This window comes from Streptomyces sp. R302 (assembly GCF_012927245.1).
Classification (GTDB): domain Bacteria; phylum Actinomycetota; class Actinomycetes; order Streptomycetales; family Streptomycetaceae; genus Streptomyces.
In genome coordinates this window covers 169,558-227,228 of record NZ_JABBGE010000002.1, presented here as the reverse complement: position 1 = coordinate 227,228, position 57,671 = coordinate 169,558, and the positions used below count along the sequence as shown (strand labels likewise).

At 72.8% G+C, this 57,671-nt stretch carries 41 protein-coding genes and 1 pseudogene (2 of these 42 only partly in view); 23 read left to right on the top strand and 19 right to left on the bottom strand.

Annotation, left to right across the window (positions count from 1 at the left end; genetic code table 11):
• Positions 1-864, bottom strand: the 5' portion of a protein-coding gene (locus HHL19_RS06930) for a DUF5937 family protein (protein WP_169086700.1). It extends 132 nt beyond the left edge of the window; the window shows 864 of its 996 coding nt (coding positions 1-864); it begins with the start codon at positions 862-864; its stop codon lies off the left edge, out of view.
• Between the two features lie 80 nt (positions 865-944).
• Between HHL19_RS06930 and HHL19_RS06925 the strand changes: the two genes are divergently transcribed.
• From HHL19_RS06925 to HHL19_RS06910, 4 genes are all read left to right on the top strand, one after another.
• Positions 945-2,261, top strand: a complete 1,317-nt coding sequence (locus HHL19_RS06925; protein WP_169086698.1) for an MFS transporter — start codon at positions 945-947, stop codon at positions 2,259-2,261.
• 9 nt (positions 2,262-2,270) lie between these two features.
• Positions 2,271-2,780, top strand: coding sequence for a MarR family transcriptional regulator (locus HHL19_RS06920; RefSeq protein WP_169086696.1), 510 nt, complete (start codon positions 2,271-2,273; stop codon positions 2,778-2,780).
• Positions 2,781-2,913: 133 nt separating this feature from the next.
• The gene (locus tag HHL19_RS06915) at positions 2,914-3,246 is read left to right on the top strand and encodes a DUF3817 domain-containing protein (protein WP_169086694.1); all 333 of its coding nucleotides are present in this window, start codon (positions 2,914-2,916) and stop codon (positions 3,244-3,246) included.
• A 72-nt stretch (positions 3,247-3,318) separates the two neighbouring features.
• On the top strand, positions 3,319-5,019 hold the full coding sequence (locus tag HHL19_RS06910; RefSeq protein ID WP_169086692.1) for a methylmalonyl-CoA mutase family protein: 1,701 nt from the start codon (positions 3,319-3,321) through the stop codon (positions 5,017-5,019).
• A gap of 88 nt (positions 5,020-5,107) precedes the next feature.
• Here the strand turns inward: HHL19_RS06910 and HHL19_RS06905 are convergent, their stop codons facing one another.
• Both HHL19_RS06905 and HHL19_RS06900 read right to left on the bottom strand, forming a co-directional pair.
• Positions 5,108-5,518, bottom strand: a complete 411-nt coding sequence (locus tag HHL19_RS06905) for a PPOX class F420-dependent oxidoreductase (protein WP_169086690.1) — start codon at positions 5,516-5,518, stop codon at positions 5,108-5,110.
• 9 nt (positions 5,519-5,527) lie between these two features.
• Entirely contained in the window at positions 5,528-6,160 is a 633-nt protein-coding gene (locus tag HHL19_RS06900) for a TetR/AcrR family transcriptional regulator (protein ID WP_169086688.1), read from the bottom strand.
• 252 nt (positions 6,161-6,412) lie between these two features.
• Here HHL19_RS06900 and HHL19_RS06895 point away from each other — a divergent pair, with 252 nt between their 5' ends.
• The 4 genes from HHL19_RS06895 (at position 6,413) to HHL19_RS06880 (ending at position 10,698) form a co-directional block, all read left to right on the top strand.
• On the top strand, positions 6,413-7,381 hold the full coding sequence (locus tag HHL19_RS06895; protein ID WP_169086686.1) for a tetratricopeptide repeat protein: 969 nt from the start codon (positions 6,413-6,415) through the stop codon (positions 7,379-7,381).
• Between the two features lie 639 nt (positions 7,382-8,020).
• Complete coding sequence (locus tag HHL19_RS06890; protein WP_169086684.1) at positions 8,021-8,704, top strand: DUF6230 family protein; 684 nt, start codon at positions 8,021-8,023, stop codon at positions 8,702-8,704.
• 106 nt (positions 8,705-8,810) lie between these two features.
• On the top strand, positions 8,811-9,359 hold the full coding sequence (locus HHL19_RS06885; RefSeq protein WP_169086682.1) for a DUF6114 domain-containing protein: 549 nt from the start codon (positions 8,811-8,813) through the stop codon (positions 9,357-9,359).
• Positions 9,349-10,698: a hypothetical protein gene (locus HHL19_RS06880; RefSeq protein WP_169086680.1), complete on the top strand. Its 1,350-nt coding sequence runs from the start codon at positions 9,349-9,351 to the stop codon at positions 10,696-10,698. The genes HHL19_RS06885 and HHL19_RS06880 overlap by 11 nt, the downstream gene beginning before the upstream one ends.
• Before the next feature lie 82 nt (positions 10,699-10,780).
• Here the strand turns inward: HHL19_RS06880 and HHL19_RS06875 are convergent, their stop codons facing one another.
• The 4 genes from HHL19_RS06875 to pta all read right to left on the bottom strand — a co-directional run bounded on the left by HHL19_RS06875 (position 10,781) and on the right by pta (position 16,479).
• On the bottom strand, positions 10,781-11,275 hold the full coding sequence (locus HHL19_RS06875) for a hypothetical protein (RefSeq protein WP_169086678.1): 495 nt from the start codon (positions 11,273-11,275) through the stop codon (positions 10,781-10,783).
• A gap of 256 nt (positions 11,276-11,531) precedes the next feature.
• The gene (gene pyk, locus HHL19_RS06870; protein WP_169086676.1) at positions 11,532-12,962 is read right to left on the bottom strand and encodes a pyruvate kinase; all 1,431 of its coding nucleotides are present in this window, start codon (positions 12,960-12,962) and stop codon (positions 11,532-11,534) included.
• Between the two features lie 101 nt (positions 12,963-13,063).
• Complete coding sequence (locus tag HHL19_RS06865) at positions 13,064-14,335, bottom strand: acetate kinase (protein ID WP_169086674.1); 1,272 nt, start codon at positions 14,333-14,335, stop codon at positions 13,064-13,066.
• Positions 14,332-16,479: a phosphate acetyltransferase gene (pta, locus tag HHL19_RS06860; RefSeq protein WP_169086673.1), complete on the bottom strand. Its 2,148-nt coding sequence runs from the start codon at positions 16,477-16,479 to the stop codon at positions 14,332-14,334. Before pta ends, HHL19_RS06865 begins: the two co-directional genes overlap by 4 nt.
• A gap of 416 nt (positions 16,480-16,895) precedes the next feature.
• Between pta and HHL19_RS06855 the strand changes: the two genes are divergently transcribed.
• Positions 16,896-17,921: a 6-phosphofructokinase gene (locus HHL19_RS06855; RefSeq protein WP_169086671.1), complete on the top strand. Its 1,026-nt coding sequence runs from the start codon at positions 16,896-16,898 to the stop codon at positions 17,919-17,921.
• Between the two features lie 77 nt (positions 17,922-17,998).
• Here HHL19_RS06855 and HHL19_RS06850 read toward each other — a convergent pair whose 3' ends face one another.
• The 3 genes from HHL19_RS06850 to HHL19_RS06840 all read right to left on the bottom strand — a co-directional run bounded on the left by HHL19_RS06850 (position 17,999) and on the right by HHL19_RS06840 (position 21,314).
• Positions 17,999-18,607: a helix-turn-helix transcriptional regulator gene (locus HHL19_RS06850; RefSeq protein ID WP_169087555.1), complete on the bottom strand. Its 609-nt coding sequence runs from the start codon at positions 18,605-18,607 to the stop codon at positions 17,999-18,001.
• Positions 18,608-18,999: 392 nt separating this feature from the next.
• Positions 19,000-19,689 carry a response regulator gene (locus HHL19_RS06845; RefSeq protein WP_169086669.1) on the bottom strand — a complete coding sequence of 230 codons (690 nt, stop codon included), beginning with the start codon at positions 19,687-19,689 and terminating at the stop codon, positions 19,000-19,002.
• The gene (locus HHL19_RS06840; protein WP_169086667.1) at positions 19,686-21,314 is read right to left on the bottom strand and encodes an ATP-binding protein; all 1,629 of its coding nucleotides are present in this window, start codon (positions 21,312-21,314) and stop codon (positions 19,686-19,688) included. Before HHL19_RS06840 ends, HHL19_RS06845 begins: the two co-directional genes overlap by 4 nt.
• Before the next feature lie 187 nt (positions 21,315-21,501).
• On the opposite strand from HHL19_RS06840, the gene HHL19_RS06835 reads away from it, so the two are divergent.
• The 4 genes from HHL19_RS06835 (at position 21,502) to HHL19_RS06820 (ending at position 27,480) form a co-directional block, all read left to right on the top strand.
• Entirely contained in the window at positions 21,502-22,890 is a 1,389-nt protein-coding gene (locus HHL19_RS06835) for a cation:dicarboxylase symporter family transporter (RefSeq protein WP_346768475.1), read from the top strand.
• Positions 22,891-23,107: 217 nt separating this feature from the next.
• Positions 23,108-23,971: a nitroreductase/quinone reductase family protein gene (locus tag HHL19_RS06830; protein WP_169086665.1), complete on the top strand. Its 864-nt coding sequence runs from the start codon at positions 23,108-23,110 to the stop codon at positions 23,969-23,971.
• A gap of 243 nt (positions 23,972-24,214) precedes the next feature.
• Positions 24,215-25,093, top strand: coding sequence for an alpha/beta hydrolase (locus HHL19_RS06825; protein ID WP_169086663.1), 879 nt, complete (start codon positions 24,215-24,217; stop codon positions 25,091-25,093).
• Between the two features lie 143 nt (positions 25,094-25,236).
• Complete coding sequence (locus HHL19_RS06820) at positions 25,237-27,480, top strand: UvrD-helicase domain-containing protein (RefSeq protein WP_169086661.1); 2,244 nt, start codon at positions 25,237-25,239, stop codon at positions 27,478-27,480.
• Positions 27,481-27,511: 31 nt separating this feature from the next.
• Here the strand turns inward: HHL19_RS06820 and glgB are convergent, their stop codons facing one another.
• The 4 genes from glgB to HHL19_RS06800 form a co-directional block, all read right to left on the bottom strand.
• A complete protein-coding gene (glgB, locus tag HHL19_RS06815; protein ID WP_169086660.1) occupies positions 27,512-29,725 on the bottom strand; it encodes a 1,4-alpha-glucan branching enzyme in 2,214 nt (737 codons plus the stop codon).
• Between the two features lie 380 nt (positions 29,726-30,105).
• Complete coding sequence (locus tag HHL19_RS06810) at positions 30,106-31,458, bottom strand: maltokinase (protein ID WP_169086658.1); 1,353 nt, start codon at positions 31,456-31,458, stop codon at positions 30,106-30,108.
• 215 nt (positions 31,459-31,673) lie between these two features.
• Positions 31,674-33,386 (bottom strand): maltose alpha-D-glucosyltransferase, encoded by a 1,713-nt coding sequence (gene treS, locus HHL19_RS06805; protein WP_169086656.1) that lies wholly within the window; start codon positions 33,384-33,386, stop codon positions 31,674-31,676.
• A complete protein-coding gene (locus tag HHL19_RS06800; RefSeq protein WP_240981465.1) occupies positions 33,383-35,368 on the bottom strand; it encodes an alpha-1,4-glucan--maltose-1-phosphate maltosyltransferase in 1,986 nt (661 codons plus the stop codon). The genes treS and HHL19_RS06800 overlap by 4 nt, the downstream gene beginning before the upstream one ends.
• Before the next feature lie 394 nt (positions 35,369-35,762).
• On the opposite strand from HHL19_RS06800, the gene HHL19_RS38055 reads away from it, so the two are divergent.
• The 4 genes and pseudogenes from HHL19_RS38055 to HHL19_RS06780 form a co-directional block, all read left to right on the top strand.
• Positions 35,763-36,590, top strand: coding sequence for an AraC family transcriptional regulator (locus HHL19_RS38055; RefSeq protein ID WP_169086652.1), 828 nt, complete (start codon positions 35,763-35,765; stop codon positions 36,588-36,590).
• Positions 36,591-36,710: 120 nt separating this feature from the next.
• Entirely contained in the window at positions 36,711-39,749 is a 3,039-nt protein-coding gene (locus tag HHL19_RS06790) for an ABC transporter substrate-binding protein (RefSeq protein ID WP_169086650.1), read from the top strand.
• 174 nt (positions 39,750-39,923) lie between these two features.
• Entirely contained in the window at positions 39,924-42,476 is a 2,553-nt protein-coding gene (gene glgP / locus HHL19_RS06785; protein WP_169086648.1) for an alpha-glucan family phosphorylase, read from the top strand.
• A 39-nt stretch (positions 42,477-42,515) separates the two neighbouring features.
• Positions 42,516-42,678, top strand: a pseudogene (locus HHL19_RS06780) (response regulator); the annotation flags it as partial.
• Positions 42,679-43,364: 686 nt separating this feature from the next.
• Here the strand turns inward: HHL19_RS06780 and HHL19_RS06775 are convergent.
• The 4 genes from HHL19_RS06775 to glgX form a co-directional block, all read right to left on the bottom strand.
• On the bottom strand, positions 43,365-45,398 hold the full coding sequence (locus HHL19_RS06775; RefSeq protein WP_169086646.1) for a M4 family metallopeptidase: 2,034 nt from the start codon (positions 45,396-45,398) through the stop codon (positions 43,365-43,367).
• 394 nt (positions 45,399-45,792) lie between these two features.
• Positions 45,793-47,655, bottom strand: a complete 1,863-nt coding sequence (locus HHL19_RS06770) for an ABC transporter ATP-binding protein (protein ID WP_169086644.1) — start codon at positions 47,653-47,655, stop codon at positions 45,793-45,795.
• Positions 47,652-49,493: an ABC transporter ATP-binding protein gene (locus HHL19_RS06765; protein ID WP_169086642.1), complete on the bottom strand. Its 1,842-nt coding sequence runs from the start codon at positions 49,491-49,493 to the stop codon at positions 47,652-47,654. Before HHL19_RS06765 ends, HHL19_RS06770 begins: the two co-directional genes overlap by 4 nt.
• Before the next feature lie 72 nt (positions 49,494-49,565).
• Positions 49,566-51,770 carry a glycogen debranching protein GlgX gene (gene glgX, locus HHL19_RS06760; protein WP_169086640.1) on the bottom strand — a complete coding sequence of 735 codons (2,205 nt, stop codon included), beginning with the start codon at positions 51,768-51,770 and terminating at the stop codon, positions 49,566-49,568.
• 187 nt (positions 51,771-51,957) lie between these two features.
• On the opposite strand from glgX, the gene HHL19_RS06755 reads away from it, so the two are divergent.
• The 4 genes from HHL19_RS06755 (at position 51,958) to HHL19_RS06740 (ending at position 56,058) form a co-directional block, all read left to right on the top strand.
• The gene (locus HHL19_RS06755) at positions 51,958-53,175 is read left to right on the top strand and encodes an Ig-like domain-containing protein (protein WP_169086638.1); all 1,218 of its coding nucleotides are present in this window, start codon (positions 51,958-51,960) and stop codon (positions 53,173-53,175) included.
• Positions 53,176-53,348: 173 nt separating this feature from the next.
• Positions 53,349-54,593, top strand: coding sequence for an Ig-like domain-containing protein (locus tag HHL19_RS06750; protein ID WP_346768474.1), 1,245 nt, complete (start codon positions 53,349-53,351; stop codon positions 54,591-54,593).
• Positions 54,594-54,674: 81 nt separating this feature from the next.
• Positions 54,675-55,442 (top strand): enoyl-CoA hydratase-related protein, encoded by a 768-nt coding sequence (locus tag HHL19_RS06745; RefSeq protein ID WP_169086633.1) that lies wholly within the window; start codon positions 54,675-54,677, stop codon positions 55,440-55,442.
• 103 nt (positions 55,443-55,545) lie between these two features.
• Complete coding sequence (locus HHL19_RS06740; RefSeq protein ID WP_169086631.1) at positions 55,546-56,058, top strand: ATP-binding protein; 513 nt, start codon at positions 55,546-55,548, stop codon at positions 56,056-56,058.
• Between the two features lie 312 nt (positions 56,059-56,370).
• Here HHL19_RS06740 and HHL19_RS06735 read toward each other — a convergent pair whose 3' ends face one another.
• Complete coding sequence (locus tag HHL19_RS06735) at positions 56,371-57,009, bottom strand: GNAT family N-acetyltransferase (protein ID WP_169086629.1); 639 nt, start codon at positions 57,007-57,009, stop codon at positions 56,371-56,373.
• Positions 57,010-57,083: 74 nt separating this feature from the next.
• On the opposite strand from HHL19_RS06735, the gene HHL19_RS06730 reads away from it, so the two are divergent.
• Both HHL19_RS06730 and HHL19_RS38425 read left to right on the top strand, forming a co-directional pair.
• Positions 57,084-57,299 (top strand): EF-hand domain-containing protein, encoded by a 216-nt coding sequence (locus HHL19_RS06730; RefSeq protein WP_169086627.1) that lies wholly within the window; start codon positions 57,084-57,086, stop codon positions 57,297-57,299.
• Positions 57,300-57,382: 83 nt separating this feature from the next.
• Positions 57,383-57,671: the 5' end (the start) of a CopD family protein gene (locus tag HHL19_RS38425; protein ID WP_169086625.1), read on the top strand. The gene runs 638 nt beyond the window's last position; only the first 289 of its 927 coding nucleotides appear in the window; the start codon lies at positions 57,383-57,385; its stop codon lies beyond the right edge, outside the window.

Sequence of the window (57,671 nt, the reverse complement as noted above, 5' to 3'; positions counted from 1 at the left end):
CGCCCTGCCCAGCCGGTGCGCGAGCGCCGTCGTCCCGGCCGGCTCGTCCAGCGCGCACAGCACGTCCGCCCGCACCGGCCCCAGCAGCCGCGCCAGCGCCTCCGGCGTCCGCTCCCGCGACTCCGCCCACAGCCCGCCGATGCCGCGCACCGGATACACCACCGTCGGCTGCCACGGCTCGTCGAAACCGCTGATCACCTCCGGCCAGATGAACACCGACGGCATCAGCACCAGACCCTGCCCGCCCAGGGCCCGCACGTGCTCCCCGCGATAGCCGGCCACCTCCAGGACCCCCGCCTCCGCGTCCCACGAGAAGGACGGGTGCAGCTCCCCGAGCAGCCGCTCCAGACCACCCTCCGCGAGCCTCCGCGAGTGGTACGCCACATCCGCTTCGAGCAGCGCCCGCAGCCGGGGCCACTCGGGCGCGACCAGCGCCTCCCACGCGGCCGCGAGCAGATCGGCGAGCCGCGCCACGGCCGCCGCGGGATCGGCGAGCATCCGCCGCCCCTCCGCGCTCTCCGCCGCCCCCGGCGTACAGGCCAGCGCCCGCGCGAGATCCGGCCCGACCAGCGCCGGATCGATCGCCCGCACGGCGGCCAGCTCCTCCTCGAAGGACGCGGCGGGCCCCAGCGGCGGCGGATAGAGAAAGTCCGGCGAATGCCCCCGCAACGGCATGAGCAGCTGCAGCGGCGCGAGGTCCAGCTCCCGCGCCGCCCCGGCGATCCGCCGCAGCCAGGGCAGGTGGTACCCCTGCTGCCGGGGCCGCGCGAGCACCCGCACGGCCGACTGCGTCTCCCAGAGCGGCGACACGGCGAACCGGATCCGCAGCGGATCGGACTCCCCGAAGAGCAGGTGGTACGGCACGGCACCCCCTCCGGCGTACGGGACATTCGGCTACAGCCGAAAGTCTAGGCCGCTCGCCTCAGCCGACCCAGGCTGCACACATGCCCCCAACCGGCCCGCCGGCCCACCACTCCGCCCCTGACCCCACCCTCGACACCGCCCCGGCCGACCCCGCACCCACGCCCACGCCCGCCGTCCCGGGCTACGCGCCCGCGTCCGCCGCCCCCGGCTACCTCGCCGTCTTCCGGGTGCGGGAGTTCCGGTGGGTGTTCGGGGCGCATCTGCTCTCGCTGCTCGGGCTCGTCGTCAGCGAGATCGCGCTCACCGTCCTCGTCTACGACCTCACCCGGTCCCCGCTCCTCTCCTCCCTCACCTTCGCCCTCGGCTTCCTCCCCTACCTCCTCGGCGGCACCCTCCTCGCGGGGATCGCCGACCGGCATCCGCCGCGCCGGGTGCTCGTCGTCTGCGACCTGCTCTGCGCCGGGGCCGTCGCGCTCATGGTGCTGCCCGCCACCCCCGTCGCCGGGCTGCTCGTGCTGCGCTGCGCCGTCGCCGCCGTCGCGCCCGTCTTCCAGGGCACCCGCATGGCGACGCTCGCCGACATCCTGGGCGACGGCGACCTCTTCGTCCTCGGCCGCTCGCTCCTGCGGATCGTCTCCCAGTCCGCCCTCCTCGCCGGCTTCGGCGTCGGCGGCGTCCTGCTCACCGTCGTCCCCGCCCGCGCGGCCATCGCGCTCACCGCCGCGACCTTCCTCCTCTCCGCCCTGCTGCTGCGCCTCGGCACCGCCCGCCGCCCGGCCCGCGCCGCCGAGAAGCGCGAGGGGCTCGGCGCCACCTGGTCGCTGCTGCGCGACCGCCGGATCCGCCGGCTGATGCTGCTCTTCTGGGTGCCGCCGCTCTTCGTCGTCGTCCCCGAGGCGCTCGCCGCCCCCTACGCCGACGGGCTCGGCGTCTCCACCGCCGCCCTCGGCCTCCTCATGTGCGCCATGCCGGTCGGCACCATCGCCGGCGAACTCCTCGCCGGCGCCCTCCTGGGCCCCGCCACCCGCGTCCGGCTCGTCGCCCCGCTCCTCCTCGCCGGCTTCCTCCCCTTCCTCGTGTACGCGCTCCGCCCCGGCCCCGCGCTCGCCGCGCTCGCGCTCGTGGCGGCCGGTGCCGCGGGGGCGTACACCCTCGGCCTCGACGCCCGTTTCGTCGCGGCCGTCCCCGAGGAGCGGCGGGGGAGGGCGATGACCCTCATGACGGCGGGCATGATGACCGTCCAGGGCGTCGGCATGGCCGGCGCGGGCCTGGTCGCCGAGTTCGTCCCCGTCCATCTGGTGGTCGCCGGCGCGGGCCTGCTCGCCGTCGTGACCGTCGGTGTCCTGCTCGCGACCGAAGAGCGAGACGGGGCTGACCGTCATGTGACCAGTCGGTAAGGTCGATGCGTGCCGAAGCCGCTGAGTCTCCCGTTCGACCCCATCGCCCGCGCCGACGAGCTCTGGCAGAAGCGCTGGGGCCCGGTCCCCTCCATGGCCGCGATCACCTCGATCATGCGCGCCCACCAGATCCTCCTGGGCGAGGTGGACGCCGTGGTCAAGCCGTACGGGCTGACCTTCGCCCGCTACGAGGCGCTGGTGCTGCTCACCTTCTCCAAGGAGGGCGAGCTGACCATGTCGAAGATCGGCGAGCGGCTCATGGTCCACCCCACGTCCGTGACGAACACGGTGGACCGCCTGGTGAAGTCGGGCCTCGTCGCCAAGCGCCCCAACCCCAACGACGGGCGCGGCACCCTCGCCTCGATCACCGAGAAGGGCCGCGAGGTGGTCGAGGCGGCCACCCGCGACCTGATGGAGATGGAGTTCGGCCTGGGCGCGTACGACGCCGAGGAGTGCGCCGAGATCTTCGCGATGCTCCGCCCGCTGCGGGTCGCGGCGGGCGACTTCGACGAGGCCTGAACCCCGCTTCGGCGAGGTCCGGCCACCCGGTTCGGCGAGGTCCGGCCACCCGGTTCGGCGAGGTCCGGCCCTCGCTTCGACGAGCCCGACCCCCGCGAAGATCGCCCCGGAACGGGCGGTTACGCTCGACGGCATGAAATCCAGCGTGCTGACCCGCTACCGCGTCATGGCGTACGTGACCGCCGTCATGCTGCTCGTGCTGTGCACCTGCATGATCTTCAAGTACGGCTTCGACACGGGCGAGGACCTGACCTTCGCGGTCTCCCAGGCCCACGGCGTCCTCTACATCATCTACCTGGTCTTCGCCTTCGACCTGGGCTCCAAGGCCCGCTGGCCGTTCGGCAAGATCGTGTGGGTGCTGCTCTCCGGGACGATCCCCTTCGCCGCGTTCTTCGTCGAGCGCAAGGTCGTCGCCGAGGTGAAGCCGCTGGTCAGCGGCGCGCAGCCGGTTCCGGCCAAGGCCTGAGACTCACCCCCGTACAACTGTGCGGGGGTTTCTCATCGACATTTACTAGGACGTCCTAGTAAATTCGAAGGCATGGACGCTGACGCCATCGAGGAAGGCCGCCGTCGCTGGCAGGCCCGTTACGACAAGGCCCGCAAGCGCGACGCGGACTTCACCACGCTCTCCGGGGACCCGGTCGAGCCGGTCTACGGGCCCCGGCCCGGGGACACGTACGAGGGGTTCGAGCGCATCGGCTGGCCCGGCGAGTACCCCTTCACCCGGGGACTCCACCCCACCGGCTACCGGGGCCGCACCTGGACCATCCGCCAGTTCGCCGGCTTCGGCAACGCCGAGCAGACCAACGAGCGGTACAAGATGATCCTCGCCGCCGGCGGCGGCGGGCTCTCGGTCGCCTTCGACATGCCCACCCTCATGGGCCGCGACTCCGACGACCCCCGCTCGCTGGGCGAGGTCGGCCACTGCGGCGTCGCCATCGACTCCGCCGCCGACATGGAGGTCCTCTTCAAGGACATCCCGCTCGGCGACGTGACCACGTCGATGACGATCTCCGGCCCGGCCGTCCCGGTCTTCTGCATGTACCTGGTCGCCGCCGAGCGCCAGGGCGTCGACCCGGCCGTGCTCAACGGCACGCTCCAGACCGACATCTTCAAGGAGTACATCGCGCAGAAGGAGTGGCTCTTCCCGCCCGAGCCGCACCTGCGCCTCATCGGCGACCTGATGGAGCACTGCGCGCAGGGCATCCCCGCGTACAAGCCGCTCTCGGTCTCCGGTTACCACATCCGCGAGGCCGGGGCGACGGCCGCGCAGGAGCTGGCGTACACCCTCGCCGACGGCTTCGGCTACGTGGAGCTCGGCCTCTCCCGCGGCCTCGACGTCGACGTCTTCGCGCCCGGCCTCTCCTTCTTCTTCGACGCCCACCTCGACTTCTTCGAGGAGATCGCCAAGTTCCGCGCCGCCCGCCGGATCTGGGCCCGCTGGATGAAGGAGGTCTACGGCGCCAAGACCGACAAGGCGCAGTGGCTCCGCTTCCACACCCAGACCGCCGGCGTCTCCCTCACCGCGCAGCAGCCGTACAACAACGTCGTACGGACCGCGGTCGAGGCCCTCTCCGCCGTCCTCGGCGGCACCAACTCCCTCCACACCAACGCCCTCGACGAGACCCTCGCCCTCCCCAGCGAGCAGGCCGCCGAGATCGCGCTCCGCACCCAGCAGGTGCTGATGGAGGAGACCGGCGTCGCCAACGTCGCGGACCCGCTGGGCGGTTCCTGGTACGTCGAGCAGCTCACCGACCGCATCGAGGCCGACGCCGAGAAGATCTTCGACCAGATCAAGGAGCGCGGCCTGCGCGCCCATCCGGACGGGCAGCACCCGATCGGCCCGATCACCTCCGGCATCCTGCGCGGCATCGAGGACGGCTGGTTCACCGGCGAGATCGCCGAGTCCGCCTTCCGCTACCAGCAGTCCCTGGAGAAGGGCGAGAAGCGCGTCGTCGGCGTCAACGTCCACCACGGCTCGGTCACCGGCGACCTGGAGATCCTGCGCGTCAGCCACGAGGTCGAGTGGGAGCAGGTCCGGGTCCTCGGCGAGCGGAAGGGCCGGCGCGACGAGGCGAAGGTCCGCGCCTCCCTCGACGCCATGCTCGCGGCGGCCCGGGACGGCGCCAACATGATCCCGCCGATGCTCGACGCGGTCCGCGCCGAGGCCACCCTCGGCGAGATCTGCGACGTCCTCCGCGAGGAGTGGGGCGTGTACGTGGAGCCCGCCGGCTTCTGAGCCGTCACACCGACGGACAGCGCGAAGGGCCGGTACGGGGACTCCGTACCGGCCCTTCGCACTGCTTCTGTTCCGCTGCTTCCGCGCGCTACTTCGCCGCCGTGCCCAGCACCTTCGTGGGGGTGATCCGGATGACCACCCGGACCTTCTCCGGCGGCAGCTCCCGGTACTCCTGACCGGCGCCCTCGCCCTCGTACGACTCCGCCAGCGCGACCGCCAGCTCCCGGCCCGCGTCCTCGGCGACCGCGGCCGTGCCGCGTATCTCCGCGTAGAGCAGCGGGTCGCGACGGTCGTGGACGGTCAGGGAGACGCGGGCGTCCGCCCGGACGTTCTTGACCTTGCGGCGGCCGTCCTGGCTGGAGATCAGCAGGTCGTCGCCGTCCCGGCCCACCCAGACCACCGAGGTCTGCGGGGAGCCGTCGGGCTGGACGGTGGCCAGGACGGCGGGGTTCACGTCGTCGAGCAGGGCGCGGACCCGGTCCGGCAGGTGTGTCGTCATCCGGGCACGCTAACCCAGCACCGCGACCGCGCCCAGTCCGCCCATCAGCAGCGCGGAGAGGCGGGCCACCCAGGCCGGGTCGACCGGCTCGGCGCTCACCAGGGCGCGGTGCACCACGGCGCCGGCGACCACGTCGAAGACGAGGTCGTCGATGGCGTCCACGGTCACCGGGTCGGGGTCCGCGGGCAGTTCGCCGCGCTCCTGCGCCCGCCGCCGCCCGTCCAGGACCAGCCGCTTCTGGCGGTCCACGATCGAGGCGCGGATCCGCTCGCGCAGCGGGACGTCCCGGGTGGACTCGGCGACCACCGCCATCAGCGCGGTCTGGGTCTCGGGGCGTTCCAGGAGCGCCGCGAACTGGAGGACGACGTGGGCGATGTCGGCCTGGAGGGAACCCAGGTCGGGCAGTTCGAGTTCATCGAAGAGGACGGCGACGGCGTCGACGACGAGTTCGTTCTTGTTGGGCCAGCGGCGGTACAGGGTGGTCTTGGCCACCCCGGCGCGGGTGGCGACGTCGCCCATCGTGAGCTTGGACCAGCCCAGCTCCACCAGGGCCGCGCGGGTCGCCTCCAGGATGGCCACGTCGGCCTCGGTGGAGCGGGGGCGGCCGGTACGGGTGCTGCGGGGGGTGGTGCGGCTACACATGAACGACGACCATACCCGCCGGTAGGTTCGGCGCCAGAGGCCCGTGATGTGAGGCAGTTCACGGCGTACGGCTCCCCTCCGCCCAGGCCTCGGCCATTACGCTACGACCCGTAGCGAAAGGCATTGAGCGGCCTGAGCGACAACCATGCAGGACGCCGGGTGGGGACCCGGCGAGCGGAGGGCGCCCTCGGCGGAGGGCGCTGTTCAGCCACGGCTTACCGGTTCCGCGCGCGGAAGGGGGAGGATGTACTCATGCAGCCCCGAAACATGTCCATGAGCGGCGTCGTCGACCTCGCCGCGGTGAAGGCGGCCGGAGAGGCCAAGGCGAAGGCGGAGCAGGCGCGCGCCGAGGCGGCGCGCCACGGCGGACCCGCGGCGGTGCCGCCTTCCGCCCTCGTGATCGACGTCGACGAGGCGGGCTTCGAGCGCGATGTGCTCCAGCGTTCCGCCGAGGTCCCGGTCGTCCTCGACTTCTGGGCCGAGTGGTGCGAGCCCTGCAAGCAGCTGGGCCCGCTCCTGGAGCGGCTGGCCGTGGAGTATGGCGGCCGTTTCCTCCTCGCGAAGATCGACGTCGACGCCAATCAGATGCTGATGCAGCAGTTCGGCATCCAGGGAATTCCGGCCGTTTTCGCGGTCGTCGCCGGCCAGGCGCTGCCCCTCTTCCAGGGCGCGGTGCCGGAGGGCCAGATCCGCGAGACCCTCGACCAGCTGATCCAGGTCGGCGAGGAGCGGTTCGGTCTGACCGGCCTGACCGTGGACGCCGGCGCCGAGGGCGCCGAGCCCGCCGACCGGCAGCCCGCCGGCCCGTACGACGCCCTCCTGGAGGCGGCCGCGTCCGCGCTGGACGCGGGTGACCTGGCCGGCGCGGTGCAGGCGTACAAGAACGTCCTCGCCGACGACCCGGAGCACCCCGAGGCCAAGCTGGGCCTCGCCCAGGCGGAGCTGCTCGGCCGGGTGCAGGGCATGGACCCGCAGACGGTCAGGAAGAACGCGGCGGACAACCCGGCGGACGTCGCCGCGCAGATCGCCGCCGCCGATCTGGACCTGGTGGGCGGTCACGTCCAGGACGCCTTCGGGCGGCTCGTGGAGACCGTGCGCCGCACCTTCGGCGACGACCGGGACGCGGCGCGGCTGCGGCTCCTGGAACTGTTCGAGGTCATCGGCCCGGAGGACCCGCGGGTGATCGCGGGCCGCCAGGCGCTGGCGCGAGTGCTGTTCTGACGTCCGAATTCCCGTACTGCTTCCCGCCCCGCGACTAAGCGCCTGCTCAGAGCGGGAAAGGCTGCCGAATCGTCCGACGATTTGGCGACAGAGTGACAAGCAGCGGCCGCGCTTTACCAAATCTTGATAAACGCGGCCGCTGTTACTTGCAGTAAATCGAACCTGTGGTTCTGTCCGGGTTCGCCTTCCGATAAGCGGATATTCCGCACCACGCACCCCCACCCTGCGTACCCGGGTGGCGGCATCGCGCCATGGCGTGGTCACGCATCCGTTACTAGCGAGTAATGAACCCCTTGTGCGGGCGCCAGGAATGGACCACGATCGGCCACGCTCGGTCCGAACCGCACGCCCCGGCAACCGCCAGGACGCACGGCGAGGGTCCCCACCGGGCGGACCGGACGCCCCAGGCGGCCGGTCATCGGACAGGGGGGTTCCTGCTCCCACCGGGCAGGACCTGTCCACCGGGCCGTGCGCACGCGCGGCACATGGTTGTCGCTCGGGGGTGATCGCCGGTGATTCGGACGCGCGTCGCGCCTCCTGACGCTTCGGCGCTCTCCTTCCCGAGGACGTAGCTCTTCTCCCATCCCAGGCCGGGCCCCGGGCCCTCCTGGAGATGTACGTCCGAGAAGGAGGATTCTCATGAAGTCCCAGGTTCGTGGCGGGACCAGATGGAAGCGTTTCGCCGTCGTCATGGTCCCGAGCCTGGCGGCCACGGCCGCGATCGGTGTCGGCCTGGCCCAGGGCGCGCTCGCCGCGTCCTTCGCGATCTCCGGCCAGGAGTTCAAGGTCAAGACGGACCGTCTCGTCGGTACCGAGTTCGTGCAGTACGGCAGTGTCGCCTCCGGCAAGACGCTGGAGGGTGACCCGCACGCCGCCGCCGTCGCGGTCTCCGGCTTCGACACGGCCTACATCACCAACATGTGCCAGTCGGTCGTGACGCCGAAGGTTCCGTTCCTCGGCGACATCACGCTCCGCCTGACCGCGGGTGACAGCGACAAGGCCAAGAGCGGCGACAAGAGCGAGCAGGTCTACGCCAAGGACCTCTACCTCGACGTCTCCGACCTGAAGGCCGACGCCGAGTTCGAGCGGATCGACATCGGCGTCGCGGCCGGCTCGCTGCCGAAGCACAAGGATGGCCAGGGCATCCAGCCCGGCGTCGACCCGCGCACGGTCAACGAGAACGGGTTCGCCCAGCGGGCGGACGTCGCCACGCTGACCAATGTCGAGCAGAAGGCGTGGGCGACCACCGCCGCGACGTTCAAGCTCCCTGACCTGAAGCTGTCCCTGCACCGGGGCACCGACAAGGAGTGCTTCCAGGGCTGATTCAGCCCTTGGGGTGCGGGCCGTTCCGGCGGCCCGCACCCGCGCCGGGGTCCGTCCCCGGTCTCTCCACTTCTCTCAGCAATACCGCTTCCAGGGAGCTGTTTCCATGAGCGCCGAGACCCTTGCCTCCCGCGAAGTCCCCAAGAAGGAGAACCGGTTCAAGGCCTGGCGGCAGACCCGGCCCTTCTGGGCGGGACTGTTCACCATCATCGGTGGTGTGCCGATCGGCTATCTCCCCTACGGGGACATGAGGCTCGGCAACGTCACCCTCACCATGGCGACCACGGCCGGTGCGGGCGCGCTGATCATCGGCGTCCTGCTCATCACCCTCGGCCTGACGATGTGGTTCCAGCCTCTCGTCCGGGTCTTCGCGGGTGTCGCGGCGATCGTCTTGGCGCTGGTGTCCATCCCGGTGTCGAACTTCGGCGGACTGGTCGTCGGATTCCTCTTCGCCCTCATAGGCGGCGCCTTGTCGGCGTCCTGGGCGCCCGCGCCCGAGCCTGAGGAGACCGAGGACACGGCGGAGGCGGAGTACGACGGTGGGCCGGCGCACGAGGACGAGACCGAGACCGTCATGACGGCCGGCGTCCCGGACCAGCGCGAGGCGACCGAGACCAGCATCGACGCCAAGGGCGGGAGGAACAGTGCGGGGTGACGACACCCAGCCGACTGTCGCGAGGAGCGGGCCGCGCCACGCGGCCCCTCGCAAGACGCTGCTGAACAGGATCCAGGGCCCCGCGGGCAAGGCGATGGCGCTCGCCGCCATGCCGACCGCGGTGCTCATGGGCATGGGCCTCGCGCCCAGTCCCGCGCTCGCCGACGAGAAGGACGTCCCCTTCGCGCCGGGCCCCTGTGTGACCCGCTCCGACGAGCCGGTGGCGGAGGAGACGACGGCCACGCCCACGGCGAAGGCCACCGAGACCGCGAAGCCGGAACCGACCGCGACGGCCACGGCCACGGCCACCAAGCCGGCCGAACCGACCGGCGAGCCGACGGCGACCCCGTCCGCGACCGCCACGCCCACCGCGACGGCGAGCCCGTCCACCACGACGGCCGTCGAGGCTGCCCAGGGCGGCGCGCAGGCGGCAGCCGCGGAAGCGGCGCCCACCGCCACGCCCACGCCCACGAAGTCCGTCAACCCGCTCGACCCGCTGGGCGTCGGCGACGCCCTGAAGGACTTCTTCGGCGGCCTCGCCCCGCAGCAGGAGCCCACGGCGACCGCGACCCCGACGCCCACCCCGTCGGCGACGACGGCCGCCCCGCAGCAGAAGGCGACCGCGGCGGACGAGACGCAGGCCCCGGCCGCGAAGTCCGACACCACGGACACAAAGGCAGCCGACACGAAGGCCGCCGACACAAAGGCAGCCGAAACGAAGGCAGCCGAGACCAAGGCCGCCATCAAGGAGGCCGCGGAGAAGGCCGGTGTGGAGGTCCAGGAACTGCCGAAGAGCGCGCAGGGCCTGGAGGCCAAGCCGGACACGGACATACCCGACGGCGCCAAGCCCCGCTTCCCGTGCCCCGAGCGCGACGACGCGGCGCTCGCCGCCGCCGAGCTGGAGCCCGGCGTCCCGCTGCTGCCGGACGAGCCGTGGCGCCTGGAGTCCTCGCTGCTCACGCTCAGCGGCCTGAAGTACCACGGCATCGTCGAGGTGAAGACGTACGGCGGCAAGGTCAAGAAGGTCCTGAAGTTCACGGCGACCTACGTCGGGATCAAGGACCTGCACCAGATCACGGAGCACTCCGAGGGCCGTGAGGGTCACGTCCGCTCCAAGCGCGGCTCGACCTCCACGATCACCAACGGCACGGTGACGATGTACACGGAGGAGCTGAAGGGCAACCTCCTCGGCATCATCCCGATCACCTTCGGCCCCGAGTCCCCGCCGCCGGTGGACCTCCCGGCGGTCTTCTTCACCAACGTCAAGCTCAAGCAGGCCGGCCAGTTCGGCGGAACCCTCAAGGTCGAGGACCTCCGCAACACCATCGAGCCGATCTGACCCCCGTACCCCTCCGGGAGCCGCACAGAACGACGGCCTCTCCTTCCCACCCGGGAGGAGAGGCCGTCGTCATGTCATGGTGTCAGCCGAGCGCTTCGGCAGCGGTGCGCCGGATCCGCTTCGTCCGCCCGGATTCCGCCAGCGCGCGCAGCACCGCCGGGTCGGACACCTCGGCGGTGATCCGCAGCTGAAGCCAGTCGCTCCAGCCCTCCACCAGCCCGGGACCGAGCTCTGGGACGCGGGTCCCGGCCCGGAGATCCTCCAGGATCCCCAGCTCGTCCGTCCGGCGTGCGCAGAACGCCCGCACCGCGGGCGCCAGTGCGTCGACCCAGGCCCCGCGCTCGGCGCGTGGCACCCGCTCGAGCACCTCACCGACGACGGCCGACGCGAGCGCGCCGTCCGCCTCCGCAGTGACCGCCGTTAGCAGCGCCGGCCGCGCCGCGTCGGACGCCAGGGCGGCCCGGTACAGCTCCCACCGTGCGTGTCCGTCCGCCGTCCCGGACACACGCTGCCCGGTCAGCGTCTCCAGCCGCCGTACGGCGGCCCGGAGCTCGGGGGACACCTCAGCATCCGCCATTGGCCTTGAACCTTTCCATGGCGACTCGGATGTTGGACGAAATGAGATCCTCTGGGTGCCTGGTCAAGGCACTTCTCCCCCCGCCTCCCCCCCGGAGGCCGGGGCATCATCGCACCGGCACATTCGCAGACGGAAGATCTTTTTTCGGCTTCAGGACGGCCGGGTGTTCCGCATGCGGTCATCCGGAAACGGCGGTGGGCCGCACTCCGGAAAGGAGTGCGGCCCACCGGCCGTTCTGTCCGTTGGCGGGGAGGCGTCAGGCGCTCTCGCCGCCACCAAGGTGGTGGACGCGGACCATGTTGGTGGTGCCGGGGACGCCGGGCGGGGAGCCGGCGGTGATGACCATGGTGTCGCCGGCGTTGTAGCGCTGGAGCTTGAGGAGTTCGGCGTCGACGAGGTCGACCATGGCGTCGGTGTTGTCGACGAAGGGGACGAGGAAGGACTCGACGCCCCAGCTCAGGGTGAGCTGGTTGCGGGTGCCCTCGTCGGTGGTGAAGGCGAGGATCGGCTGCTGGGTGCGGTAGCGCGAGAGGCGGCGGGCGGTGTCGCCGGACTGGGTGAAGGCGATGAGGGCCTTGCCGTCGAGGAAGTCGGCGATCTCGCAGGCCGCGCGGGCGACGGAGCCGCCCTGGGTGCGGGGCTTCTTGCCGGGGACCAGGGGCTGGAGGCCCTTGGCGAGGAGCTCCTCCTCGGCCGCGGCGACGATCTTCGACATCGTCTTGACGGTCTCGATCGGGTAGGCGCCCACGCTCGACTCGGCGGAGAGCATGACCGCGTCCGCGCCGTCCAGGATCGCGTTGGCGACGTCGCTCGCCTCGGCGCGGGTCGGACGGGAGTTGGTGATCATCGACTCCATCATCTGGGTGGCGACGATGACCGGCTTGGCGTTGCGGCGGCACATCTCGACGAGGCGCTTCTGCACCATCGGGACGCGTTCGAGCGGGTACTCGACGGCGAGGTCGCCGCGGGCGACCATGACGGCGTCGAAGGCGGCGACGACCTCGGCCATGTTCTCGACGGCCTGCGGCTTCTCGACCTTGGCGATGACGGGGACCCGGCGGCCCTCCTCGTCCATCACCTTGTGGACGTCCTTGACGTCGGCGGCGTCGCGGACGAAGGAGAGGGCGACCATGTCGCAGCCCATCCGGAGGGCGAAGCGGAGGTCCTCGACGTCCTTCTCGGAGAGGGCCGGGACGTTGACCGCCGCGCCGGGCAGGTTGATGCCCTTGTGGTCGGAGATCACGCCGCCCTCGATGACGACGGTCTTGACCCGGGGGCCCTCGACCTCGACGACCCGCAGTTCGACGTTGCCGTCGTTGATGAGGACCTGGTCGCCCTTGGAGACGTCGCCCGGGAGGCCCTTGTAGGTGGTGCCGCAGATGGACTTGTCGCCGGGGACGTCCTCCGTGGTGATGGTGAACTCGTCCCCGCGGACCAGCTCGACCGGGCCCTCGGCGAAGGTCTCCAGACGGATCTTGGGGCCCTGGAGGTCGGCCAGCACACCGATGGCGCGGCCGGTGTCGGCGGCGGCCTTGCGGAGACGGTCGTACCGCTCCTGGTGCTCTGCCTGGGTTCCGTGGCTCATGTTGAAACGGGCCACGTTCATACCGGCCTCGATGAGAGCCTTCAGCTGCTCGTACGAGTCGACGGCGGGGCCCAGCGTGCAGACGATTTTGGAACGGCGCATGAGGCGGATCCTATCGGTTTGTTTCACTGCGGAATATTCCGGCTGGTGGAAAGTACAAATGGGCGGGGGCCCGCTCAGGCGTTTGCCTTTCGAGTAACTTTTCAGGCCATGTTCTCGCCCGTCTCCGAGCCCGTCTCCGAGCCCGTCTCCGGGCCCGCGTCCGAGCCCGTCAGCGCGAAGGTCTGGCGGGCGATCTCCAGCTCCTCGTCGGTGGGTACGACGGCCACCGCGACCCGGGCGTACTCGGGCGAGATGATGCGCGGTTCGCCGGACCGTACGGCGTTGAGCTCGGCGTCCACCGCGAGGCCCAGCTCCTCCAGGCCGGCGATGGCCGCCTCCCGTACGGGCGCCGCGTTCTCGCCCACGCCGGCGGTGAAGGCGACCGCGTCGACGCGCCCGAGGACCGCGTAGTACGCGCCGATGTACTTCTTCAGGCGGTGGACGTAGATGTCGAAGGCGAGCGCGGCCCGCTCGTCGCCCGCGTCGATCCGGCGCCGGATCTCGCGCATGTCGTTGTCGCCGCAGAGACCGACCAGACCGGACTTCTTGTTGAGGAGGGCGTCGATCTCGTCGGCGTCCATGCCCGCCACCCGCTTGAGGTGGAAGGTGACCGCCGGGTCGATGTCGCCGGAGCGGGTGCCCATGACCAGGCCTTCCAGCGGGGTCAGGCCCATGGAGGTGTCCACGCAGCGGCCGCCGCGGACCGCCGAGGCGGAGGCGCCGTTGCCGAGGTGGAGCACGATCACGTTCACCTCCTCGGGCTCCTTGCCGAGCAGCTTCGCCGTCGCCCGGGAGACGTACGCGTGCGAGGTGCCGTGGAAGCCGTAGCGGCGGATCCGGTACGCGTCGGCGGTCTCCACGTCGATCGCGTACCGCGCCGCCGACTCCGGCATCGTGGTGTGGAAGGCGGTGTCGAAGACGGCGACCTGCGGCAGGTCGGGGCGCATCGCCATGGCGGTGCGGATGCCGAGCAGGTTTGCCGGGTTGTGCAGCGGCGCCACCGGCACGAGCCGTTCGATCTCGGCGATCACCTCCTCGTCGATGATGGTCGGCTCGGTGAAACGCAGCCCGCCGTGCACCACCCGGTGGCCGATCGCGGCCAGTTCGGGGGAGTCCAGGCCGAGCCCGTCCGCCGCCAGCTCCTCGGCGACCGCCTTCAGCGCCGCCGCGTGGTCGGGGATCGGGCCGGTCCGCTCGCGCGGCGCGCTGCCGCCGCCCTGGAGCGGGGTGTGGGCGAGCCGGGAGGTCTCCTCGCCGATCTGCTCGACGAGCCCCTGCGCGAGCCGGCTGCCGTCGCTCATGTCGAGGAGCTGGTACTTCACCGACGAGGAGCCGGAGTTGAGGACGAGGACGCGGGTGGGGGTGCCGGTCATGCGGGGAGCTCCTGAGCCGGGGTCGGGACCTGGGACTGGATCGCGGTGATGGCGACCGTGTTGACGATGTCGCTGACGAGGGCGCCGCGCGAGAGGTCGTTGACCGGCTTGCGCAGGCCCTGGAGGACCGGTCCGACGGCGATGGCGCCGGCCGAGCGCTGGACCGCCTTGTAGGTGTTGTTGCCGGTGTTGAGGTCCGGGAAGATCAGCACGGTCGCCTGCCCCGCCACCTCCGATCCCGGCAGCTTGGTGGCGGCCACGGAGGGCTCCACGGCGGCGTCGTACTGGATCGGGCCCTCGATCCGCAGCTCCGGGTGGGCCTCGCGGACCAGCTTGGTCGCCTCGCGCACCTTGTCGACGTCGGCGCCGGAGCCGGAGGTGCCGGTGGAGTACGAGAGCATCGCGATCCGCGGCTCGACGCCGAAGCGGGCCGCGGTGGCCGCCGACTGGACGGCGATGTCCGCGAGCTGCTCCGCGTTCGGGTCCGGGTTGACCGCGCAGTCGCCGTACACGAGCACCTTGTCGGCGAGGCACATGAAGAAGACCGAGGAGACGATCGACGCCTCCGGCTTGGCCCTCCCGTCGCCCGCCACCGCCCTGCCTGACGCGCTTCGCGCGGCTGTTTCCGTCTTGATGATCTCGAAGGCGGGGCGGATGGTCGCGGCGGTGGAGTGGACCGCGCCGGAGACCATGCCGTCGGCGAGGCCCTCCTGGACCATCAGGGTGCCGAAGTAGTTCACGTCCGAGACGACGTCGTACGCGAGCTCCACGGTGACGCCCTTGTGGGCGCGCAGCGCCGCGTACTGCTCGGCGAAGGCGTCGCGCAGCTCCGAGGTCTGCGGGTCGATCAGCTGGGTGTCGCGCAGGTCGACGCTGAGGTCGGCGGCCTTCTTGCGGATGGCCTCGACGTCGCCGAGGAGGGTGAGGTCGCAGACGTCCCGGCGCAGCAGCACGTCGGCGGCGCGCAGCACCCGCTCCTCGGTGCCCTCGGGGAGGACCACCCGGCGCCGGTCGGCGCGGGCCTGCTCCAGGAGCTCGTGCTCGAACATCATCGGGGTGACCCGGCCGCTGGGCGCCACCGAGATCCGCTTGAGCAGGTCGGCGGTGTCCACGTGCCGCTCGAAGAGGCCGAGCGCGGTCTCCGCCTTGCGGGGGGTGGCGGCGTTGAGCTTGCCCTCCAGGGCGAAGAGCTCCGCGGCGGTGGGGAAGCTGTTGCCGGCGACGGAGATGACCGGGGTGCCGGGCGCGAGCCGGGCGGCGAGGGTGAGGACCGCGTCGCTGGGCCGCTCGTCCAGGGTGAGCAGGACGCCCGCGATCGGGGGCGTACCGGCGGAGTGGGCGGCGAGCGCGCCGACGACGAGGTCGGCGCGGTCGCCGGGGGTGACGACGAGGCAGCCGGGGGTCAGCGCGGCGATGAAGTTCGGCAGCATCGCGCCGCCGAAGACGAAGTCCAGGGCGTCGCGGGCGAGGCCGGCGTCGTCGCCGAGGACGACGGTGGCGCCGAGCGCGTGGGTGATCTGGGCGACGGTGGGGGCGGCGAGGGCCGGCTCGTCCGGGAGGACGTAGCAGGGCACGGGCAGCCGGGCGGTCAGCCGCTCGGCGATGGTCTCGCGGTCCTCGGCCGCGACCCGGTTGACGACCATCGCGAGGACGTCGCAGCCGAGGCCGTCGTAGGCGCGGAAGGCGTTGCGGGCCTCGGCGCGGACGGACTCGGAGGGCTGGCCCTTGCCGCCGACGACGGGGATGACGGATGCGCCGAACTCGTTCGCCAGGCGGGCGTTGAGCGCCAGCTCGTCGGGGAGCTGGGTGGCGGCGAAGTCGGTGCCGAGGACGAGGACGACCTCGTAGTCGCGGGCGACCGCGTGGAAGCGGTCCACCAGCCGGGAGACGAGCTCGTCGGTGCCCTGCTCGGCCTGGAGGTCGGAGGCCTCGTGGTAGTCCATGCCGTAGACCGTGGACGGGTCCTGGGTGAGGCGGTAGCGGGCGCGCAGCAGCTCGAAGAGGCGGTCGGGGCCGTCGTGCACCAGGGGACGGAACACCCCCACCCGGTCCACCTGTCGGGTGAGGAGCTCCATGACTCCCAGCTCGACGACCTGGCGGCCGTCCCCGCGGTCGATCCCGGTCACGTACACACTGCGCGTCACGCCGCGGTCTCCTGTCCCGTTCCTGCGGAAGGGGCCCGTCCCGTGGAGGGGCCGTCCTGCGCGAGGGCCCGGCCCGTCCTCGGGGCCCGGCCCTCGACCTTCGTCAACCCCCGGCCCCGGAAAGGCACCGATAGGGTGGCATTGCCCCCTTGACAATACCCCTGCACCTGGGTAGGTCGCCCGCCGTACGAAGGCCCCGTCCCAGGGGACGAAAGACCCCCGGACGGACCCTCCGCCGCCGCGCGCGGAGCGGCGGCGGAGGGCCCGGGCGGATCCGCCGTGTGAGAATCGGAAACGGCTCAAGGAAGCGGGTCGACGGCCCAGGAATCGGGCCGGCGGCTCGGAAGCGGGCCGACGGCTCGAGAACCGGGTCAACGGCTCACACGGAACCTCGATCGAGCAGGAGACACAGCACGATGCGCATCGGAGTCCTCACCGCAGGCGGCGACTGCCCCGGCCTGAACGCAGTGATCCGGTCGGTCGTGCACCGGGCCGTCACCCACTACGGCGACGAGGTCATCGGCTTCGAGGACGGCTACGCCGGACTCCTCGACGGCCGCTACCGCCCGCTCGACCTCAACGCCGTCAGCGGCATCCTCGCCCGCGGCGGCACCATCCTCGGCTCCTCCCGCCTGGAGCGCGACCGCTTCGCCGCCGCCTGCGACAACGCCAAGGCGCTCGTCGAGAAGAGCGGCTTCGACGCGCTCGTCCCGATCGGCGGCGAGGGCACGCTGACCGCCGCCCGGATGCTCTCCGACGCGGGCGTGCCCGTCGTCGGCGTCCCCAAGACCATCGACAACGACATCTCCTCCACCGACCGCACCTTCGGCTTCGACACCGCCGTCGGCGTCGCCACCGAGGCGATGGACCGGCTGAAGACCACCGCCGAGTCGCACCAGCGGGTCATGGTCGTCGAGGTGATGGGCCGGCACGCCGGCTGGATCGCGCTGGAGTCCGGCATGGCCGGCGGCGCCCACGGCATCTGTCTGCCCGAGCGCCCCTTCGACCCGGCCGACCTGGTCAAGATGGTCGAGGAGCGGTTCGCCCGCGGCAAGAAGTTCGCCGTCATCTGCGTCGCCGAGGGCGCGCACCCGGCCGAGGGCACGATGGACTACGGCAAGGGCGAGATCGACCAGTTCGGCCACGAGCGCTTCCAGGGCATCGGCACGGCCCTCGCGTACGAGCTGGAGCGGCGCCTCGGCAAGGAGGCCCGGCCGGTCATTCTCGGCCACGTCCAGCGCGGCGGCACGCCCACCGCGTACGACCGCGTCCTCGCCACCCGCTTCGGCTGGCACGCGGTGGAGGCCGTGCACCGAGGCGACTTCGGCAACATGACGGCGCTGCGCGGCACCGACGTGAAGATGGTGCCGCTCGCCGAGGCCATCACCCGGCTCAAGACGGTCCCCGCGGACCGCATCCGCGAGGCCGAGTCGGTCTTCTGACCCCCTTACGCACCCCGTACGCACCCCAGGACGGAGGCCCCGCCGAGCGGGACCTCCGTCCTGTGTTTCCGGGGGTACTAGTGCCCCACCGCCGCCCAGAAGTGCTCGTTGACCGTCTCCAGGTACGCGCGGCCCTCGTCGCCCGTCGCGCCCGAGGCGCCCCAGCTGGACGTCGCGGCCATGTGGGCGTGGTACTCCGCGTGCAGCCGCGCGAGGGCCGGCTCCACGACCCGCTTGGGCAGCGGCAGCATCCGTACCGCCGGCTTCACGTACGCCTGCCAGCGGGTCGTCGCCGCGTCCCGCAGCAGCTCCGCGAGCCGCTCGTCGCCGCCGGTCGCGGTGATCAGGGCGCGCGGGCCGAGCCCCAGGACCTCGGCGAGCGCGGCGGTCTGCCGCTCGGTGCCCTTCCAGGTCCCCGCGTCCTCCATCCGGGCGTACGCGTGCGCGGCGACGCCGACCCGCCGGGCCAGCTCCTCCACGGCGAGCCCGCGCGCCACCCGGTGCTCGCGCAGCGTGGAGGCGACGGCGATCAGATCGGCCGGCGAGCACCACAGGACGCCCGCGAGCGCGGTCAGCTCCTGTTCGCTCGGCACGAGGGTGCCGCGCTCCCAGGCGGCGACGGCGTCGGGGGTGACGGGGAGCCCGTACTGCGCCCGCAGGCCGTACGCGACATGGGCGGGCGCCATGCCGAGCCCCTGCCGCAGGCGGCGCGCGGCCGGGGCGTCGAAGGGGGGAGAGGGATGGTGCACCCGACCACGTTAGCCACACATGGCCGAAAATGGCTACGGTGCGTTCATCTGAGGCCACGGCCTGTAGGAACGTCGGAACCGGCCGGTAATCGCCGCTGAGCGGTGAGTGACGTCCGGTGAGCGACCGCGGGCCGTCCTCGGACCCCACGGGGAAGGGGTACGAGCTCCGCCCCGTGAGGCCCGGGAGGGCCGCCCGTCCCGCTGGCGGACGCCCCGGGCTCGGGACCCCCGGCCGTCCGGGGCGCGGAGGTCCGGGTCCCTCGGGTGTCCCGGTGGCACCGTCGGGAGTGCCGGCGGCCCGGTGGCCCCGGCGTCCGAGGGCCGGTCTGTCAGCGGGTGGTTTCGCGCCAGCGGTATTGGAGTTCCGGGCGGCCGATCTGGCCGTACTGGGGGGCGCGCAGGGCGCGGCCTTCGGTGACCAGGTGTTCCAGGTAGCGGCGGGCGGTGATGCGGGAGATGCCCACCGCCACTCCCGCTTCCGCGGCGGTCAGCCCCGTGGGGGCCTCGCGCAGGGTGCGGGTGACGGCTTCCAGGGTGGGGCCGCTGAGGCCCTTGGGGAGGGTGGCCGGCTGGGGGGCGCGCAGGGCGGCGAGGGCGCGGTCGACCTCGTCCTGCCCGGACGCCTCCCCGGCCGCGCCCCGGAACTCGGCGTACCGCGTGAGCCGGTCCCGCAGGGTCGCGAAGGCGAAGGGCTTGAGGACGTACTGGACGACGCCCAGCGAGACGCCCTCGCGGACCACGGCCAGGTCGCGCGCCGAGGTGACCGCGATGACGTCCGCCGCGTGCCCGGCGGCCCGCAGGGCGCGGAGCAGGGCGAGACCGTGCCCGTCGGGGAGGTAGAGGTCGAGCAGGATGAGGTCGACGGGGACCCGTTCGAGCAGCCGTACCGCCGCCGCCCGCGAGTGCGCGACCCCGACCACCCGGAAGCCCCGCACCCGTCCCGCGTACAGCGCGTGCGCGTCCGCGGCGACGGGGTCGTCCTCGACGACCAGGACCCGGATCTCCGGCGCGCCGCTCATGCCTCGCCTCCGGTGCGGGGGAGCGGCACCCGGACGGTGAAGCGGGCACCGCCCCCGGGGGCCTCGGCGACGGTGAGCGTGCCGGCGGCCCGGGCGACGGCCTGGCCGACCAGGGCCAGGCCGAGGCCGCGCCCCGGGCCCCGGGTGGACCAGCCGCGGCCGAGGACGGCGTCGCGGTCGGCGGGCCGGACGCCCGGCCCGCTGTCGTCGACGCGGACCAGCAGCTCGCCGTCGCCCGCGCGGGCCGCGACCGTGACGGTCACGCGCGCGTGCGGGGTCCCGCCGGCCGCCTCCACCGCGTTGTCGACGAGGTTGCCGAGCACCGTCACGAGGTCCCGGGGCTCCAGGTCCGGCGGCAGCAGCCCGTCGTCGATCCGGCTGCCCTCGGCGAGGACCAGTTCCACGCCCCGCTCGTTGGCCTGCGCCGCCTTCCCGAGCAGCAGCGCCGCGAGGACCGGCTCGCCGACCGCGTCCACCACCCGGTCGGTGAGCGCCTGCGCCAGCTCCAGCTCGGCCGTCGCGAACTCCACGGCCTCCGCCACCCGCCCGAGTTCGATCAGCGAGACCATCGTGTGGAGCCGGTTCGCCGCCTCGTGGGCCTGCGAGCGCAGCGCCTCCGTGAAGCCGCGCTGGGAGTCCAACTCCCCGGACAGCGCCTGGAGTTCGGTGCGGTCCCGGAGCGTGACGACCGTGCCGCGCCGCTCCCCGCCCACCACCGGGCGGGTGTTGACGACCAGGACCCGCTCGTCCGTCAGATGCGTCTCGTCGACCCGCGGCTCCGAGGAGAGCAGCGCCCCCGTCAGCGGCGCCGGCAGGCCGAGCTCCGCCGCGGGCCGGCCCACCACCCCCTCGTCGAGGCCGAGGAGTTCGCGCGCCCCGTCGTTGATGAGCGCGATCCTGCGCCGCCCGTCCAGCATCACGAGCCCCTCCCGCACCGCGTGCAGCGCCGCCTCGTGGTAGTCGTGCATCCGGCTGAGCTCGGTGGCGTTCATCCCGTGCGTGTGCCGCCGCAGCCGCGCGTTGATCACATACGTACCGGCGCCGCCGAGCGCGAGCGCCGCGCCCGCCATCCCGAGCAGCGCGGTCACCTGCTCCCGTACCTGCGCGCTGATCCGCTCGATGGTGATGCCCGCGCTGACCAGGGCGACCACCCGCCCGTCGGAGAGGACCGGCGTGATCGTCCGCACCGACGCGCCGAGGGTCCCCGGGTACGTCTCCGAGAAGGTCTCGCCGCGCAGCGCCGGCTCGATGTGGCCGAGATAGTGCGCCCCGATCCGGTCGGGCTCCGGGTGCGTCCACCGGGTGCCGTCCGGCGCCATGATCACCACGAAGGCGACGTCCGCCCGCCGCCGGAGCTCCTCCGCGTACGGCTGGAGCTCGGCGGACGGATCCGACGAGCGCGCGGCGGCCCGCACGGACGGCGAGCCGGCGACCGCCGTCGCGGCGGCCGTCGCCTGCCGGCGCGCGGTCTCCTCGGCCTGCTCCCGGTCCGTGAGGTACGCGAAGACCGCGCACCCCGCCACGACCGCGGCCATCAGCACGACCTGCATGGCGAAGAGCTGGCCGGCCAGGCTGCGGGGCCGCGGCCGCGGCCGGGGGAGGGGGCGGAGGGACGGGAGACGCATGCGTGCAAGTGTGCACGCCGGGATTTGCTCCCGCGCATCACGTTCCCGAATCGTTCTCCGCGGAAGCGGCGGGCTCACGTTTCGGCCATGAACGAAACGCACGCAACGGTGACCCGGGTCACAGGCTGATGGATAGTCGCGGAGTCCACCGGGACGTGGACGACCCCATCAGCGCGAGGAGGACCCCGTGGCCGCACGCCGGGACCGCACCCACTATCTGTATCTGGCCGTGATCGGCGCCGTCCTGCTCGGCATCGGCGTCGGCTTCCTCGCCCCGGGCGTGGCCGTCGAACTGAAGCCGCTGGGCACCGGCTTCGTGAACCTCATCAAGATGATGATCTCGCCGATCATCTTCTGCACGATCGTGCTGGGCGTCGGCTCGGTCCGCAAGGCCGCCAAGGTCGGCGCCGTCGGCGGCCTCGCGCTCGGCTACTTCCTGGTGATGTCGACCGTCGCACTCGCGATCGGTCTCGTCGTCGGCAATATCCTGGATCCTGGATCCAACCTCCACCTCACCAAGGAACTGGCCGACGCCGGTGCCAAGCAGGCGGAGGGCGCGAGCGAGGGCACCGCCGACTTCCTGCTCGGGATCATCCCGAAGACCCTGGTCTCCGCCTTCACCGCGGGCGAGGTCCTCCAGACCCTGCTCGTCGCCCTCCTGGCGGGCTTCGCGCTCCAGGCGATGGGCTCGGCCGGCGAGCCGGTCCTCCGCGGCATCGGGCACATCCAGCGGCTCGTCTTCCGCATCCTCTCCATGATCATGTGGGTGGCCCCGGTCGGCGCCTTCGGCGCCATCGCCGCCGTGGTCGGCGCCACCGGCATCGACGCCCTGAAGTCGCTCGCCGTCATCATGATCGGCTTCTACCTGACCTGCGCCCTCTTCGTCTTCGTCATCCTCGGCGCGCTGCTCCGGCTGGTCGCCGGGGTCAACATCTGGTCGCTCCTGAAGTACCTGGGCCGCGAGTTCCTGCTGATCCTCTCGACCTCCTCCTCCGAGTCGGCGCTGCCGCGCCTGATCGCGAAGATGGAGCACCTGGGCGTCTCCAAGCCGGTCGTCGGCATCACCGTCCCCACCGGCTACTCCTTCAACCTCGACGGCACCGCCATCTACCTCACGATGGCCTCGCTCTTCGTCGCCGAGGCGATGGGCGACCCGCTCTCGGTCGGCGAGCAGATCTCCCTCCTCGTCTTCATGATCATCGCCTCGAAGGGCGCCGCCGGCGTCACCGGCGCCGGTCTCGCCACCCTCGCCGGCGGCCTCCAGTCGCACCGCCCCGACCTGGTCGACGGCGTCGGCCTGATCGTCGGCATCGACCGCTTCATGAGCGAGGCCCGCGCCCTCACCAACTTCGCCGGCAACGCCGTCGCCACCGTCCTGGTCGGTACCTGGACGAAGGAGATCGACCGGACGCGGGTGACGGAGGTCCTGGCGGGGAAGTTCCCCTTCGACGAGAAGAGTCTCGCCGACAGTCACGTCGACCACGCCGGGCCCGTCGGCCCCACCCAGGCCGCCGACCCCACCGCCGTACCCGACCAGCGCGACCAGGGCGAGGAGCGCGCCCGCACCGGAGTCTGACCCCCTCCGCACGTCCGAATCCCTACCGAACCCCTACCGAACCTCCTCCCGGGACCCGGGCCTTGAGCCGGATCCGGGCACCGGGAGGAACCCGCCCCGCGAAGAAGGCCCTTGACACCGTCAAGGGCCTCCGCGTCAGAATGGGGCTCCTCGCGTCGCGTGTCGGTCCGCGCTCGAAAGCGGAGACATGGAGGCAAGAGAACAGTAGGGACGGCAGTTGCCTCTCGACTTCAACACCCCGATCATCGAAGAATTCCGCACCAACGCCGGACGCCTCGGCGGCCCGTTCGAGGGCTGGGTGCTCCTTCTCCTCACCACCACCGGCGCCCGGTCCGGAAAAGAACACACCACTCCGCTCGGATTCGCCGAGGACGGCGACCGGCTGCTCGTCGTCGGCTCGGCCGGCGGCTCCGACCGCCACCCGGACTGGTACCGCAACATCCTCGTCAACCCCACGGTGACCGTGGAGCTGGGCGAGGACAGCTGGCAGGCCACCGCCGTCGCCGCGACCGGCGCCGAGCGGGACGAACTCTTCGCCAAGGTCATCGCCGTCGCCCCCGGCTACGCCGACTACCAGAAGCAGACGAGCCGGGTCCTGCCCGTCGTCGTCCTCCACCGGATCCCGGCCGACGACTACACCCCGCCGAACCGGCTCGACGCCCTCGCCGACGAGCTGGTGAAGGTCCACGACTGGCTGCGCGACGAACTCGCCGCCCTCGCCGAGGGCCTCGCCGCGCCGGGCACGGCCGATCTGACGGTGGAGCTCCGCCGCCACTGCCTCACCTTCTGCTCGGGCCTCGCCCGGCACCACGGCGGCGAGGACGCCGGCCTCTTCCCGTACCTGGCCCGCGAGTTCCCCGGGAAGGCCCGGGTCTTCGAGCGGCTCCACGCCGAACACGCCACCGTCTCCCGCGCGCTCGACGGCCTGCGGGAGCTGCTCGCCCGGGTCGACGGGACGGGACCGGAGCAGCTGCGGCCCGAGTTCGAGCGGCTGCGGGCGGAGCTGGAGACCCACTTCGCGTACGAGGAGGCCGAGGTCGTCCCCCTGCTGAGAGCGGCCGTGCCGGACTCGGCCGCATGAACCGTGATCACGACGAGGCGGGGCTGACCGCCGGGGCCGCGCCCGCAAGAGCCTGAGCCGGACAGCCAGACAGCCAGACAGCCAGACAGCCGGACAGCCGGACAGCCGGACAGCCAGACGGCTCGTCGCGAGCGAAGGGCGGGACCCCTCCCCGGGGCCCGCCCTTCTTCGCGCTTGACTCGGCCCGGGAGATTGGCGATACGATACGTCTCGTCTCGTTGAGTTCGGCGGAAGGGGCGCGGCATGACGCGCGAACGGTTTGTGGACGTGGAGCCCGGCGTACGACTCTGGGTCGAGGAGCAGGGCGACCCCGGCCTGCCCGCGCTGCTCCTGGTCATGGGGGCGCAGGCCTCCGGGCTCGCCTGGCCCGACGGCCTCGTGGAGCGGCTCGCCGCCCGGCACCGGGTGATCCGCTACGACCACCGGGACACCGGCCGCTCCACCTGGGCCTTCGACGAGAAGCCCTACCCGCTCTCCCGGCTCGCCGAGGACGCCGTCGCCGTCCTGGACGCGTGCGGTGTCGAGCGGGCCCATGTGGTGGGCATGTCCATGGGCGGACTGATCGCCCAGCTGCTGGTCGCCGACCACCCGGACCGGTTGCTCGGCGCGACCCTCATCGGCGCCACCGCGCTCAGCACCACCCCGTACACCGCCCCGGACGGGACCCCGACCCCGGTCGAGGAGCTGCCCGGCCCCTCCGCCGAGCTGATGGAGCTGTGGTCGCGGCCGGCCGAGGGCCGGGACCTGGAGGGAGAGCTGGACGTCCGGGTCGCGCACTGGCGGGCCCTCGCCGGCGACGTCCTGCCCTTCGACGCGGAGTGGTTCCGCGCCCAGGAGCGCCGGATCGTCGCCCACACCGGGCACCACGTCCCCGGCACCGCCCACGCCCGCGCCGACTACTCCGACCTCGTCCGTACGGAACGGCTGTCCGCCACCGAGGTCCCCACCCTGGTGATCTCCGCCCCGGCCGAGCCGGTCACCCCGGCGCCGCACGCCGAGCACCTCGCCCAGGTGATCCGCGGCGCCCGGATCGCCGAGATCCCCGGCATGGGCCACGCCCTTCCGCCCGAGGTCCACGACCCGCTCGCGCAGGAGATCCTGCGCCACACCGAAGCCGCGTGAGGGCATGAAAAAACCCCGGCCGAATTGACAGTCGGGGTGGTACGGCGCCTATATTGGTGAATTCCGTGTGCCCGTTCGCGATGATGTCGTAACGAATTCACGGAGCATTTCACTAAAGGCACTGTATCGCGCTGGGAGTCGAATTGTCAACCGAGCCAATTCGGGACGAGCAGAAATTCATCACCTCGCTCTACGCGCGGCTCGACGACCTGAGGGACCGGGCCGAGGCCGCCGTGGGCGAGGCGCTCGGGACGTCCGGGACCGGGAGCGCGCAGTCGCGCCTGGAGCGGGACATCCTGGTGGCCGAGCAGTCGGGGCTGCTCGCCGCCTTCAACGCAGGGGAGACCGGGCTCTGCTTCGGCCGGCTCGTCTTCCAGGACGGCCGCGACCACCACATCGGCCGTATCGGGCTGCGCGAGGACGACCCGCAGCGCACCCCGCTGGTGGTCGACTGGCGCGCCGAGGTCGCCCGCCCCTTCTACCTCGCCACCGGCCACGAGCCCATGGGCCTCAGCCGCCGCCGACACATCACCACCCGGGGCCGCGAGGTCGTCTCGCTCCACGACGAGGTCCTCGACCTCGCCGACCGCAGCCGCTCCGGGCACGAGGGCCGGGACGCCGACGAGGTCCTCCTCGCCGCGCTCGACGCCGCCCGCACCGGCCGCATGCACGACATCGTGCAGACCATCCAGGCCGAGCAGGACGCCATCATCCGCTCCCCGCACCACGGCGTCCTCGTCGTCGAGGGCGGCCCCGGCACCGGCAAGACCGCCGTCGCCCTGCACCGCGCCGCGTACCTCCTCTACGCCCACCGCGAGCAGCTCGCCAAGCGCGCCGTCCTCATCGTCGGCCCCAACCCGGCCTTCCTCGGCTACATCGGCAACGTGCTGCCCTCGCTCGGCGAGACCGGCGTCCTCCTCGCCACCCCCGGCGAGCTGTACCCCGGCGTCCGCGCCACCGGCACGGACACCCCCCGCGCCGCCGCCGTGAAGGGCGACGTCCGGATGGCCGCCGCCCTCGCCGGGGCCGTACGCGACCGGCAGCAGGTCCCCGAGCGCGGCGCGCCGCTCGTCGTCCCGCACGAGGACGGCGACCTCGTCATCGACTGGGACATGGCCCTGGAGGCCCGCCACAAGGCCCGCGAGACCGCCCTGCCGCACAACCTCGCCCGCCCCTACTTCGCCTTCCGGATCCTCGACGCGCTCGCCGCGCAGCTCGCCGACCGGATCGGCGCCGACCCGTACGGCGGCCCGAACTTCCTCGGCCCCGACGACATCGCCCTGCTCGCCAAGGGCATCGCCGCCAACCCCGACGTGCACGCCGCCATCGACGAGCTCTGGCCGGAACTGACCCCCGAGGCCTTCCTCGCCGACTACCTCGCCGAGCCCACCCACCTCCCCGAGGAGGACGCGGCGGCGATCCGCTGCGGCGGCGCCGGGGCCGGCGCGTGGACCCCGGGCGACGTACCGCTCCTCGACGAGGCGGCCGAGCTCCTCGGCCACGACGACTCCGCCGAGCGCGCCGCGCAGGAGGCCGAGCGGCAGCGGCAGGTGCAGTACGCGCAGGGCGTCCTCGACGTCTCCTTCGCCTCCCGCACCTACGAGTTCGAGGACAAGGAGGAGCTCGACGAGGACGCGTCCGAGGTGCTGTCCGCGCACGACATCATCGACGCCGAGCGGTTCGCCGAGCGCCACGAGGAGGCCGACCACCGCACCGCCGCCGAGCGGGCCGCCGCCGACCGCACCTGGGCCTTCGGCCACATCGTCGTCGACGAGGCGCAGGAGCTGTCCGCCATGCAGTGGCGCCTGCTCATGCGCCGCAGCCCCACCCGCTCCATGACCCTCGTCGGCGACCCGGCGCAGACCGGCGACCCGGCCGGCGTCGGCGCGTGGGAGCGGATCCTCACCCCGTACGTGGAGGACCGCTGGCAGCACGTGAGGCTGGGCGTCAACTACCGCACGCCCGCTGAGATCATGGCGGTCGCCGCCGCCGTGCGCCGCGAGGACGACCCGGCCTTCGAGCCGCCCGGCTCGGTCCGCTCCACCGGCGTCGAGCCCTGGGACCGCACCGCAGAGGACCCGGTGAAGGAGACCGCCGACGCCGTCGCGGCCGAGCGCGGCGCCGAGGGCCGGCTCGCGGTGATCGCCCCCGCGGAGCTGCTGCCCGCCCTGGTCGCGGCCCTCCCCGACGCCTCGTACGGCGAGAAGCCCGACCTCACCCGGCCGGTGGTCCTCCTCGACCCCCGCCAGGCGAAGGGCCTCGAGTTCGACACGGTCCTCGTCGTCGACCCGGACGGCATCCGGGCCGGCGCCCCGCACGGCACGAACGACCTGTACGTGGCGCTGACCCGGGCCACCCAGCGGCTCGGGATCGTCCGGCGGGCCTGAGCCGGGCGGGCCTGAGCCGGGCGGGCCTGAGTCAGGCGGGCCTGAGCCAGACCGTCGCGAGCGGCGGCAGCGTCATCCGGACGCTCGCCGGCCGCCCGTGCCACGGCACCGACTCGGTCTTCACCGGGTCGGTGCCGACCACGTCCGAACCGCCGTACCGGGCCGCGTCCGTGTTCAGCACCTCGCCCCAGGCGGCGAAGGCGTCCGGCACGCCGAGCCGGTAGTCGTGCCGGACGACGGGGGAGAAGTTGCAGACCGCGAGGAGCGGCGAGCCGAAGCCGTCGTAGCGGAGGAAGGCGAGGACGTTGTCGTCGGCGGCGTCCCCGACCACCCACTGGAAGCCCTCCGGCACGGTGTCCCGCTCCCACAGCGAGGGCGTCGCCGTGTAGACCCGGTTCAGGTCCCGCACGAGGTCCTTCACGCCCCGGTGGTCGGCCTCAGCCCCGTACGCCGGATCGAGCAGCCACCACTCCGGCCCGCGGTCCGCCGACCACTCCGAGCCCTGCGCGAACTCCTGCCCCATGAAGAGGAGTTGCTTGCCAGGGTGGGCCCACATGAAGCCCAGGTAGGCGCGGTGGTTGGCGCGCCGCTGCCACCAGTCGCCGGGCATCTTCGAGACGAGCGCCCGCTTGCCGTGCACCACCTCGTCGTGCGAGATCGGCAGGATGTAGTTCTCGCTGTACGCGTACACCATCGAGAAGGTCATCTCGTGGTGGTGGTACTTGCGGTGCACGGCCTCCTTCTCCATGTACTGGAGCGAGTCGTGCATCCAGCCCATGTTCCACTTCATGCCGAAGCCGAGCCCGCCGTGACCGCCGGGGCCGACCAGGTCCGTCGCCCGCGTCACCCCGTCCCAGGCGGTCGACTCCTCGGCGAAGGTGACGATGCCGGGGCAGCGGCGGTAGACGGTGGCGTTCATCTCCTGGAGGAAGGCGACCGCGTCCAGGTTCTCCCGGCCGCCGTACTCGTTCGGCAGCCACTCGCCGTACTCGCGGGAGTAGTCCAGGTAGAGCATCGACGCGACCGCGTCCACCCGCAGGCCGTCGACGTGGAACTCCTGGCACCAGTACACCGCGTTGGCGACCAGGAAGTTGCGCACCTCCTTGCGGCCGTAGTCGAACTCCAGGGTCCCCCAGTCCGGGTGGTGCGAGCGGCGCGGGTCCGCGTGCTCGTACAGCGGCCGGCCGTCGAACTCGGCCAGCGCCCAGTCGTCCTTCGGGAAGTGCGCCGGCACCCAGTCCATCAGGACGCCGATCCCGGCCCGGTGCAGCGCGTCCACCAGGAACTTGAAGTCGTCCGGGGTGCCGAGGCGGGCCGTCGGCGCGTAGAAGCCCGTGACCTGGTAGCCCCAGGAGCCGCCGAAGGGATGCTCGGTGACCGGCATGAACTCGACGTGGGTGAAACCGAGTTCGCGCACGTAGGCGGGCAGCTCGTCGGCCAGTTGGCGATACGTCAGCCCAGGCCGCCAGGACGGCAGATGGAGCTCGTACACGGAGATCGGCGCCTCGTGCGGCGGACGGGCGCCGCGCCGCTCCATCCACTCCTGGTCGCTCCACGCGTAGTGCGACTCGGTGACGATCGAGGCGGTGTCCGGGGGGCACTCCGTGCGGCGGGCCATCGGGTCGGCGCGGACGGTGTGCGAACCGTCGGGCCGGGTGATGTCGTACTTGTACACCGCCCCCTCCCCGACGCCGGGCACGAACAGCTCCCACACCCCGGTCGAGCCGAGCGACCGCATCGGCAGCCCGGTGCCGTCCCAGTGCGTGAAGTCGCCGGTGACGCGGACGCCGCGGGCGTTCGGCGCCCAGACGGCGAAGCGGGTGCCGGTGACGCCGCCGTGCGTCATCACCCTCGACCCGAGCGCCGTCCACAGCTCCTCGTGCCGACCCTCGCCGATCAGGTGCAGGTCCAGCTCGCCGAGCGACGGCAGGTGCCGGTACGGATCCTGTACGGCGAGCTCGTCGTCGCCGTACCGCACGCGGAGCTCGTACGCCGGGACCTTCCGCAGCAGCGGGACGAACGCGGAGAACAGCCCGTCGCCGTCGTCGCTCAACCGGACCTTCCGCCCCTTCGGCAGCACGGCCGTCACCCCGCTCGCCCACGGGCGCAGCGCCCGGATGACGATCCCGCCCTTCACCGGGTGCGCGCCGAGCAGGGCGTGCGGGTCGTGATGCTCGCCGGCGAGCAGCCGCGCGCGCTCGCCGGGGTCGAGAGGGGGCGCTGTGCGGGGCGTCTTGGCGGTCACCGGTGGCCTCCAGAAAGCTCGGAATATGTACGAACATGTCAACACCCCCACAACCCCCCCGGAAACTCCGCCGAACGGGCCATGTCCCCCCCCCGTGTGCCCACCCGTCCCGCTAGGGCGGGACGGGTGGGCACACGGGACGGCGCGCTCCTGCCGCGCCCAGGCTCCAGCGCCTGAACCCGCACCGGCTGTACGGCTCCGTACGGGTGCGGGTTCAGGCCCGGAAGCGGAAGCACCCGCAAACGGTGCCGTTCCGTTGTGCCCACCCGTTCCGCCCTAGCGGAACGTATGCCCACAACGGAGCGGCGGCGGCGCCCGCGACGGGAGCGACGGGTGGGCACCGCCCTCGCGGAGCCGGGGGTCGGAACGGAACGGCGGGGTCACGGTGGGGTGGCGAGGCGGTGGATGGCGGAGAGGGGGACGGGGAGCCAGTCGGGGCGGTGGCGGGCTTCGTAGACGACCTCGTAGACCGCCTTGTCCGTTTCGTAGGCGCGGAGCAGCGCGGGGTCGGTGCGGGGGTCCGCCCCCGCGACCTCCGCGTACCCCGTGCAGTACGCCGCCCGGCACCGCGCCGCCCACTCCGCGTTCCAGGGCCGGTGCGTGCGCGCCGCGTAGTCGAAGGAGCGCAGCATGCCCGCGACGTCGCGGACGGTCGGCTGCGGGCGGCACCGTTCTTCGAGGGGCTTCGCCGGCTCGCCCTCGAAGTCGATGACGGCCCATCCGCCGTCCGAGCCGCGCAGCGTCTGCCCGAGGTGCAGGTCGCCGTGGATGCGCTGCACCGCGCCCGCCCCCTCCGCGTCGCCCGCCGCGGCGAAGACGGCCCGCAGCCCGGGGACGTACGGCAGCAGTGCGGGGACGGCCTGGGCGGCGGCGTGCAGCCGCCGGTCCATCGCGGCCGCGAGGCCCTCCGTCTCGGCGCGTTCGAGGCGCTGTGTGGGCAGGGCCGCGGCGAGCGCGAGGTGCACCTCGGCGGTGGCCCGCCCGAGCGCCCGCGCCTCCGCGGTGAACTCCCGCCCGGCCGCGAGCGCGTCGAGCGCGAGGCGCCACCCGTCGCGGGAGTCGCGGAGGTACGGCTGGAGGACGCCGAGCGTCGCCGCCCCGGACTCGAACCACGCCACCGGCGCCGGGACGCGGGCGCACCCGGCCTGCCCGAGGGCGAGGGGCAGTTCGAGGTCGGGGTTGGCGCCGGAGCTGACCCGGCGGAAGATCTTCAGGATGTACGCGTCGCCGAACACCAGCGAGGAGTTGGACTGTTCGGCGTCGAGGACCCGCGGCGCGAGCGCCCCGGGCAGCGGACGGGTGGCGTGGAAGCGGAGCGGCCCGGTGCGGCCGGGTGTGCGCAGCCGCTCGTACAGGAGCCCGGCGAGGCGCGGGTCCCGCAGCCCTTCGTAGACGGCGCGGCCGGCGAGCGGGCCCTGCCGGACGCGTCCGATGAGGGCGGGCGCGAGGCGCGGCGGCAGCTGGGTCCGTACGCCGAGGAGGAGTTGGTAGCAGTCGGCGGGTTCGCCGGTGGGGCGGCCGGGTTGTTCGACCCGGAGCAGGAGGTGGAGGAGTCCGGGGCCGGCGCCGTCCAGGGGCAGCAGCTCGGTGGCCGCGTCCAGCGTGAATCCGGTGACCCGGCGGCCCTTGCCCGCGAACCAGCGCTGCCGTGGCAGCCATTCGTGGAGCAGGGGTGTCAGGGACGGAAGGAGGGCGTCCGGGGCCCGGGTGGTGGATGCGGCGATCTCCGGCATGGCATCGCGTCCTTTCCCCGGGGTGCGCACAGGGTTGTCGTAAGTGTTCAAATGCGCAGATTGTCCCGGATGGCGGCTGGGGCTGTCCGGATGTGCGGGACGTGTCGGAAAGGGAAGATCCATATGGATGGACCCGGATGGGGGGGGTTCGTGTGTGGGACACAGTTCCCGGAGCGGGGCGGCGGAAACCGCCCCGCTCCGGAAACGGCCGGGCGTCAACTCCGCTTCATGCGGAACCAGTAGAAGCCGTGGCCCGCCAGCGTCAGCAGGTACGGCAGCTCGCCGACCGCGGGGAACTCCACCCCGCCGATCAGCTCCACGGGCCGCATCCCGGCGAAGCGCCGCAGGTCGAGCTCGGTGGGCTGGGCGTGCCGCGAGAAGTTGTTCACGCAGAGGACCAGGTCGGCGTCCTGCCCCTCCTCTGGAGCGGTCTCCCGCAGGAAGGCGAGCACCGCCGCGTTGGAGGACGGCAGTTCGGTGTACGTCCCCGTCCCGAAGGCACGGTTCTGCTTACGGATCTCGATCATCCGCTTCGTCCAGTGCAGCAGCGAGGACGGCGAGGCCATCCCCGCCTCCACATTGGTCACCTGGTAGCCGTGGACCGGGTCCATGATGGCCGGCAGGGAGAGGCGGCCCGGGTCGCAGGAGGAGAAGCCCGCGTTCCGGTCCGGGGTCCACTGCATCGGGGTGCGCACCCCGTCCCGGTCGCCGAGCCAGATGTTGTCGCCCATGCCGATCTCGTCGCCGTAGTACAGCACCGGGGAGCCCGGCAGCGAGAAGAGCAGCGCGGTGAACAGCTCCATCTGCTTGCGGTCGTTGTCGAGGAGCGGGGCGAGCCGGCGCCGGATGCCGATGTTGGCCCGCATCCGCGGGTCCTTGGCGTACTCGGCGTACATGTAGTCCCGCTCCTCGTCCGTGACCATTTCGAGGGTGAGCTCGTCGTGGTTGCGGAGGAAGATGCCCCACTGGCAGCCGGAGGGGATCTCCGGGGTCTTCGCCAGGATCTCGGAGATCGGGTAGCGCGACTCGCGCCGCACGGCCATGAAGATCCGCGGCATGACCGGGAAGTGGAAGGCCATGTGGCACTCGTCGCCGCCGGAGCGGAAGTCACCGAAGTAGTCGACGACGTCCTCCGGCCACTGATTGGCCTCGGCGAGCAGCACCGTGTCCGGGTAGTGGTCGTCGATCTCCCTGCGGACCCGCTTGAGGAAGGTGTGGGTCTCCGGCAGGTTCTCGCAGTTGGTGCCCTCGCGCTGGTACAGGTACGGCACCGCGTCGAGCCGGAATCCGTCGATCCCCAGGTCGAGCCAGAACTTCAGCGCCGACAGGATCTCCTCCTGCACGGCCGGGTTCTCGTAGTTGAGGTCCGGCTGGTGCGAGAAGAAGCGGTGCCAGTAGTACTGCTTGCGGACCGGGTCGAAGGTCCAGTTGGAGGTCTCCGTGTCGACGAAGATGATCCGGGCGTCCGGGTACTGCTTGTCGTCGTCGGCCCAGATGTAGTAGTCGCCGTACGGTCCTTCCGGGTCGCGCCGCGACTCCTGGAACCACGGGTGCTGGTCGCTGGTGTGGTTCATGACGAAGTCGATGATCACGCGCATCCCGCGCTGGTGCGCCGCGTCCACGAACTCCACGAAGTCGGCGATGTCGCCGAACTCGGGGAGGACCGAGGTGTAGTCGGCGACGTCGTAACCGCCGTCGCGCAGCGGTGACTTGAAGAACGGCGGCAGCCACAGGCAGTCCACGCCGAGCCACTGGAGGTAGTCCAGGCGCGACGTGATGCCCTTCAGGTCGCCGACGCCGTCGCCGTTGCTGTCCTGGAAGGACCGGACGAGGACCTCGTAGAAGACGGCCCGCTTGAACCAGTCGGGGTCGAGGTCCTTGGCGGGGGTGTCCTCGAAGGTGTCGGGGACGGGATCGTTGACGGTCATGAGATGGGTGACCCTCCGGTCTGCGGGGACGGTCGCAGGACGAGCACGTGCGCGGGCGCGACGCCCGGTTCCAGTCGCACGTAGGCGTTCCTGCCCCAGTGATAGGTGTCTCCGGTGAGCTCGTCGCGCACCGGTACGGTCTCGTGCCAGCCGAGGCCGAGTTCCGGCATGTTCAACGAGACCGTCGCCTCCTGGGTGTGGTGCGGGTCGAGGTTGACGACCACCAGAACGATGTTCGAACCCTCCTTCTTGGAGTAGGCGATCACCTGCGGGTTGTCGGCGTCGTGGAAGGTGAGGTTCCGCAGCCGGCGGAGCGCCGGGTGGCGGCGCCGGATCCGGTTCAGGGCGGTGATCAGCGGCGTGATCGTCGCGCCCGCGCGCTCCGCCGACTCCCAGTCGCGGGGCTTGAGTTGGTACTTCTCCGAGTCCAGGTACTCCTCGCTGCCCGCGCGCAGCGGGGTGTTCTCGCACAGCTCGTACCCGGCGTAGATCCCCCAGGTCGGCGACAGCGTCGCCGCGAGCACCGCGCGCGCCTCGAAGGCCGGCCGGCCGCCCTCCTGGAGGTAGGCGTGCAGGATGTCCGGGGTGTTCACGAAGAGGTTCGGCCGCATCTGCGCCGCCACGTCCCCCGACAGTTCCGTGAGGTACTCGGTCAGCTCGTCCTTGGAGTTCCGCCACGTGAAGTACGTGTAGGACTGCTGGAAGCCGATCGCGCCGAGGGTCCGCATCATCGCCGGACGGGTGAACGCCTCCGCCAGGAAGATCACGTCCGGGTCCCGCCCGTTGACCTCGCCGATCACCCGCTCCCAGAACACCACCGGCTTGGTGTGCGGGTTGTCCACCCGGAAGATCCGCACCCCGTGGTCCATCCAGTGCCGCAGCACCCGGACCGTCTCGGCCACGATCCCGTCCATGTCGTGGTCGAACGCGATCGGGTAGATGTCCTGGTACTTCTTCGGCGGGTTCTCCGCGTAGGCGATCGAGCCGTCCGGCCGGTGGTGGAACCACTCCGGGTGCTTCTCCACCCACGGGTGGTCCGGCGAGCACTGGAGGGCGAAGTCCAGCGCCACCTCCAGGCGCAGCTCACGGGCCCGGGCCACGAAGGCGTCGAAGTCCTCGATCGTGCCCAGGTCCGGGTGGACCGCGTCGTGCCCGCCCTCCGGCGAACCGATCGCCCACGGCACGCCGACATCGCTCGGTGACGCCGACAGGGAGTTGTTCGGGCCCTTGCGGTGGGTCTCGCCGATCGGGTGGATCGGCGGCAGGTACACCACGTCGAAGCCCATCGCCGCGATGGCAGGGAGCCGTTCGGCGGCGGTGCGGAAACTCCCGGGCACCGTACGGCCCTTGACCTTCCGCACCCCCTCCGAGCGCGGGAAGAACTCGTACCAGGCGCCGTACAGGGCCCGTTCCCGCTCCACCCGGAGCGGGAACGCCGGTGAGGCGGAGACCAGTTCGCGCAGCGGATGCCGCTCCAGGGTCTCCGTCACCCGCGGCGCGAGCGCGGCGGCCAGGCGCGCGGCGGCCGGCCGGGACTCGTCGCGCAGCGCGTCGGCCGCCGCGAGCACCGCCTCCCGCCCGCCGCCCTTCTTCGGGACGCCCTTCGCGGCCCGCTCGTGCAGCTCCGCGCCCTCGGCCAGGACGAGTTCGGAGTCGATCCCGGCCGGGATCTTGATCCTCGCCGCGTGGCGCCAGGTCGCCAGCGGGTCGCTCCACGCCTCGACGGTGTACGTCCACAGCCCCTCGGCGTCCGGGGTGACCTCGGCACCCCAGCGGTCGGAGCCCTCGGCCAGCTCGCGCATCGGGGTCCACGGCCCCGGACGGCCCGTCGGGCCGGTGAGTACGACATTGGCGGCGACCGCGTCGTGGCCCTCGCGGAAGACGGTCGCCGACACCTCGAAGGTCTCGCCGGCCACCGCCTTCGCGGGGCGCCGGCCGCAGTCGACCAGCGGGCGGACGTCCAGTACGGGAATGCGTCCCATGAGCGGATTCACAGCATCACCTGACGGTTTACGGGGGTGCGGGTGGTGGTGCGCTCTTTCTAGCCGCGCCGGAGGCCGGTGGGAGGCGGGCATCGCCGCGCCCCTCCGCGTTCACTCGGATGGCGGGCACACAGGGATGAAGCGGGGGTACGAGGACGGGTACGGGGACGAGTACGGAGAAGGGACGGGAAGGAGGGATTCGGGGGAGTACCCGGGGAGCTTCCCCGGGTTCGCGCGTGGGCAATCCGGCCCTTTGTTAACTACTAGGGCGTAGGGGGTGCGGCAAGGCGCGAGTCGGCCGAAACCCGCCGGGTGCCGTGCGGCGGACCGTGAACCCGCGCCGGATCTCGTTACGCTGACGGTCCGTCGTCACCGGAGAAGACGGGAGACGCGCATGGACACGGAACCGGCCCGGGCCGTCCTCCACCACGTACTGACCGGACGCTGCCGGCTCGCCCTGCCCGGCTCGGGCCCCCTCGACCTCGCCCCCGGCGACCTGGCCCTCCTGCCGACCGGCGCCCGCCACCGGCTCACCGCCGGCCCCGGCGCCCCCGGCGCCCCGCCCTCCGGCAACCCGCCCTCCGGCACGGCGCCTCCCGGCACGGCGCCCGCGGAGGTGCGGATCGTCGGCGGGGCGGAGGAGGGCGCCCGGGTGCTCACCGTGCGGGCCCGCTACGACCCCCGGGGCCCGTCGCCCCTCATCGCCGCGCTGCCCCGCGCGCTCCGGCTCGACCGGGGGCGCGTCGAGGGCGCGCCACTGCTGCGCGAGACCCTCCTGGCGCTCGCCGCGCCCGGCCGGCGCACGGGCCCCGGCGACCGGCTGCTCGCCCTGCGCGTCCTGGAGACCGCCCTCGTCCTCGCCGCCCCGCCGCGCCCGCCGGACGGCCCGTACCCCCACCCCGGCATCGCCCGCGGCGTCGCCGCCATCGAACACCGCTACGCCGAGCCGTGGACGGTGGTGACCCTCGCCCGCGAGGCCGGGATGTCCCGCTCCGCCTTCACCGCCGCCTTCCGCGAGGCCGTCGGCACCTCCCCGGCCCGCCATCTGACGGCCCGGCGGATACGGGAGGCGGCCCGGCTGCTCGCCGGGACCGGGCTCCCCCAGTCGGCCGTCCCCGCCCGCGTCGGCTACCGCAGCCGCGTCGGCTTCCACCTCGCCTTCCGCACCGCGTACGGCATGACCCCGGGCGAGTACCGGGCGGCCGCACCCCGCAGGGCGTGAACCCCCGGCCCCCGCCGGGACCGGCGGCCCATCTGATGTAATCGTCCCCGGCGTCCAGGGGATGCGGCGCCGGGAACGGGGGCGGACTTGCAAGCGCTGGACGGGTCGGATCCGCGACAGGTGGGGCGGTACCGGATCCTCGCGCGCCTCGGGGCGGGCGGGATGGGGCGCGTCTACCTGGGGCGGTCCACCAGCGGCCGGATGGTCGCCGTCAAGGTGGTGCGCGCCGAACTCGCGGAAGACCCCGATTTCCAGCGCCGGTTCGTCCGCGAGGTGGAGGCCGCCCGGCGGGTCACCGGCTTCTTCACCGCCGCCGTGGTCGACGCCGACCCGATGGGCTCGCCGCCCTGGCTCGCCACTGCCTACGTCCCCGGTCTGCCCCTGGAGGCGGCGGTGCGCACCCACGGGGCGTGGCCCCGGCGCTCGCTGCTCTACCTGGGGGCGGGCCTGGTCGAGGCCCTGGAGGCCATCCACGGCACGGGGCTGATCCACCGTGACCTGAAGCCGTCGAACGTGCTGATCGCCGCCGACGGCCCCCGGGTGATCGATTTCGGCATCTCCATCATCGGCGAGTCGAGCGTCCTGACGCAGGCGGGGATGGTGATCGGCACCCCCGGCTTCATGTCGCCCGAGCAGATCGCGGGAACCGCCGTCGGCCCGGCCGCCGACGTGTTCTCGCTGGGCGCGGTGCTGGCCTTCGCGGCCACCGGGGCCGGGCCCTTCGGGACCGGCTCCGCGCACTCGGTGAACTTCCGCGCCGTCTACGGGGAACCCGACCTGCGCCTCCTGCCGCCGGGGACGGACCTGATCGGCCGGTGCCTGGAGAAGGACCCCGCCCGACGGCCCACCGTGCCGGAGCTGCTGGCCGAGTTCGCGGGGCTGCTCGGCGAGGAGAGCGGCCACACCCACGGGGGAGGGCCGGCGAAGGAGACCCACTGGCTGCCGGAGGCGGTGGCGACCGCCCTCGGCGAAGCGAGCGGCGCCGTCGGGCAGACGGCCGACCCCGGCCCCGGCCCGGCCACGCCTCCCACGCCGGCCGCGCCTCCTGCCCCGGCCGCGCCTCCCGCGCCCGATCCCCGCGTCCCCCTGGTGAAGAGCCCCGCGGGGCCGCCCGCGACCCCGGGTACCCCGCCGCCCGCGATGCCCGCCACGCCGCCGCCCGCCGTACCGGGTACGCCGCCGGGTGCGCCGCCGCCCCCCGCCGGCCTTCCGGTCCCCGGCAACCCGTACGCCGTCACGGCTCCCGTCCCGTATCCGCCCGGTCCCGGCGTGGGCGGCCCGGCCCGCGCGTCCGGCCGCTTCCGGGGCCGCAGGCTCGTGGCGATCGCCCTCGGCGCCGTCCTGGTGGCGGGAGGCGGCACCACCGCCGTGATCCTCACGCAGAAGGACGACCCGTCCAAGACGAAGGAGCAGGCGCAGGGCCAAGGCGAGGACCGGGGAAAGAACGAGGGGAAGGACGACGGGAAGGGCGACGGGAAGGACGGCGGGACGGACGAGGGGTCCTCCGGGTCCCGCGGGGGCTTCAACGGCGCGGTCGGCAAGGTGGTCAACGCCTCCGACAAGAAGGGCGGCACCCTCCGCCTGGTGAGCGGGTCCGACGCGGATTCCTGGGATCCGGCCCGCTCCTACTTCGGATGGGTCTGGAACGTCCAGCGGCTCTACGCCCGCACGCTGATGACCTACGCCGGCGAACCGGGCGAGAAGGGCCTCACCGTGGTCCCGGACCTGGCCGCCGCGCAGCCCGAGGTGTCCTCCGACGGCCGGACGTACACGTTCAAGCTGCGGCCCGGACTGAAGTACGAGGACGGTTCGCCGATCACCGCCGCGGACGTCAAGTACGGCATCGAGCGCGCCTTCGCCCCGGAGATCGCCGGCGGACCCACGTACCTCGTCGACGTCCTGGACCGGAAGCAGAACTACCGGGGCCCGTACAAGGACACGGGGAAGGCGGGCCTGCGGTCCGTCGAGGCCCCGGACGACCTCACGCTCGTCTTCCGGCTCGCCGAGCCCGACTCCCGGTTCCCCTACCTGCTCACCATGGGCGCGACGGCCCCCGTGCCGCGGAAGCACGACACCGCGGACCGGTACGGGACCAGGCCGATGGCCTCCGGCCCGTACCGCTTCTCCTCGTACCAGCCGGGCCGGTCGCTGGTCCTCGTCCGCAACGAGGAGTGGGACCCCGCCACCGACCCGCTCCGCAAGGCCCTGCCGGACCGCGTCGAGCTGAGCATCGTGTCCGGTCAGGAGAAGGTCGACGAGCAGATGCTGGCGGGCACCGCCGACCTGGACGCCTCCCACATCGGCCTGTCGCAGGCGACCGCCGCCAGGCTGCTGCAGGACCCGAAGCTGAAGGCCGGCGTGGACAACCCGTACAACGGGTACCTCCGGATGGCCGCGATGATCTCCGACACCGCCCCGTTCGACAACGTCGACTGCCGCAAGGCGGTGGTGTACGCGGCCGGCACCGAGGCGCTGCGGAACGCGCGCGGCGGGGCGGCGTTCGCCTCGCTGCAGGGCAACATGCTGCCCCCGACGGCCCGGGGCGCCGACTCCTACGACCCCTTCGGCCTGACCGGGGGCGAGCCCCGGCGGGAGAAGGCGAGGGCGGCGCTGCGGGCGTGCGGCAAGCCCGGCGGATTCACCACGAAGGCCGCCGTGAACAGCGGCAACCCCAAGGACGTCCAGGCGGCCGCCGTCCTGCAGACCGACCTGAAGGCCGTCGGCATCACCCTGGAGATCGAGCGGTACGACAACTTCTCGGCCTACTACGCCGCCCTGGGCTCCCCCGAGATCCTGAAGAAGAAGGGGATCGGCATGCTCATGCTGGGCTGGGGCGCCGACTTCCCCACCGGCGCGGGCTTCCTCCAGCCCCTGGCCGACAGCGACCTGATCAGGACCGAGGGCAACAGCAACTACGCCCGGGTGAAGGACGCCCGGATCGACGAGCTGTTCGACCGCGCGTCGGCCGAGACCGACGAGGCCGAGGCGACCCGGCTCTACCAGGAGGCCAACCACCGGCTCACCGACGGGGCCTACTACCTGCCCTTCACCGCCGAGAAGAACGTCAACTACCGCAACCCGCGGCTCACCAACGTCTACGTCCACGAGGCGTTCAACCTGACCGACGTCCAGGCCCTGGGCATCGGCGGGACCCCCTGACGCGCCCGGGGGCCGCGACGCACGCGCCCCCCGGCGCCCCGCGCGTGCCCCCGGAGGCCGGGGGCGCACCGTGGCCGGAGCGGGGGCTGCGGGCCTAGGCTCGGGGGCGGCACGCCGGGCGCACAGCGTGGTGCATCCGCTCCGTAGCGTCACCGGCCTGCGAAGGTGGGACACGTGAAGGCAATCCGTCGATTCACCGTGCGTCCTGTCCTCCCCGACACCCTTCGACCCCTCGCTGCCCTGGCGCGCAACCTGCGCTGGTCGTGGCACGAGCCGACCCGCGCCCTCTTCGACTCGCTGGCCCCCGAGGGGCTCGCGGGCGCCGATCCCGTCCGCGTGCTCGGCGCCCTGGAGGCGCCCCGGCTCGCCGCGCTCGCCGCCGACCGGGACTTCCTCGGCAGACTCGCCACCGCCGCCGAGGACCTCGACGGCTATCTGCGGCGGCCCCGCTGGTACCAGGAGCGGAGCGCCGGCGACGGGCCCGCCGCCCTCGCCTACTTCTCGCCCGAGTTCGGCGTCGCCGCCGCCCTGCCCCAGTACTCCGGCGGGCTCGGCATCCTCGCCGGCGACCACCTCAAGTCCGCCAGCGACCTCGGCGTGCCGCTGATCGGCGTCGGGCTGCTCTACCGCCACGGCTACTTCCGGCAGTCCCTCGGCCGGGACGGCTGGCAGCAGGAGCAGTACCCCGTCCTCGACCCCGGCGAGCTGCCCGTCACCCTGCTCCGGGAGGCCGACGGCGGCCCCGCCGGGATCGCGCTCGCCCTGCCCGGCGGGCGGAGCCTGCACGCCCAGATCTGGGTCGCGCAGGTCGGCCGCGTACCGCTCCTCATGCTCGACTCCGACGTCGAGGAGAACGCCCCCGGCGAGCGGTCCGTCACGGACCGGCTCTACGGCGGCGGCAGCGAGCACCGGCTCCTCCAGGAGATGCTGCTCGGCATCGGCGGCGTCCGCGCCGTGCGCACGTACACCCGGCTCACCGGCCACCCCGAGCCCGAGGTCTTCCACACCAACGAGGGCCACGCCGGCTTCCTCGGACTCGAACGGATCCGTGAACTCCAGGGCGAGGGCCTCGACTTCGACACCGCCCTGGAGGCCGTGCGGGCCGGTACCGTCTTCACCACCCACACCCCCGTCCCGGCCGGCATCGACCGCTTCGACCGGGAGCTCGTCGCCCGCCACCTCGGCGACGACGGCGCCCTCCCCGGCCTCGACACCGGCCGGATCCTCGCCCTCGGCGACGAGACCCCGCTCGGCGGCGAGCCCGGCGTCTTCAACATGGCCGCCATGGGCCTGCGCCTCGCCCAGCGCGCCAACGGCGTCTCCACCCTCCACGGCGCCGTCAGCCGCGAGATGTTCGCCGGACTCTGGCCCGGCTTCGACGCCGACGAGGTGCCGATCACCTCCATCACCAACGGCGTCCACGCCCCCACCTGGACCGCCCCCGAGGCCACCCGCCTCGGCCCCGACGCGACCGACCGCGAGCTGTGGGAGCTGCGCCGCACCCTGCGCGCCCGGCTCGTCGCCGACGTCCGCGACCGGCTCCGCGCCTCCTGGCGGCAGCGCGGCGCGGCCGCCGCCGAACTCGGCTGGACCGACACCGTCCTCGACCCCGAGGTCCTCACCATCGGCTTCGCCCGCCGGGTCCCCTCGTACAAGCGGCTCACCCTGATGCTCCGCGACAAGGACCGGCTGCGCGCCCTGCTGCTCCACCCCGAGCGGCCGGTGCAGCTCGTCGTCGCCGGCAAGGCCCACCCGGCCGACGACGGCGGCAAGAAGCTCGTGCAGGAGCTCGTCCGCTTCGCCGACGACCCGCGCGTGCGGCACCGGATCGTCTTCCTGCCCGACTACGGCATGGAGATGGCCCGCGGCCTCTACCCCGGCTGCGACGTCTGGCTCAACAACCCGCTGCGCCCGCTGGAGGCCTGCGGCACCAGCGGCATGAAGGCCGCCCTCAACGGCTGCCTCAACCTCTCCGTCCTCGACGGCTGGTGGGACGAGTGGTACGAGCCCGAGTTCGGCTGGGCCATCCCCACCGCCGACGGCGCCGCCGCGGCCGACGAGGAGCGCCGCGACGACCTGGAGGCCGCCGCCCTCTACGAGCTGGTCGAGCGCCGGGTCGCCCCCCGCTTCTACGACCGGGGCGCGGACGGCGTCCCCGCCGCCTGGACCGCCATGGTCCGCCGCACCCTCACCGACCTCGGCCCCAAGGTCCTCGCCGACCGGATGGTCCGCGAGTACGTCGAGCGCCTCTACGTCCCCGCCGCCGCGGCCCGCCGGGCGCTCACCCCGGACCGGGCGCGGGAGCTCGCCGCCTGGAAGGCCCGGGTCCGTGCGGCCTGGCCGGGCGTCTCGGTGGACCACGTCGAGATCGGCGACGACCTCGCCGAGGCCGGGGCGGAGCTGGGCGCCACACCGTGCGTCCGGGTGCGGGTCGCGCTCGGCGGCCTGACCCCCGACGACGTCGAGGTGCAGGCGGTGACCGGCCGCGTCGACGCCGACGACACCCTCACCGGCACCCGCACGGTCGCCCTCAAGCCCGCCGGCGGCCCGGACCTGGAAGGCCGTCAGCCCTACGCGGGCACCCTGGAACTGGACCGCACCGGCCCCTTCGGCTGCACCGTCCGCGTCCTGCCCGCCCACCCGCTCCTCGCCCACCCCGCCGAACCCGGCCTGATCGCACTGCCCGAGGACCAGGGGAGCGGGGGCGCGGGGGTGCTCCTGAGGTAGCCGCCGACGGCCCCGGGGCGGGTGCCTGGGCTGGACGGCATGATCAGGGTGCTGCTGGCCGACGACGAGACGATGATCCGCGCCGGGGTGCGGGCCATCCAGTCGCCGAGGCGGGCGACGGACACGAGGCGGTGAGCTCGCCCGGCTCCACCGGCCCGACGTCGCCCTCCTCGACATCCGGATGCCCCGGCTCGACGGCCTCGCCACCGCCGACGCACTCCGCCGCACCCTGGCGAGGGGGCGCCGACGGCACCGGCGGACGAGACGGTCGGCGAACTGGTGGACCGGGCCAGGGCCTCGGGGCTCGACGTGACGCTGCGCGGTGACGGTCCGGTGCCGGAGCTGCCGGGCATGGCACGCCCCGGGCGCCGCCGTCACCGTGGAACTGCGGGAGACCGCGTCGAGGGTGACGGTACGGGTGGGGAGCGGGCAGGGCGAGGGGACCGGGGAGCCCGCCTCCGGGGGCTCCGGGCTCGTCGGCCTCGACGAGCGGGTGCGGCTCGCGGGCGGCACCCTGACCCACGGCCCGGTGCGCGGCGGCGGCTTCGCGCTGACGGCGGTGCTGCCCCGGCGGGCTCCGGCCGCGGTGCCGGCCGCGCCGACCTCGGCCCGGGAGCCGGACCGGGCCCGCCACCGGGTGCGGAAGGACCTGGTGCGGGCGATCTGGATCCCGCCGGCGCTGCTCGCCGCGCTCGCGGTGCTGACTGCTGGTCGGCCAGGCGCACGCGGACGAGTGCCGGTACTACCGGTCGACGGTCTTCGCGGAGGTGCCGGTCCACCGGCTGTGCTTCACCGGCGGGCGGCTGAGCTCGCGGGACGAGCCGGGGTGAACGGGCGGACGCCCGGAGGGATGGGATCCCTCCGGGCGTCCGGTGTCTTCTGCCGGCCTTACGGGAAGGTCAGCTTGAAGCTGTTGATGTAGCCGGTGTCGATCCTGGCCTTGTCCTGGACGCGGAGCTTCCAGGTGCCGTTGGCCACCTCGGACGAGGCGTTGACGGTGTAGGTCTGGCTGATGTCGTTCGCGCTGCCGCCGGAGCGGTTGTGCAGGTTGTAGACCGAGCCGTCGGGGGCGATGAGGTCCACGACCAGGTCACCGATGTAGGTGTGGACGATGTCCACGCCGACGGAGAGGTTGCTGGGCGCGTTGCCGGTGACGCCGGTGACGTTGACCGAGGAGGTCACCGCGGCGCCGGGGGAGTCCGGGATGGAGACGTCGGCGGTGTTCTCGAAGACCTTGCCGTCGGGCGGGGTGGTGCCGCCGGGACGGGTGCCGACGTTGACGGCGGCCCAGGCGTGCTGGACGGCCAGGGACTCGGGGCTGTCGACGCCGTAGAGCTCGTTGGCGGCCGCGACCGTGCCGGTGCGGGCGCCCGCGTAGTTGGTGGACGAGGTCCACTTGGTGGTGAGGGCCTTGAACCAGATCATCCGGGCCTTTTCGATCCCGATGCCGGTGACCGGCAGGCCGTCGGAGGTCGGCGAGTCGTAGGTCACGCCGTTGACGGTCTTGACGCCGCTGCCCTCGGAGAGCAGGTAGAAGAAGTGGTTCGCCGGGCCCGAGGAGTAGTGGACGTCGATGTTGCCGATGCCCGAGTACCACGAGTCCTTGGACGAGCCGTCCTTGCTGGGCTTGTCCATGTAGCGGAGCGGGGTGCCGTTGCCGCGGATGTCGATCTTCTCGCCGACGAGGTAGTCGCCCTTGTCGTTGGCGTTGTTGGCGTAGAACTCGACGGCCGCCGCGAAGATGTCGGAGGTCGCCTCGTTGAGGCCGCCGGACTCGCCGCTGTAGACGAGCCTGGCCGTGACCGAGGTCAGGCCGTGGGTCATCTCGTGGGCGGCCACGTCGATGGACGTGAGCGGCTTGGCGTTGTTCGAGCCGTCGCCGTACGTCATGCAGAAGCAGGAGTCCTGCCAGAAGGCGTTGACGTAGGCGTTGCCGTAGTGGACCCGGGAGTACGCGCCGACGCCGTCACCGCGGATGCCGGAGCGGCCGTGCACGTTCTTGTAGTAGTCCCAGGTGAGCGCGGCGCCGTAGTGCGCGTCGGCGCCGGCCGTCTCCAGGTTGGACGGCTGCCCGTTGCCCCAGACGTCGGTGCTGTTGCTGAACAGCGTGCCGGTGCCGGAGGTGCCGCGGTTGAGGTTGTACGTCTTGTGGTTGCCGCGGCCGGTGTCGGTCAGCGTGTACGAGGGCGCGGTGCCGAGCGTGACCTGGCCGCTGTACATGGTGTTGCCGGTGCCGGTGTGCACGGCCTGCCACTCGTACAGCTTGGCGCCGGACTTGGCGTCGGTGACGACGTGCAGCTCGTTCGGCGTGCCGTCGTGCTGGAGGCCGCCGACGACGGTCTCGTACGCGAGGACCGGGGCGCCGCTCTGGCCCATCCAGACGACCTTGCGCGGGGCGCGCTCGCTCTTGGTGGCCTTCGAGCCCTCGGCGGCGGCCAGGCCGACGGCCTGCTTCTCCGCGGCGGCGGGCGCGACGGTGGCCGCCAGGTCGACGTTCTTCAGCTCCGCGCGGGAGGACTTGGCGACGCCGGTGGTGGCGCCGGCCTTGGACTCGGCCACGATCAGGTCGCCGCCGAGGACCGGGAGGCCCGCGTAGGTGCGCTCGTAGCGCGTGTGGGTCGTGCCGTCGCGGTCCTGGACCACGTCGCGGACGACGAGCTTCTCCTGGCTGCCGAGGCCCAGCTCCTTGGCCGTCTCGGCCTTGTCGGCGTCGGCGGCCTTGATCAGCGCGGTGCGCTGGGCGGGGGAGAGGTCGGCGGGGAGCTTGCCCGGGTTGACCTTCCCGAGGGCCGACGCCGGGGCGGCGGCCGTGCCGACGTTGTCGGCGGAGGCGCTGCCGGCCTGGACACCGACGGCGATCATGGCGGCGGCGGCGACGAGCGCGCCGGTCGCGGTGGCACGACGGCTGGGCGTGGATCTCACGCGGACTCCTTTTGCGAGGGGGGTACCGGTCCGCTGGGTAGGCGGGCCGGGTGGTGCAAGCAGAGCGGTGACACACGAACGGGTGATGTGACGAACGTGGTTGCGAGGAACCGTGGAGAGAGTGGCAGCTACCGCCGGTATCTGTCAGGACCGCGTCAACAACTTGGCCGGAAGTCGTCCGCTGCGCGTACGGTCGTGTTCGTTAACCGGACGTTTCATCGATCATGAATGCCCGGCCATCTATCGTTCTCCGTGCAGGAATCCCTTCACGGGTCCCCATCCGGACCCGCCGGCTCCGGCGCCCGTCCCGCCCCTCGGACGCCGGCCCCTCTTTGCCGAAGCGATGGCCGAAACCCAGCGGCCCGAATCCCGTCTTCCGCTCCTCGCCCGGGCGTCAGCCCGCCAGCGAGTCCCGCCACGCCCGGTGGAGGCCCGCGTAGCGGCCCTCGCCGCCGACCAGTTCGGCCGGGGCGCCGTCCTCCACGACGCGGCCCGCCTCCATCACCAGGACCCGGTCCGCGACCTCGACCGTGGAGAGGCGGTGGGCGATGACCACCGCCGTGCGGCCCGCCAGGACCGTGTCCATCGCGTGCTGCACCGCCCGCTCGCCCGGCACGTCGAGCGAGCTCGTCGCCTCGTCCAGGATGAGCACCGCCGGATCCGCCAGGAGCGCCCGCGCGAAGGCCACCAACTGGCGCTGACCGGCCGAGATCCGGCCACCCCGCTTCCGTACGTCGGTGTCGTAGCCGTCCGGCAGGCCGGCGATGAACTCGTGCGCGCCGATCGCCTTCGCCGCCCGCTCGATCTCCTCCCGGGTCGCGTCGGGGCGGCCGATCGCGATGTTCTCCGCGACCGTACCGGAGAAGAGGAACGCCTCCTGCGTCACCATCACCACCCCGCGCCGCAGTTCGGGCGTGGCGAGATCCCGCAGGTCCACGCCGTCGAGCAGCACCCGGCCCTCCGTCGGGTCGTAGAAGCGGGCCAGCAGCTTCGCGAGCGTCGACTTGCCCGCGCCGGTCGCGCCGACCACCGCCACCGTCTGCCCGGCCGGGATCCGCAGCGAGAAGCGGGGCAGCACCTCGCCGCCCGTCCGGTACGCGAACCGCACCCCGTCGAAGACGACCTCCCGGCCCGGCGCCGCCCCCGCCCGCTCCGGCAGCTCCCGCGGAGCCGTCGTCTCCGGCACGCCCGGCTCCTGCGCGAGCAGCCCCGCGATCTTGGTGAGCGAAGCGGCCGCCGACTCGTACGAGTTGAGGAACATCCCGAGCCGGTCGATCGGGTCGTAGAGCCGCCGCACGTACAGCACCGCCGCCGCCAGCACACCGAGCTCCAGCGACCCTTCCGCGACCCGGTAGGCGCCCCACAGGCACATTCCGGCCACCGCCGTGTTCGCCACCAGGCGCGAGCCCACCACATAGCGGGCCATCTCCAGGAGCGCGTCCCCGTTGCTCCGCTCGTGCCGGTGGTTGAGCCCCGCGAACTCCGCGTCGTTCGCCCGCTCCCGGCGGAAGGCCCGCACCGGGCGGATCCCGTTCATCGTCTCCGCGAACTTCACGATCACCCCGGCGATCGCCGTCGACCGCTCCGCGTACACCGCGCCCGCCCGCCGCCGGTACAGCCGCACCAGCAGGTACAGCGGCCCGAAGGAGGCCACCGCCACCGCCCCGATCCCCAGGTCGAGCCAGAGCAGCACCAGCGTGATCGACACGAACGACAGCACCACCCCGATCAGCTCCTGCAGCCCCTCCGACAACAGCTCCCGCAGCGACTCCACGTCCGTCGTCGACCGCGAGATCAGCCGCCCCGAGGTGTACCGCTCGTGGAAGTCCACGCTCAGCACCTGCGCGTGCCGGAAGATCCGCCCCCGCAGGTCCAGCAGCACGTCCTGGTTGATCCGCGCCGCGCCCCGCACGAAGCCGTACTGCAGCGCCCCCGCGCCCCCCGCGCACAGCAGGTAGCCGACCGCCACCGCGACCAGCGGCCCGTGGTCCCCGGCCCGGAAGGCCGGCACGCCCCGGTCGATCGCGTACGCCACGAGCAGCGGGCCCGCCTGGACCGCCGCCTCCTTCCCGAGCAGCACCAGCGCCGCCACCGCCACCCGGAACCGGTGCCCGGCGAGCAGCGAGCGCAGCAGCGCCCCGGTCGCCCCGCGCGGCGCCGGCAGATCGTCCCGGTCGAACGGATCGCCCGAGCCCGGACCGGACCCGCCGGCCCGCTCCTCCTCGCCCTCCGGCCGCGCGAGCGTGGTCTCCGTCATCGTTCCCCGTCCCCCTCGCCCGCCATCAGCCAGGCGTACTCGCCGCTGCTCCGCAGCAGTTCCTGATGGGTGCCGACCGCCGCGATCCGCCCGCCCGAGAGCAGCGCCACCCGGTCGGCCAGCATCACCGTCGACGGCCGGTGCGCCACGACCAGCGCCGTCGTCTCCTTCAGCACCTCGCGCAGGGCCGCCTCCACCCGCGCCTCCGTGTGCACGTCGAGCGCCGACAGCGGATCGTCCAGCACCAGGAAACGCGGCCGGCCGACCACCGCCCGGGCCAGCGCGAGCCGCTGCCGCTGCCCGCCCGAGAGACTCAGCCCCTGCTCGCCGACCTGCGTCCCCGCGCCCTCCGGCAGCCGGTCCACGAACTCCTCCGCCTGCGCGACGCCCAGGGCGCGCCGCAGCTCCGGGCCGCCCGCGTCCTCGCCGGCGCCCATCAGCACGTTCTCCCCGACGCTCGCCGAGAACAGCGTCGGCTCCTCGAAGGCCACCGACACCAGCGACCGCAGCCGCTCCCGGTCCATCAGGGCGATGTCCTCGCCGTCGAGCCGGATCCGCCCGCCGGTGGACTCGTGCAGCCGCGGTACGAGCGCGGTGAGCGTGGTCTTGCCGGAACCCGTGGCGCCGACCAGGGCCAGCGTCTCCCCGGGCCGGATGTGCAGGTCGACGCCGTCCAGGACCGGCGGCGCGTCCTCCGGGGCGTCCGGGTACCGGAACGACACCCCCTCGAAGCGCACCCCGTCCGCGCCCTCCCCGCTCTCCCCGCTCTCCCCGCCGAGCCCACCGGACCCACCGGACCCGCCGGGGCCGCCGCCCGCCACGGCCGTCTCCGGCTCCACCTCCGCGTCCATCACCTCGAAGTACCGCTCGGTGGCCGTCGCCGCCTCCTGGCTCATCGCGAGGAGGAAGCCGATCGACTCCACCGGCCAGCGCAGCGCCAGCGCCGTCGACAGGAACGCGACGAGCGTGCCCGCCGACAGGTCCCCGTCCGCGACCCGGACCGTGCCGAGGATCAGCGTCGCCCCGATCGCCAGCTCCGGCAGGATCGTGATGAACGCCCAGATCAGCGCGAGCAGCCGGGCCTTGGCCAGTTCGGTGGAGCGCAGCAGCCGGGCCAGCCGGCGGAACGACTCCGCCTGACTGCGGTGCCGGCCGAAACCCTTGACGATCCGGATGCCGAGGACGCTCTCCTCGACGACCGTGGTCAGATCGCCGACCTGGTCCTGGGCGCGGCGCGCGACGACCGCGTACCGGCTCTCGAAGAACGAGCAGAGGACCACCACCGGCACCACCGGCGTCAGCAGCACCAGGCCGAGCGACCGGTCCTGGGCGAGCAGCAGGGCGCAACCGGCCAGCAGGGTCACCCCGTTGACCACCAGGAAGGTCAGCGGGAAGGCCAGGAACATCCGGACCAGCATCAGGTCCGTCGTCCCGCGCGAGAGCAGCTGCCCGGACGCCCACCGGTCGTGGAAGGCGATCGGCAGCCGCTGGAGCCTGCCGTACAGGTCCTCCCGCATCCGCGCCTCCACCGAGGACAGCGGCCGGGCCACCAGCCACCGCCGCAGCCCGAAGAGACCGGCCTCGGCGATCCCGAGCAGCAGCAGGTACAGCGCCCCCAGCCACACCCCGCCCGGGTCCCGGTCCGCGACCGGCCCGTCCACCAGCCACTTCAGGACCAGCGGGATGACGAGCGACAGGCAGGAGGCGACGATCGCGACGGCGGCGGCACCGAAGAACCGCCCGCGCACGGGCCGGACGTACGGCCAGAGCCGCAGCAGCACCCGCACCGCCGAACGGTCGGCGGGGCGGTCCTCGGGGGTGGCAGGTTTCTCGGACATCAGCCCCGACCCTACGAGCCCCCGCTGACACGTCTCACCCGAATTTCGGCCACGACTCCGCGGGCGGCGGCCTCACCCCGCCACCCGCAGCAGCACCACCGACCGCGCCCCCACCGTGAGCACCGCCCCGCCCGGGTGGAGCGTGCCCGGGGGTGCGGTCTGGTCGTCGAGGGCCGTGTCGAGGACGCGTTCGTAGGTCTGGGCCCAGGGCGGGCCCGGGAGGCGGAAGTCCAGGGGGCGGGGGCCCGCGTGGAGGACGGCGAGGAAGCTGTCGTCGAGGACCTGCTCGCCCCGCTCGTCGCGGCCCGGTATGTCGCGGCCCGACAGGTAGAGGGCGAGCGTGGCCGAGGGCGCGTACCAGTCGCGCTCGGTCATCTCCGTGCCGTCGGGGCCGAACCACGCGAGGTCCCGCAGCCCGTCGGCGCCCTGAGGCCGGCCGGAGAAGAAGGCGCGGCGGCGCAGCACCGGGTGGCGGTGGCGGAGGGCGAGGAGCCGCCTCGTCAGGGCGAGGAGCTGGGCGCGGCCGGGGTCGTCGGGCAGCGACCAGTCGAGCCAGCCGGTCTCGTTGTCCTGGCAGTACGCGTTGTTGTTGCCGCCCTGGGTGCGGCCCATCTCGTCGCCCGCGACGAGCATCGGCACCCCGGTGGAGAGCAGCAGGGTGGTGAGCAGGTTGCGGAGCTGGCGGAGGCGGAGCCCCTGGATCCGCGGGTCGTCGGTCTCGCCCTCCGTGCCGCAGTTCCAGGAGCGGTTGTCGTGGGTGCCGTCGCGGTTGCCCTCGCCGTTGGCCTCGTTGTGCTTGCGCTCGTACGTGACGAGGTCGCGGAGCGTGAAGCCGTCGTGGGCGGTGACGAAGTTGACGGAGGCGTAGGGGCGGCGGCCGCCCCAGGCGTACAGGTCGCTGGAGCCGGAGAGCCGGTAGCCGAGGTCCCTGACGTCGGGCAGCGCGCCGCGCCAGAAGTCCCGTACGGCGTCCCGGTAGCGGTCGTTCCACTCGGTCCACAGGGGAGGGAAGGCGCCGACCTGGTAGCCGCCGTTGCCGACGTCCCAGGGTTCGGCGATGAGTTTGACGCGGCGGAGCACCGGGTCCTGGGCGATGACGGCGAGGAAGGGGGAGAGCATGTCGACGTCGTGCATCGAGCGGGCGAGCGCGGCCGCCAGGTCGAAGCGGAAGCCGTCGACGCCCATCTCGGTGACCCAGTACCGGAGGGAGTCGGTGATGAGGCGCAGCACCTGCGGCTGGACGACGTGGAGGGTGTTGCCGCAGCCGGTGTAGTCGGCGTACCGGCGGGCGTCGGACTGGAGCCGGTAGTAGCCGCGGTTGTCGATGCCCTTCAGGGAGAGGGTGGGGCCCAGCTCGCCGGCCTCGGCCGTGTGGTTGTACACGACGTCGAGGATCACCTCGATGCCGGCGGCGTGCAGCGCCCGCACCATCCGCTTGAACTCGCCGACCTGCTGCCCGGTGGTGCCGGACGAGGAGTAGCCGGCGTGCGGGGCGAAGTAGCCGATCGAGTTGTAGCCCCAGTAGTTGGTGAGGCCGCGCCGCAGCAGGTGGTCCTCGTGGGCGAACTGGTGGACCGGCAGCAGCTCGACGGCCGTGACCCCGAGGCGTACGAGGTGGTCGATCGCGGCCGGGTGGGCGAGCCCCGCGTAGGTGCCGCGCAGGCGCTCGGGGATGCCGGGGTGCCGGGCGGTGAAGCCCTTGACGTGCAGCTCGTAGATGACGGAGTCCTGCCAGGGCGTCTTGGGCCTGCGGTCGTCGGACCAGTCGTCGTCGTCCCGTACGACGACGCCCTTGGGCACGTGCGGGGCGGAGTCCCGCTCGTCGCGGACGGTGTCGGCGACGTGCTGCTGCGGCCAGTCCCTGACGTGTCCGTACACCTCCGGGGGCAGCGCCGCGAAGTCGCCGTCGACGGCCCGCGCGTACGGGTCGAGGAGCAGCTTCGCCGGGTTCCAGCGGGCGCCGGTCCAGGGGTCCCAGCGGCCGTGCACCCGGTAGCCGTACCGCTGTCCGGGGCCGACGCCCGGCACGAAGCCGTGCCAGATCTCGTGGGTCAGCTCGGTGAGCGGCAGCCGGGTCTCGGTGCCGTCGGCCGCGAAGAGGCAGAGCTCCACGGCCTCCGCGCCGCCCGCCCAGAGCGCGAAGTTGGTGCCCCGGGTCCCGTCCGGGCCGGTCCGGCAGCGGGCTCCGAGCGGGGTGGGAGTCCCCGGCCACACCGGGGGCGCGGTCCGTCCCGGGGCGTGCTCCGGTACCGCCTGCTGTTCGGCTGCGCTCGACACCGCCCTGGCCTCCCGCGGCTCCGGCGGGGCCCGCGTGACGGGGCGGGGGCGTCCCGGCCCCGGCCCCGCGCGTCCTCCCGCACCTCGTGTACTCCCGGTCGTCCTCCCTGTTCTGCCCGCCCGGCCGTCCGCCCAACATGGCCCGTCCGGACGTTTCCCCTGGAGGGGGGTCGTCGTTGGGCCACGCGTGACACGTGTATGGGAACGGGCCGGGCAACTCCTCGCGGTGGCGGGGCTCCTCGTGGGCCTCGCCGGCTGCACCGGATCGGACGGGGGGAAGGGCCTCGGCCTGGACCTCCCGGGCAAGGCGCGGGCCCCCGGCGACGTGATCCGGGTCAGCCCGGAGGACGGCAGCCGGGCGGTCCCCGCGGACGGTCCCCTGGAGGTACGGGTGGACAGCGGGCGGCTCGAACGGGTGAGCGTGACCCAGGTGGCGGACGGCCGCCGGGCCGCCGTGCCCGGGTCGATCGCGGCCGACGGGCTGCGCTGGCGGCCCGCCGACGGCACCCGGCTCGCGCTCGCCGCGAAGTACAGCGTGGACGCGGTGGCGCTCGACGCCCACGGGCGCCGCTCGGCCCGGCACACCACCTTCACCACGGTGGTGCCGGAGAGCCGTTTCATCGGCTACTTCACTCCGGAGAACCGTTCCACGGTCGGCGCCGGCATGATCGTTTCCTTCGGCTTCAACCGGCCGGTCGAGAACCGGGCCGAGGTGGAGCGGGCCATCCGGGTCACCGCGGACCCGCCGGTGGAGGTCGTGGGCCACTGGTTCGGCAAGGAGCGGCTCGACTTCCGCCCGGCGGAGTACTGGGCGGCCGGCACGAAGGTGACGGTCGAGCTCGGCCTCCGGGACGTCGAGGGTGCCCCCGGCGTGTACGGCATCCAGCGCAAGACGGTCGGCTTCACGGTCGGCCGCTCCCAGGTCTCCCTGGTCGACGCCGCCGCCCACACCATGGAGGTCCGGCGGGACGGGCGGCTGCTCGCCACCCTGCCGATCACCGCGGGCGCGCCGAAGACCACCACGTACAACGGGAAGATGGTGGTGACCGAGCTGTACGACGTGACGCGGATGAACGGCGCCACGGTCGGCTTCGGCGGCGAGTACGACATCAAGGACGTGCCGCACGCGATGCGGCTCACCGAGTCGGGCACCTTCATCCACGGCAACTACTGGGCCGACGAGTCCACCTTCGGCTCGGCCAACGTCAGCCACGGCTGCGTGGGGCTGCGGGACGTGAAGGGCGGCGGCGCCGAGACCCCGGCGGGCTGGTTCTTCGACCGGAGCCTGGTCGGGGACGTCGTCGAGGTGGTCAACTCCAAGGACCGGAAGGTCGCTCCGGACAACGGCCTGGGCGGCTGGAACATGGACTGGGAGGGCTGGAAGCAGGGCTCCGCGCTCCGCTGACCCGGGGCCCCTGCGGCGCCGGCCCCCCGCCCCGTCCCAACTGGGACTGAACGGTGACATTCACGTGGAACTTTCGTGTCTTCCGGTGTGATTATCTAGCGCCGTGCGCGGGACGTGCGTACAGGGGGTGGGGCCCGGCCGGCGGCCGGGTCGTGCGAGGGGAGAAGACCATAGTGAACGGGCAGCCGATATCGGGGACGCCGGCGCGGCGGCGGGGCGTCCGGCTCGGGGCCCTGGCCGCGGGCGCGTTGATGGTGGTCCTCACCGCCTGCGGCGGCGAGGAGCCGTCCAGGACGGCGGACGGGACCGGGGCCAAGGGCACGGGCCAGGGGACCGTGGCCCCCGACAACGCCGCCTCGCAGGCGGTCGTCACCGTCCTGCCGAAGGACGGCGCCGACGCGGTCGCCACCAGCGGGGCCCTCAAGGTCACCGCCGAGCAGGGCAAGCTGACCACCGTGACCGTCGCCGACTCCGAGGGCGACGCGGTCGAGGGCAAGATCTCGGCGGACGGCGCGAGCTGGGAGCCGCTGGCCCACCTGTCGGCCGGGACCCAGTACAAGGTCCACGCGATCGCGAAGGACGCCGAGGGCCGGGAGTCCGCGAAGGACACCACCTTCACCACGCTGACCCCGAAGAACACCTTCATCGGCCACTACACGCCGGAGGCCGGCACGACCGTCGGCGTCGGCATGCCGGTCTCCATCAACTTCACCCGGGGCATCACCGACCCGGAGGCCGTGGAGAAGGCCATCAAGGTGACGGCCGAGCCGGCCGTCGAGATCGAGGGCCACTGGTTCGGCAACGACCGCCTCGACTTCCGCCCCGAGCAGTACTGGAAGGCGGGCACGAAGGTCACCGTCGAGCTGAACCTGGACGGCGTCGAGGGCCGCCCCGGCGTCTACGGCAAGCAGAAGAAGACGTACTCCTTCACCATCGGCCGCCGCCAGGTCTCCACGGTCGACGCCAGCGCCAAGACGATGAAGGTCGAGCGCGACGGGAAGATCATCAAGACCCTCCCGATCACCGCGGGCGCCCCGTCCACGACCACGTACAACGGCGAGATGGTCATCAGCGAGAAGTACAAGGTGACCCGCATGAACGGGGCCACCGTCGGCTTCGGCGGCGAGTACGACATCAAGGACGTGCCGCACGCCATGCGCCTGTCCACCTCCGGCACCTTCGTGCACGGCAACTACTGGGCCCCGAAGTCCACCTTCGGCTCCCAGAACGTCAGCCACGGCTGCGTCGGCCTCTCCGACACCCGGGGCGCGGGTGACAGCTCCACTCCGGCCGCCTGGTTCTTCGACCGTTCGATCATCGGTGACGTCGTCATCGTGAAGAACTCCAAGGACAAGCAGATCAAGCCGGAGAACGGCCTGAACGGCTGGAACATGCCGTGGTCGGAGTGGACCGCGTAGGACCCGCTCCCGCGACGGGGCCCGGTGCTGTGAGCAACAGCACCGGGCCCCTCGGCGTTAACGGCCACTAACCTTCCCTCCATGACTGTGAACCTCGAAGTCGCCGACGGCGTCGGCACGATCCGCCTCGACCGCCCGCCGATGAACGCGCTGGACATCGCCACCCAGGACCGGCTGCGCGTGCTGGCCCAGGAGGCCACCGACCGCGACGACGTGCGCGCCGTGGTCCTCTACGGCGGCGAGAAGGTCTTCGCGGCCGGCGCGGACATCAAGGAGATGCAGGTCATGGACCACGTGGCCATGGTCGAGCGGTCGCGCGCCCTCCAGGACTCCTTCACCGCCGTCGCCCGCATCCCCAAGCCGGTCGTCGCCGCGATCACCGGCTACGCCCTCGGCGGCGGCTGCGAGCTCGCGCTCTGCGCCGACTACCGGATCGCCGCCGACAACGCCAAGCTCGGCCAGCCCGAGATCCTGCTCGGCCTGATCCCCGGCGCCGGCGGCACCCAGCGGCTCTCCCGGCTCGTCGGCCCCTCCAAGGCCAAGGACCTCATCTTCACCGGCCGGATGGTGAAGGCCGACGAGGCGCTCACGCTCGGCCTGGTCGACCGGGTCGTGCCGGCCGCCGAGGTGTACGAGCAGGCGCACGCCTGGGCCGCGAAGCTGGCCCAGGGCCCGGCGGTGGCGCTGCGCGCCGCCAAGGAGGCGATCGACCAGGGCCTGGAGGCCGACATCGACACCGGTCTCGCCCTCGAACGGACCTGGTTCTCCGCGCTGTTCGCCACCGCCGACCGCGAGACCGGCATGCGCAGCTTCGTCGAAGAGGGCCCGGGCAAGGCGAAGTTCGCCTGACCTCGCGCCGGACCGGTCGTCAGCCGACGGACCGTCACGGCGACACGCCGTCCCGCGGGGGCCATTCCACCGGAACGGCCCCCGCGGGCCGTCTCCTGCGGCCATGATGGAGGGCATGGCGGGCCTGGAGAGCAGGGAACAACCACGGCAGGGCGGCGTGCCCGCCGCCCGGTGGACACCGACCCTGGAGGACGAAGAGGCCCTCGCGGCGATGGACCGGTACGGCAATCCGTCGGAGATCGACGTGCGGCTGCCGTCGCTCCCGGAGTCGGCGCGGATCGCCCGCCGGATGACCCAGTACGTGGTGCTCCGGCAGTGGGGGCTCGGTCCGAACCTCGCCGAGCACGCCGTCCTGCTGGTCTCCGAACTCGTCGGCAACGCGGTCCGGCACACCGGCGCCCGGGTCTTCGTGCTGCGCGCCCAGCGCCGCCCCGGCCGGGTCCGGATCGAGGTGCGCGACCCCTCGCGCGGGCTGCCCTGTCTGATGCCGGTGGCCGAGCTGGACGAGAGCGGCCGGGGCCTCTTCCTCGTCGACAAGCTCTCCGACCGCTGGGGCGCGGACCTCGGGCCGCGCGGCAAGACCACCTGGTTCGAGATGCGGGTCACCGACCGCTGACCGGCCCCCGGACGCACGGAAGCCCCCGTGCGCCGTGGTGGGGCTGCTGGGGGCTTCCGTGTGATGCGCCGTGGACGGGGGGGGGTGTATCCACGGCCGCAGAGGCGACCTGGCCCGGGTCAATGGGGGTCGTGTCACCGACTATGACAGACGGCAGGCCATACCACCAAACACTCAAATCGTTACGAATCCGGACATACCCCTAGGTTTCATTTGTGAATCGTTGGTGACATGTGGCACTAGCCTTGAAAACTGTGAATGGCTATGCGGTTCATCGATTGTTTCCCTCGATCATCCACATGCTGGACAGCCTCACGGGGCGGTGAGCAGCGCCTCCGACGCCACCGGCCGGTACCCCGCCGCCTGGAAGGTCCGCACGCTCCGCGCGTTGCCCGGCGACTGCTGCGCCCACACCACGGAGTCCGGCGTCAGATGCCGCGCCGCCGTCGCCAGCGCCCGGCCCAGGCCCAGGTGCCGCACCGCCTCGTCCACCTCGATCGCCGCCTCCATGCGCCCGGCGACGCCGCGCCCCAGGACCAGCACCCCGCCGTCCGCCGCCCACACCCGTACCTCGTCCCGGTACTTCAGGGCCCGCGCCACCCGGGGATGCTCCGGGTCGTCGATCTCCCGCAGCGTCACCGGCGGCGGGCCCGGCAGGGCGTCCGCGACCGTCAGCAGGTCGATGGTGTTCATCCGCCGGCCCGTCCTGGCCATCAGCCGCACCAGGAAGCCCGGGTTCATGCTCGCGGCCAGCGGATCGCTGCCGGTCGCGGCCAGCTCCGCCCGCACCCACTCCGGATCGACGTCCGCGAAGACCACCGAATGGGCCGTGAAGGCCAGCACGCCCGCGTCCCGCCCGTCCGGCGGCGGGACCACCGTCGTCCCGCCGTCCATGGCGGGGAACTCCCCGCGCGCCGCCGCCTCCAGGATCCGTGCCACGTCAGTGCTCATACCGCCATCATCGGACACCGCTCGGCCAGCTAATCTGACCCCCGTCAGAACAGCACCGAGAAGGGGCGGAAGCAGTGGCGGACATCGAGTCGGCACGGACGGCATTCAACCGGTACGACGTGGACGGGGACGGCTTCATCACCGCCGCGGAGTACAAGAGCGTCATGGCCCAGCTGGGCGACTTCAACGTCACCGAGACGGTGGCCGAGGCCCTCATCAAGCAGCGCGACGACAACGGCGACGGCCAGCTGTCGTGGGACGAGTTCTGGGCCCACCTGAACAAGGCCTGACCCCTCTGACCAGCCCAAGGACCGGGACCGGGCGGCGCTCACCCTGAGTTGCCGCCCGTCCCGGGCTCGGTGACGATCGTCCGGTGACGCTTCCCGGACCCTTCGGCACCCCCGGCCGTCGAGGCGCGGTGGCCCTCGTCGCCGCCGCCCTCGGCGTCCTCGGCGTCCTCGCCGTCGTCGGCCTCGGCGCGGGCCTCGCCCGGACGGGCACCGGCGAACTGCGCATACCCGCGGCCGGAACCACCACCCTGCTCCGGCTCCTGCTCCTGACCGGTCTCGCCGTCACCGTCGGCGAACTCGCCGGCCGCCGGATCGCCGGCCAGGGGCCCCTGCCGCGCCCCCTCGCCGTCCCCGGCGCCCTCCTCGCCGCGG

Coding starts and splice junctions, on each gene's coding strand:
- HHL19_RS06735 (WP_169086629.1), bottom strand. CDS start 57,009: ATGAGCACTGACGTGGCACGGATCCTGGAGGCGGCGGCGCGCGGGGAG.
- HHL19_RS06895 (WP_169086686.1), top strand. CDS start 6,413: ATGCAGCCCCGAAACATGTCCATGAGCGGCGTCGTCGACCTCGCCGCG.
- HHL19_RS06765 (WP_169086642.1), bottom strand. CDS start 49,493: ATGTCCGAGAAACCTGCCACCCCCGAGGACCGCCCCGCCGACCGTTCG.
- HHL19_RS06800 (WP_240981465.1), bottom strand. CDS start 35,368: ATGGGACGCATTCCCGTACTGGACGTCCGCCCGCTGGTCGACTGCGGC.
- HHL19_RS06905 (WP_169086690.1), bottom strand. CDS start 5,518: ATGACGACACACCTGCCGGACCGGGTCCGCGCCCTGCTCGACGACGTG.
- HHL19_RS06910 (WP_169086692.1), top strand. CDS start 3,319: ATGGACGCTGACGCCATCGAGGAAGGCCGCCGTCGCTGGCAGGCCCGT.
- HHL19_RS06840 (WP_169086667.1), bottom strand. CDS start 21,314: ATGCGTCTCCCGTCCCTCCGCCCCCTCCCCCGGCCGCGGCCGCGGCCC.
- HHL19_RS06855 (WP_169086671.1), top strand. CDS start 16,896: ATGCGCATCGGAGTCCTCACCGCAGGCGGCGACTGCCCCGGCCTGAAC.
- HHL19_RS06770 (WP_169086644.1), bottom strand. CDS start 47,655: ATGACGGAGACCACGCTCGCGCGGCCGGAGGGCGAGGAGGAGCGGGCC.
- HHL19_RS06865 (WP_169086674.1), bottom strand. CDS start 14,335: ATGACCGGCACCCCCACCCGCGTCCTCGTCCTCAACTCCGGCTCCTCG.
- HHL19_RS06810 (WP_169086658.1), bottom strand. CDS start 31,458: ATGCCGGAGATCGCCGCATCCACCACCCGGGCCCCGGACGCCCTCCTT.
- HHL19_RS06925 (WP_169086698.1), top strand. CDS start 945: ATGCCCCCAACCGGCCCGCCGGCCCACCACTCCGCCCCTGACCCCACC.
- pyk (WP_169086676.1), bottom strand. CDS start 12,962: ATGCGCCGTTCCAAAATCGTCTGCACGCTGGGCCCCGCCGTCGACTCG.
- HHL19_RS06825 (WP_169086663.1), top strand. CDS start 24,215: ATGACGCGCGAACGGTTTGTGGACGTGGAGCCCGGCGTACGACTCTGG.
- HHL19_RS06745 (WP_169086633.1), top strand. CDS start 54,675: ATGACTGTGAACCTCGAAGTCGCCGACGGCGTCGGCACGATCCGCCTC.
- HHL19_RS38055 (WP_169086652.1), top strand. CDS start 35,763: ATGGACACGGAACCGGCCCGGGCCGTCCTCCACCACGTACTGACCGGA.
- treS (WP_169086656.1), bottom strand. CDS start 33,386: ATGACCGTCAACGATCCCGTCCCCGACACCTTCGAGGACACCCCCGCC.
- HHL19_RS06885 (WP_169086682.1), top strand. CDS start 8,811: ATGAGCGCCGAGACCCTTGCCTCCCGCGAAGTCCCCAAGAAGGAGAAC.
- HHL19_RS06915 (WP_169086694.1), top strand. CDS start 2,914: ATGAAATCCAGCGTGCTGACCCGCTACCGCGTCATGGCGTACGTGACC.
- HHL19_RS06845 (WP_169086669.1), bottom strand. CDS start 19,689: ATGAGCGGCGCGCCGGAGATCCGGGTCCTGGTCGTCGAGGACGACCCC.
- HHL19_RS06850 (WP_169087555.1), bottom strand. CDS start 18,607: ATGGCGCCCGCCCATGTCGCGTACGGCCTGCGGGCGCAGTACGGGCTC.
- HHL19_RS06875 (WP_169086678.1), bottom strand. CDS start 11,275: ATGGCGGATGCTGAGGTGTCCCCCGAGCTCCGGGCCGCCGTACGGCGG.
- HHL19_RS06890 (WP_169086684.1), top strand. CDS start 8,021: ATGAAGTCCCAGGTTCGTGGCGGGACCAGATGGAAGCGTTTCGCCGTC.
- HHL19_RS06740 (WP_169086631.1), top strand. CDS start 55,546: ATGATGGAGGGCATGGCGGGCCTGGAGAGCAGGGAACAACCACGGCAG.
- HHL19_RS06900 (WP_169086688.1), bottom strand. CDS start 6,160: ATGTGTAGCCGCACCACCCCCCGCAGCACCCGTACCGGCCGCCCCCGC.